This window comes from Tepidimonas charontis (assembly GCF_007556685.1).
Taxonomy (GTDB): Bacteria; Pseudomonadota; Gammaproteobacteria; order Burkholderiales; family Burkholderiaceae_C; genus Tepidimonas; species Tepidimonas charontis.
On the sequence record NZ_VJON01000019.1, the window covers coordinates 1 to 47,842 of the forward strand.

Here is a 47,842-nt window from a genome sequence, read left to right on the forward strand (position 1 = left end):
AGCAGCGTAGCTTGCTGGCGATGATGCTGGAGCGCAGCTGGCTGCAGGACCGCGGTGGCCGCAGAAGCGCTTTAGCGGGCCGGTAGAGCGGTTTTTTTGTGGTGTAGCTGGGGTGGTAGCCTCGCGCCCCAAAAATCGCTCTACGGCCCGTTTAGGGCCGTTTGCAGCCATCGGCGGCGGCGGGGCGGTGGTGCGCAGCGGCGGTGGCAGGCCCGGGACCGGGCTGGATGTCGGGCGGCGGCCTGTATTTTCGTCACGCGTTACGTAATAAACTATCGTAACATCGCGCATGATGAAAATAAATCATCATCTTGGCCGCCCTATTTTCGTAACACGTGATAAAATACATGCACGTTTCGTGAGGAGTGACGAAAGTGGAAAGCCAGTCCGACACCCCGCCGCCGAAGCGCGGCCGCCCCCGCAAATACGCTACCGCCGCCGAACGGCAGGCGGCGTACCGCGAGCGGCTGCGTGAGCGTGGAGTACGTGAGGTGCGCAGGCTGGTGCCGACGCATCCGGAGCCGCTGCTGCGCAGCGCGGTGATTGACTTGAGCGCGCTGCCGCCGTGGAAACGGGGCTAGAAGCCGCTATAGCCGCCGCTGGCGGCTGGGGTGGAAACGCGCAATTTGCATAATTGCGCGTGCAATGTCAGCCTGGCGGCCGCTGTTGTCATCCGTCATCAATAGCCCGCTTCTTTCTGGTGTCGAACAGCAAGAATGGCGATGTTCTCCCCGTCGAAGCGGTAGAGGGCGACATAGCCACTGCTGCCGAAGTCGATCAGCCATTCCCGAAACTCGGGTTCCATGTCCTCGACCGGCCGGCCGATGTGTGGCTGATGGGCCAGAATCTTGACCCCGGCCCGGATCGCCTTCACTGCGCGTTGCGCTGCGTCGGCATCCTTGGGCGCGAGGAAGCGGTAGAGCCGCTGCACATCAGCCAGTGCCGGCGGCGTCCATGTCAGACGTGGCACTTAGGCAGCTCCGCATCCTCGCCGGCTTCCAGCTTCGCCAGCCAGGCGTCGGCTTCCTCAAGTGTCAGATGCAGGCCGGTGCGCTGATAGTCTTCCCAGGCGCGGAGCGCATCCTGTTTGAACGCTTCGCGCTTTTCCTCGCGCTCGACGTACTGCGCGATGGCCTCTCGCATGATCCAGTGCGATGTGCGCCGGCGGGCTTCGGCCAGGTGCTGGACGCGCCCTTTCAGCTCGTCATCGAGCTTGATGGATGTTGCCGTTGCCATGTGGCCCCCGTAGTGAAAGGTAATACCTTCCGCTACTATAGTCCTTCCCTGCCCCGCCGTCCACCCGGCCTGGCACGGCCGCGCTGAAATTGTCTTGCTTTGTCGCACAAGTCCTGGATTGGCCACGACCCCATGCCGATCACGCGGCTACAGCACGGCATCAGCCAGGCGATCGCGCGGCACGTGCTCACGCACAAGACCGAGCCGAGCGGAGGCTGGACGCTGGACGGCCTCATCCGAACCGTGGCGGGCGGCGACATCCGTGGACAGGCGCTGTGGGACAAGCGGCGCGAAGCCCGAGCCGACGCCGACGGGCTGGCCGCCGCCGGGGTGCTGCTGGAGGACGACCGAGTGCGGCGAGGCAAGCCGAGGCCCGACGACATGGAGCAAAGGCCCGACGACATGGAGCAAAGGCCCGACGACATGGAGCAAAGGCCCGGGGCCTGGAGCAAAGGCCCGGGGCCAGCAGATACATGAATCAGATACAGATTCAGGGGCCAGCCCTTTGAGTGGGCTGGCCCCCCGTTTTCAGGAAGAGGGGCCGCCCCTTCGGGGCGGCGGAGGGGGCAAGAGAAGGTTTTTGGACCGCCAGCAACTGGCACCTTCCTTTGCCCCCTACCCGCCGCGCGCAGCGCGGCACTCATACCTCCCGAGCGCCAGCAGCGTAGCTTGCTGGCGATGATGCTGGAGCGCAGCTGGCTGCAGGACCGCGGTGGCCGCAGAAGCGCTTTAGCGGGCCGGTAGAGCGGTTTTTTTGTGGTGTAGCTGGGGTGGTAGCCTCGCGCTCCAAAAATCGCTCTACGGCCCGTTTAGGGCCGTTTGCAGCCATCGGCGGCGGCGGGGCGGTGGTGCGCAGCGGCGGTGGCAGGCCCGGGACCGGGCTGCTGCCGCCTTGGCGACGCGGCTAAAAGCCGCCAGAGCCGCCGCTGGCGGCTGGGGTAGAAACGCGCAATTTGCATAAGCTGCAAAGGGGGCGCCCCTTCGGGGCGCGAATAGGGGGCAAAGGAAGGTTTGTGCGTTTGCGCTGTGGCTTGAATTTCGTCGCGAATGCTGTATCATACAATTACGCACAGCGCGGTGCAGTGCGGTAAATGTAGAGGAGAAAGTCATGAAAGTTGTTTCGCACAAGTATGTTGATTCGTTTGACGTTGACGGTCGTTCGATCGGCAATGTTTATGCTTTCAGCTTCGATGACGGCAGTGCTCTTGATGTCGTTGTGTTCTTTGACGGAGAGCTCGGCGATGACGTCGACAAGCATGTCGCTGAAGCTGTCAAGCAGTATGTGTATAACGAAGGTTTGCACTGCTGGTCTCGCAAATCTGCTTCTTATTACTTTATTTTTGATGACGGTTCGATTGTCTGGGGGCCTACACACACTTCGCAAAGCGGTTATGTTGCTCGCATCGACAATCTCGCTTATTGCGGTGACGATGAGGAGCTGAAAAATATGATCAAGTCTTATATGCGCGAGCACGAGCTTGATTATCTTAGCAATGCTGATGAAATTTGCGATGCGCTTGCTTTGACAGATATTTCTTGCGAGGCTATTCATTTCGAGGTGTGATGTTTGTTTAACCCCCCCCCTGCATTTGTCGGGGGGGGGGTGGGGTAAGTCATGAAATCGCAATCTGCAGTATCTTGCTCATTTCAGCGCGGAATGCTTTTTTCTGATGCAAAAATTTATAACGTTATTGATGGTGCGCGGGCGGATGGGGTTTCTGTTTTTTCTGAACAACGGCGGAAACTTGTAAAGACTGATAAGTATAGGAACAGATATGCTGTTGATAGCGTGATGCTCGAAACTGCAAAAACAGATTTTCGCGCGAGCGGTATTGATGTGACATTCACGATGCGCACGCTGCTGCTGGAACATTTGTTGTTTGCGTGCAACGATAATGCGTTTCGCACCTACCTGAAGACATTTATTGATCGGTTTGCGGACAGCGAGGAAATGAGGGAGCTTTGCCGGCGTTATGCCCGCAATATTTTGAACGGGCGCTGGCTGTGGCGCAACCGTTTGCTTGGCAAGTCGATTGCAGTGTCGGTAAAGGAGATTGGGGGCGGTGAGACGATGGAGGTCGATGCGCTAAGCGTGCCGCTGACGTTTGAATCGGGCTATAGCGACGCCGAAAACAAGCTGGCGGAGTGGCTGTTCATCGGCTTTACGCAGCAGCCGATGCAATTCGAGGTTTGCGCGCGCATCGACTTTGGCATGACGGGCGCGATCGAGGTGTTTCCTTCGCAGAATTTTGTCTCTGACAAACCAGACGGCTTTGCGCGCAGCCTGTACAAGCTTAAACGCATGTCACGGCAGGACCTGTTGCGCATCATGCGCAATGACAATGCAGACACGTATGCTGCTGACATTGTTGATGTGGGTGTTGCTGCTATTCGCGACCACAAAATCGGCAACGCTATACGCACGATCGATACGTGGTATGCCGCAAACAGCGATGCCTCGCCGATTCCTGTCGAGCCGCGCGGAGCCAATATCGAGCGAGACATGTACATGCGTGCGTCACGTAATGATTTGTTTACGTATCTAACGAGTCTCGACGATCTGCAGCGCAGTATCGTGGGCATCAATCATGAGGCCGCGTTTGTGCTGGCGTGCATGATCCGTGGCTTCCTGGCCGGCGAAATCGTGCAGGCGACTTAGAAGGTGAGCTGCAGCGTTGGACACTTGCGCTTGTCAGACTTTTTTGCTAACATCACAGCATGTCGGGCACTGCTTACCGCCACCTCAAACGCGCCGCCTCCGCTGCGGCGCGGGCGGTGGGTTTGCGTGCGCACGGCGCGGTGTACGGCGTTGCTACAGCTTTTATTCTGCTATGCGCGCTGTGCGCCGCCGTGCTAACTGCGGCGCAGCTTGCTGCGGGCGAGCATTTGCCGCTACAGCGCTGTCTTGAGCTGGCCGGTGCCGGGGTGGGCGTGTTGCTTGCCGCCCCCGCCGCGTTCGCGGTGCGTTGGTCCGAGCGTCGCCGCGCGGCTCGCGCAGATGCGCAGCGTGCGGAAGCGTTGCGCACCGCTGCCGACGATATAACTAAACGTGATGGCGCGGTGCTTTTGCCGCGCGCCATCCTTTTCGCTGTTGCGCAGCAGCAACAGCAGCTGCTTTCGCAGCTGCTTTCGTTGCGCTCCCGCAGCGCCTTTTCCCGCGCCGCCGCAGTCGCGGCGCTGGCTTTTGCGCGTGCACGCATGCACGCGGCTTTTGTAGCACTACCGCGCGCGCACACCCGCGCCTTCGCCTTCCGCCCGGGCTGCTGACCCCGGGCGAATACCCTGCTTTTTCGGCGGCGCCCGGGGCTAATCCCCCGGGGTTAGCGCTGCCCGTTTTACACCCCTCTTGCTTGGCGCCGCCGCGATTGGTTCGCGGGGTGTATCGTGGCGGGTTATGTTAATAAAGTGCTCGACGTTATTAAGTCGAACTGGGGTAATGAAGCGGTAATTGCAGTTAGGCGGGTGCTAAGTTATAAAGGCAATGCTTTGCGCAATCGGTTTGATGCACGCACAAACATTGCGTTAGCGCAAAAAGCGATAGTCAATTGGGACGATGCGGAGATTGTGAACGAGGCGTTTGCTTTGTTTGCTAAGCACGGGCTTGTTTGCGGCGACACATTGCTAACGCGAATTGTTTGCCCGCGCGATGTGATGATCATGGGGCGAACGGAAAGCCTGGACGACGACGCCGATGGTCATGGCGGGTTGGCGGCTTTGCTGGCGGCACCAGAATCGGAACCTGAACCGGAACCGGATTTCGAGCCCGGTTTTTGGGCTGATGGTGTAGACGAACGTGCAAAGCTTGCCAAGGCTTTGGCGAATCGAGGCGGGATTGGCTTGGATGCAGTCAAAGAGAAGCTGTTTAACGTTGTGCGTTTGTCCGCCGAAATTGCCCGGCGGGCGGCGCTTCGGAGGCGGGGTAAGCGAAGCAGCGCGAACGCATTTGTTGATTTAGCGTATAATAGCGAACTTGCTGTTGGTATTTCGCAGTATGCGTTGCGGCGCCTGCTGGGCGGCAGGATTGCGCAGAAGGTGCGTGATGAAATTGATCGCTTTAGCAAAGCCGTCGTTTTGTGTGACGAGGTTGAGCAACATCGTCGCTGCGCAATAGCAATGCTTGCCCCGCTGTGCCGGTCGGGTCGGGCATTGTATGAGCTTATGCAGCTTCCTGCAGAGCGCGTGTTTGCGCTGTTGCTGCAGACCGGCGCAAGCGTGCGCAATCGCTACCCCGGCGGCGCGCCGCAAACGGGTCGGCTGCCGCGGCTAACCGTCGCGGTTATTGCCAGCTTTGCCTTTGCCGCGGTTGCTGCGGCGGACATGCGCGGGCTGGACGTGTTCACCGGTATAGTCCGGGCGGGTCGTGGCAATAAAGTTGTGTACCCGCCGCAGCCCGTTCGTCGGCACAAGCACAAGCAAAAAAATACCGCGGCTGCTGTGCCGCGGCAACTGGCGTTGTCGTTGTTTGTGCTGGCAGCCTAACTGCTACCGCTGTTTGCCGCGCAGCGGCTGTTGCTGGGCTTGTGCCGCCAATTCCGCCGCGGCGGCGGCAAGGTCGGCGCGCGCGTGTAGCATGCCCACGCCGTAACCGGCCGCGGCGGCAAAGGAAATTGCAGCAATAAAAGCTAGCAGTACTTTGTCGCGGAGCGGCTTTATGTGCCCGGTCGCTTCCTCCGCCGCTTGTTGGGCCGCTTGTTGGGCGGCGCTGCGAGCCGCTTGCTGTGCGGCGGCTTGTGCCGCTTGCTGGGCTGCTTGCTGCGCCGCGGTTTGTGCGATTTGCTCGATCAATAGTGCTGGCGCTGTTACTGTCGGCGGCGGGGCTGCGGGCGCTGGTTGTTGTGCCGACACCGCATCCGCTGCTGCAGCGGCGGCGCGGTCCGCGGCTTTGTTGGCTGCAGTGTTTGCAGCATTCACAAGCGCATTTTTAAGCGCCGCGAATTCGTCCGCCAGCGCGTTGTCTACTGCTACCTTTAGTAGTTCCTCAGCTTTTTTGCTAACCGCTTCCTTTGCGGCCTCGCCGATGATGCGCTTCAGCGCATCTTCTGACTGCTGCCCCAGCGCAACATTGACGCGCGATTGCATGTCGGCATGCATTTTGCCGACAATTTCCGCGGTAACGCTGCCAATTGCGGCGGCAACCGGCCACAGGTCATCGCTCGCGTCGCGGGCGGCAAGTGCCGTTTTCAGCTCGACGTCAGTGATTTTTTCAATCACTTTCTGCTTTTCGATTTCGTATTTCATTCGCCGCCTCCCATCAGGTCCTCCAGCACCGGCGCAAGCGTCTTGATGCCGCGCTGCGTCCAGCCCGAGATGCGGATGCGTTGGATCGGGCTTTTGAGCGCATCGGGATGGTTGCCCAGGGCCAAGTGGTACATCGGGATCGTCGCATGCTGCTGGATGAGCGCGTAGGTGTCCGCAGGCAGCCGCTCAAACTCCGCCGCATCAGGCACGACCTTTTTCAGCCGCTCAAGCAGCCCATCGTCGCGCAGGAATGCCGGGGCCAGCGCCAGGCGCTTTTCGCAGGCCTGGGCAAGACCGTTTTCGAACGATTGCTTCAGCGCTTCGAACGCCACCGTGTTGTTGCTGGCCGAGTACACGATGCGCAGCTCAAGATCGAGGTCTTCGAGCGCATGGCGGATGATCTCGGCCTCGGGATCGACCGTCTCGGAGGCGGTGGCAGGCAAGTTGACGACGATGGCATCGACATCGAGGTGGACTTGCTCGATGTAGTCCACCAGCTTGTTGATTGCACGCTCTTTTTCGCTCGGGTCGGCAAGACCGATAATGGCACTCGATGCCGCGTGCGCGCCGTAGCGCCGGGTGACATCGTCGGTGGTGCCATCCCCATCGACGATGGCGATGCGCTTTTCACCGCGAAAGATAAGGGCATCGCACATGAGTGCGGCCACCGTGGACTTGCCCACACCGCCCTTTTCGCCGTGGGAGAAGATGACAGGTTTCATGAAGAGGCTCCTTTCCTTGAGACATCACGGGCACGCCGCCCGCACCCCATAGAGAAAGGGGTGGAACAAAACAAAAAGGGGTGCTAGGCGGGTTTGACCTGAAGCTGCGCACGGCGGCGGCGCACCGCATCAGTGATGATGTCGCGGATCAGGCCGGAGACATATCGCACGAAGCTGGTCATCGTCAGCTTGGCTTTTTCCTCGTCGGGCAGTCGCAGGCGGCGCAGCGCCCACAGCTCCACCGCGTCGCCGTAGGGCGGGCGGCGCTTGAGAACTTCGATCATCATGGGCTCCCACACGTCGCCCGCATCGCGAAAGCCGATCAGCGGGTCGTGCGAGCGGTCATAGTCGCGCACGAAGTGGGCATAGAAGAAGATCGCCAGCTCGTATAGGAACGGCGGGCGCTGGCTGCCGCCGCTGGTGTTTGCGATGTCTTGCAGGTGCTGATCGATCATCGCCTGCGCCACGGCGCGCGATTGCTCCGGCGGGCACGGCGGCACTGACAGCAGCCGCATGCTGTTGTTCAGCATTTCCTCGACTGTGGTGACGTGCTCGCCAAGCTCGATCTTGCGCAGCCGCCCTTGCTCTCCGGTCAGCTGCGGTGTTTCAATCGGCTGCGGAATGGGCACCTGCGGCACTTCCTTGAAAGGCCGCGCCAGCCGCATGAGCTCCTCGATGCTGAACTGCTGCGCCACCGGGATCGGGGCCTGCGGGTTGGCCGCCGAGGCCTGCGCATGGGGGGTGCCGGTAACAGGGGGGGTTGCCGAGGCCTGCGTCGTGACCGGCATCGCCGCCTTCGAAGGTGTTGCCGTCACCACCGGGGTGGCAGGCGCGGGCACTACCACCGGCGCAGGCGCGGGCGCCACCACCGGCTTGGCAGCGGCGGTCTGCTGTTGCACCTGGCGGGCGCGGGCGAGGAGCCACTTGAATCTCGCCAGATTGAAGCGACGACCATGAAAGTCGTCGTTGCGCATTAAGCAGGCATGGATTTCCCTCAGCGACCATCCGGCGGCATGCACTTCCTCGATATGTGGCAGCAGTTCCACCATCCGATCAAGAGCCGGGCGGCGCTTGGGCGGGGTCATTCCTTTGAGTTCGTCGAGACCAGTTTTCATGTTTCACCTCTGAGGTCAAAGCGGCACACAGTCGCCTCCCTTAGAGAAAGGTCTGGAACAAAAAAGGGCTAGCCGTCGGGTGCCCGCTTGATAGCCGTGGCTCTGTCCGCCGCAGCAGCCGAGTGGTGACCGATGGGCGGCTGCGGGCGTAGCCGCCTTGGTAGCCAAACGCTGGCCGACTGATGGCTGATCACAAACCGGTTGGTGGCTCAGCGGCACCCGGTCGCTGACCGATGGGTGGCTGCCACTCAAGCCCGCTTAGTAGCCCGCTACTGGCCGACAGATGGCCGATGGCTGCCCGCTTGGTAGCTCTGGCGGTAGCCGATCGGCACCCGATGGGCGGCTGCGGGCGTAGCCGCCTTGGTAGCCAATTGCTGGCCGTGTTGGTAGCTCGCCGATAGCCGAGACCTACCCCAAAACGAGTGCAAGGTAGGCCGCCCACCGCCCGGCGCTGCGCACCGGATCGGGGGACGGCGATGACTCCGCCGAAGCGTCGTCAGTCAGGGCTTCGCCCCGACACCCCGAAGCTGCCGCATCCGGGCCGCCGCCCGTCGCCCATCCGGTCCCGGGCTCGGTGTCGCCCGCCATCGCCGCTGCTGGGTTTTTTTGTTCCACCCCTTTCTCTATAGGGTGCGAGCGGCGTGCTCGCGACCGAAGAAAGGGGTGTCCAATATGCCATTTCACATCACGAAACACAGCGGGAATGCGGCAGTGGGCGCAAGGGGGGAGTCATGGGCCGCCTGAAAACCCTCCTTTTGCCCCTGCTCACCGCGGCGGCAGCCGCGGCCCATGCTGGCGTGTACTGCAGCGGCTACACCGCGCAGCTTTCCGTTGCCACCCCGGTGCCCGCCGACATCGTGGGTCGGCCCGGCGGTGTGGCGGTCTGGATTATGTCGCCGTATGAGCAGTACGGCGCTTATTTGTCACAGGACGGGCGCTGGATTTATGACCGCACGCCGCAGTACGGCGACTACCGCCCCGCCCTTTCCATGCCGGCCAGCGTGGCGGTGTCGGCGTGTGTGCCGGACTTTGCTCGCATCGACGAATACGGCGAAGTCGGCTGTGCCCAGGCCACCTATGGCACTGCGGGCTGGCACGTGTTGATAGCGCCGGGCGGGCTGACTGCGCAGGCCGAAGCCCGCGTGGACAGCACGCAGCAACGCATGGCCGACATAAATGCATCGCTTGTGGCCCAGGGGCGCCAGCCGCGCCCTTTTGACCGGCAGCGCTGGATCGAGGCGGAGGTCTTGAAAAACGGGCGCAACAACGCCCGCGCGGTGCTGACCGTGCCGGCCATCGATTGCTCGCCGCCTGACACCGGGGGTGGTGATTGACTTTGGAGGAGCAGGACATGAAGGCAACCGTGATGGGACTGGTGATGCTGGCCGCGGCGGGCGGCGCTTGGGCCTGCGCGCACGAATGCGGCATAGCCGCGGCACCGGACGAGCACGAACGGCAGGTGCGCGGCGGTGTGCTGTGGCGTGCCGAAGAAGGCAGCGCGATCATTGCCGACACGACCCGGCCAGAGATGTTTTTGGAGCTTGCGGACATGCTAGCCGAGTGCCGCAGCGATGCCGCATGCCAGGGTGTGGTGATCCTTGGCGTGAAGGCCATGCGGCGCGAAGGGGGCAAAGGAGGCGAGCAATGATCGGGGTACGCAAAGTCGGCTATACGCAGATCGCCGAAATCTTAGGCGTTAGCCGCACGCATGTCGTCAACCGCATCAGCAAACAGCCGGACTTTCCCAAGCCCATCATTCGCGTGTCGCGCATGACCGTTTGGTGGGATGAGCGAGACATTTGGGAGTGGGCGCGCAAGCGGGCGCAGAAAGGTTGATTGAACTATACTTTGATGGAGGTTGTTTGTATGGATACTCTAACCTTTGATCCGATTCGTAAAAGCCTCGTTTTTAAAACTGGGTACGACCCCGATTTGGTGGAGGATATTAAAAGCATACCCGGACGTCTTTGGAACAAATATAGCCGCGATTGGACGGTGCCGACCACAGAGGTGGCAGCCGCAATTCGCGTAGCCCGCGAGTACGGCATTCACATTACTGATGAAGTTATGGCAATGTCCGGCAAGCTGAAGGAAGCGCATGAGCTTTCCGCGGCTGTGGCGCACGAAGCTGCCGACAACATTACTATTCCCGGGCTTTCAGACAAAGCCCAGCTTCGGCCTTATCAAAAGGTCGGGGTGGCTTATTTGGCAAGTAAGCGGCGCGCAATTCTTGCCGACGAAATGGGAACCGGTAAAACGTTGCAATCGCTGTGCACGGTGGCAGCCACCAATGCTTGGCCGGCTGTGGTGGTATGTCCGGCCAGCTTGCGCATAAATTGGCAGCGGGAGGCGCAGCAATGGTTTCCTGACAAGAAAGCCGCCGTAATTGGCTTGGGTGGTGGCAAGAAGCGCGATCAAGAGATTTTGAACGCCAAGGACGCCGACATTATCATCCTCAATTACGACATTGCCAAGGATGTATTGCCCGCTTTGCAGGATGCTGGCATTGAGCCCAAAGCACTTATTTGCGATGAGGCGCATTATGTGAAAGACCTGAAATCTCAGCGCGGCATGGCAATTCAGGATATGGCGCACGATTTGACGCAACGCCGCGATAGCGTTGTTATTCTTGCCACTGGTACGCCTGTTATCAACCGTCCTGCCGATCTTATCGCGCCGCTCAAGATCATGGGCAACTTGAATGAATTCGGCGGCTGGAAGGGCTTTGTCACACGGTACTGCAACGCCAAGCAAACACGTTGGGGCTGGGATATTAGCGGCGCTTCTAACATTCGCGAGCTGGAGCAAAAGCTGCGCGCGACTTGTTATATCCGCCGCACCAAGGATCAGGTGTTGCAGGAACTGCCGGATAAGCAGCGCACCGCCGTTGAAATTACGCTGCCTCCTGCCGCGCTAAAAGCATACGCGGACGTGGAGCGTGAGTTTGCAAGCTGGTATCGCGGCTTTACCGACGACAATTCCGCCGAAACGCTGCGTCGCATTACTGCGCTGCGGCAGGCCGTGGGTCAGGGCAAAATCGAGCCGACGATATCCTTCGTCAAAGACATTGTGGACACCGGCGAAAAGGCAATTGTGTTTGCCATTCACAAAGAAGTTCAGGATGCCATACTTAATGGTTTGCGAGCCGAGCAGCTTCGGGTCGCTTCGATTACCGGCGAAATGGAGTCTGAGCAGCGGCAGGCGGCAGTAGACCGCTTTCAGTACGGGCAGGCCGACGTTATTGTGTGCTCACAAAAAGCGGCTGGCACCGGACTTACTCTTACCGCCGCATCCAACGTTGTATTTGCAGAGTACGACTGGACAGCCGCCAGCCATGACCAAGCTGAAGACCGCGCGCACAGGCTGGGGCAGAAAAACGCTGTGAATGTGTGGTATATTCACGCGGCGGGCACAATAGACGATGCAATGGCCCAGACGGTTGAGTACAAGCGCAAAATTGCTCATCGTGTAGCCGGGGATCGCGATGCAGGTGACCTTGAGACATCGCGCGAGGACATTGCGCGGGTGTTGGCTAGTATTGCCTCACGTCAAGGCGGACTTGAAAAGGAAAAAAAGAAAGCAAAGATTGATAACGAACAACAGCAAAAAGCTGAACAGCAAAAAGCTGAAATGCAGCAAGATGCCGAGGCAGAAAAGGAAAAACCGCGATCGCGGGCGCGAGTAAGCGCTGAACTGGAGCTATAGCCTTTGCCCACACCAGCGCGGCCCCGTTATGGGGCCGTTTTGCTTTCAAAGCCTCGCCGCAATCTCCTCCGCCGACTCGCGGTAGTAGGTGTTGAGCAGCAGGCGCAGATCGCGGTGGCCCGAGATGCGCGCAAGCGTCATGACATCGACCCGGCGCGACAGGCGCGTCAGCGCATCCGCCCGCGCGTCATGGAAGTGCAGGTCACGGATGAGCAGCCGGTCACGCACTTTGCGAAAGAGCGCATCGCGCGACTGGGGCGAGACGGTGAAGTACGCCTCGCGTCCCTGCTCGCGTGCTGCGGCATCAAGCACAGCCAGCAGCCGCGCGGCCTTGCGCGTGAAGGGCACATGGCGCACGCCAACGCGCTCCACGGTCTTGTGCTCTTCCAGCCGGATGACGCGCCGCTGCAGATCGACCGTGCGGGTGGAAAGGCTGTGCAGCTCGCCCGCACGCATCGCGGTGTGGTGCGCCAGCAGGTACATCCAGGCCACTTCCTGCTGAAGCGTGCGCGGTGGCTGCCCGGTGACGTAGCCCAAGCCTCGCAGCAGGCGGCGCAGCTCGCGCCAGTCGGTGCGGCGATCCCGCGCGTGCGAGTTGGCAGGCACCGGCAGCTCATGGAACGGATCGACATCCATCCATCCCCAGGTGCGGCAGTGTTTCCACAGCGTGCGTAAATCGGAGGACTCGCGCGCTACCGACGCGGCGCTGACCGCAGCCCGCCGCTCATCGCGCCAGCGCGCCATGTGCTCGCTGCGAACGTCTGCCACCGGCATCTGCGCCAGCCACGGGCACAGACGAAGCAGGGCCAGCAGACGGCGTTTTTCGAAGGGGCCGCCCCTGCGGTGCGGCACGATTTCCTTGAGGTAGCGGTCGATGGCTTGCGCCACCGTCACGCCGCTGCCGCCCCTGCGCTTGCCGGCCAGGATTTCGGCTTCGACCTGTGCGGCCCAGGCGCTGGCCTGCGCCTTGGTCGGGAACACCTTGGAGGTGCGCACGCCGAGTCGCGCCACTTCGGCGCGCCAGCCCTTGTTGAGCTTGCGGATGAAGGCCACCGTATCTCCCCTTGCGTAACACCGTGCGTAAATCGTGCGTAGCGCGATGCTACCCGATGCCGCCAGATGATGCCACTTGCAGCCTCGACGACGACTGCGCAGGGGCCGCAAAACGCCGCTAAGCCCTTGTTGGGCAACAAAAAACCCGCCAGCGGCGGGTTGTTGCAGGGGCTTGGTGTTGGATGCGGTTTTTGACCGTTGGTGCCGACGGCGAGACTCGAACTCGCACAGCTTTCGCCACTACCCCCTCAAGATAGCGTGTCTACCAATTCCACCACGTCGGCAAGGGGCTGTTCGTCGAGCGCTGGATTGGCTGCACCGCTCCAGCGAGTTACCGTGCATCGACGACTTCGCTATTGTAGCCGTAAAAAAGCCCCCGGCCGAAACGGCGCGGGGGCCCGTCGTGTGAGCGACGACCGCCAGCTTCAACGACCCGGAATCTGGGATGCCGGGGCACCCTCCACAGGCGCTGCAGGCGCTGCGGGTGCTGGCGCCGCCGGCACCGTCTCGAGCACGCTGCCGCCGCCACTGGACTGCGGGCGCTGGTAGCCCAAAAAGGCCAGGGCCAGGGTGGAGGCCAAAAACACCGTGGCCAGCACCGCCGTGCTGCGTGAGAGGAAGTTGGCCCCGCCCGAAGCCCCAAACAGACTGGCCGACGCACCGCCGCCAAAGGCGGCCCCAGCGTCGGCGCCCTTGCCGTGCTGCATCAGCACCAGGCCAATCATGGCCAGCGCCGACAGCACCTGCACGATCATCAGCAATGTGGACAACACCGTCATGGATCAAACACTCCAGTTGAAAATACCAAACCAAACGCCGGGCGCACGGCGCCACGGCGAACCATCGTCCCAACACCCGCCGTGTGCCCGCACACACGCCGTTGGCTCAGATCGACCTGCCCCACCCATTACGCCGCCGCGACGATACGCAAAAAGGCGTCGGCCTTGAGCGACGCACCGCCCACCAGGCCGCCGTCGATATCCGGCTGCGCCAGCAATGCCGCTGCGTTGTCGGCCGTCATGCTGCCGCCGTAGAGGATGCGCACGCGCCGCTCACTGGGCACGGCGGCACGCAGCTGGGCACGCAGCACGGCGTGCACCGCCTGTGCCTGCTCCGGGGTGGCGGTGCGCCCGGTGCCGATGGCCCACACCGGCTCGTAGGCCACCACGATTTCGCTGACGCAATGGCCCACCGCATGGATCACCGCCGCCAACTGCCGCTTGACGACGAATTCGGTATCACCCTGATCGCGCTGCGCCTGCGTTTCACCCACGCACACGATCGGCGTGATACCCGCTGCCAGTGCGCGCCGCGCCTTCTGGGCGACGATATCGTCACTTTCGCCGTGGTATTGGCGGCGTTCCGAATGGCCGACGATGACGTAGCGGCATGCAAAGTCACGCAGCATCGCGGCGCTGACCTCGCCGGTGTAGGCGCCCGCCACGTGTACGGACACGTCTTGCGCCCCCCACGCGATGGCGCTGCCGGTGCACGCCGCCTGCACCTGCCCCAAATACGGAAACGGCACGCACACCGCCACGTCGGCCGCTGGCGCCGCCGGCAGCGCGGCGCGCAGCGCCTGCAACAACTCGGCGTTGGCCGCCAGGCTGCCATTCATCTTCCAATTGCCCGCGATCAGCTTGCGCATCGGTAGCTTCCTTGTACGACGAGAAGATTTGCAACGGACGGGCCGCATCAGGCCGACGCCCGACTCCAATCGATGATCAGTTTGCCGATGTGCTGATTGGACTCCATCAGCGCATGGGCCTGCGCCGCCTCTTCAGGCGCGAATACCCGGTAGACGACCGGCCGAATGGCGCCACGCTCGATCAGCGGCCAGACGTGGCGACGCAGTTCACGCGCAATCGCCGCCTTGAACGCCACCGACCGTGGGCGCAAGGTGGAGCCGGTGATCGTCAAGCGCCGACGCAGCACCAAACCGGCGTCGAATGACGCGTCGGTGCCGCCTTGCACGGCAATGATGACCAGACGTCCGTCCTCGGCCAGGCAGCGCACTTCGCGCCCCACGTAGGCGCCAGCCACCATGTCCAGGATCACGTCCACACCGCGCCCGTGGGTGAGGCGCTGCACTTCAGCCACGAAGTCTTGGCTGCGGTACAGAATGGCCGCCTCCGCCCCCAGCCGCAGGCATGCCTCGGCCTTGTCGGGGCTGCCCACGGTGACGAACACACGCGCGCCCATGGCACGCGCCATTTGAATGGCCGCCACACCGATACCGCTGGCGCCGCCTTGCACCAGCAGGGTTTCGCCGGCCTGCAAGCGGCCGCGGTCGAAGACATTGCTCCAGACGGTAAAAAAAGTCTCGGGCAGGCCGGCCGCTTCGATGTCGCTGCAGCCGCGCGGCACGGGCAGACACTGCCCCACCGGGGCCACGCAATACTCGGCATAGCCGCCGCCCGCGACCAAGGCGCAGACGCGGTCGCCGATGCGCAGTCCGGCGGCCTCCATGGCCTCGACGTCGCCGCTATCGATGACGCCGGCGACTTCCAGCCCCGGCAGGTCGGAGACGCCGGGCGGCGGTGCATAGCGCCCCAGGCGCTGCAGCACGTCCGGTCGGTTGATGCCGGAGGCGCTCACGCGGATCCGCACCTCGCCCTCACCCGGCTCGGGCAGCGACCGACGCACCAGGCGCAAACCCTCCGGGCCGCCATGGGCGGCGATTTCGATCGCCTGCATGTCACGGGCCATGATGCCGCCTCCTGCCGCAAGACACGCCGCCGCGCGCTCACTGCTGTTGTTGCTGTTGCGCCGCGGCGTCGCGCTCGGTGAGCGCCTTCATCGACAGCTTGATGCGGCCTTTGTCGTCGGTCTCGATCACCTTGACCTTGACCACCTGCCCTTCCTTGAGGAAGTCGGTGACCTTGTCGATGCGCTGATGCGCGATCTGGCTGATGTGCAGCAGCCCATCCTTGCCCGGCAAAATGTTGACCAGGGCACCAAAGTCGAGAATCTTGGTGACCGGGCCTTCGTAAATCTGGCCGACTTCGACCTCGGCCGTGATCTCCTCGATGCGCCGACGCGCTTCGGCGGCGCGCTGGGCGTCGGTGGAAGCAATGGTGATGGTGCCATCCTCGGCGATGTCGATCTGCGTGCCGGTCTCCTCGGTGATGGCGCGAATGGTCGCCCCGCCCTTGCCGATGACGTCGCGGATCTTCTCCGGGTTGATCTTCATCGTGTACAAGCGCGGTGCATAGGCCGAAATCTCCGCGCGCGCACCGGCGATGGCCGCCTGCATTTTCTCCAGGATGTGCAGCCGGGCTTCCTTGGCTTGCGCCAGCGCCACCCGCATGATCTCCGGGGTGATGCCCTGGATCTTGATGTCCATCTGCAGCGCCGTGACGCCTTCGGTGGTACCGGCCACCTTGAAGTCCATGTCGCCCAGGTGATCCTCATCGCCCAGAATGTCGGTCAGCACCGCGAACCGATTGCCCTCCTTGATCAGGCCCATGGCGATGCCGGCCACGTGCGCCTTCATCGGCACGCCCGCGTCCATCAGCGCCAGACAGCCACCGCAGACGGTGGCCATCGACGAAGAGCCGTTGGACTCGGTGACCTCCGAGACGACACGGATGGTGTAGGGGAATTCGTCCTTGCTGGGCAGTACCGCCACCAGCGCACGCTTGGCCAGACGGCCGTGACCGATTTCACGCCGCTTCGGGGCTCCCACGCGGCCCGTCTCGCCGGTGGCAAACGGCGGCATGTTGTAGTGCAACATGAAGCGGTCTTGGTATTCCCCGGACAGCGCATCGATGATCTGCGCGTCGCGCTCGGTGCCCAGGGTGGCGATGACCAGCGCCTGGGTTTCACCGCGCGTGAACAGCGCCGAGCCGTGGGTGCGCGGCAGCACCCCGGTGCGGATCTCGATCGGTCGCACGGTGCGGGTGTCGCGTCCATCGATGCGCGGCTCGCCGGCCAAGATCTGCTGGCGCACGATGCGCGCCTCGATCTCGAACAGCAAACCATCGACCTTGACCTCGTCGAAGGCCACGCCGGCCTCGGTCAAGCCCGCCTTGACCTGCGCATACGCCTGACGGCAGGCTTGGGTGCGGGCCTGCTTGTTGCGAATTTGGTAGGCCGCGCGCAGCGCCGCCTCGCCCAGCTCGGTAACCTTGGCGATCAGGGCTTCGTCACGCGGCGGCGGCTGCCAATCCCACGCGGGTTTACCGGCCACCCGCACCAAGGCGTTGATCGCTTCGATGGCACGCTTGCCCTGTTCGTGACCGAAGACGACCGCGCCCAGCATCACCTCTTCGCTGAGCTGATCGGCCTCGGACTCCACCATCAGCACCGCCGACTCGGTGCCCGCCACCACCAAATCCAGGCGCGAGTTGGCTCGCTCGGCCGGCCCCGGATTGAGCACGTACTCGCCATTGATATAACCCACCCGCGCCGCACCGATCGGGCCATGGAAGGGAATACCGCTGATGGCCAGCGCGGCGCTGGAGGCGATCATCGCGGGAATGTCGGCGTCCACCTCCGGGTTGAGCGACAACGTGTGCACGACGATCTGCACCTCGTTGAAGAAACCGTCCGGAAACAACGGGCGAATCGGGCGGTCGATCAGACGGCTGGTCAGCGTCTCGTACTCGCTGGGGCGGCCTTCGCGCTTGAAAAAGCTGCCCGGAATCTTGCCGGCGGCATAGGCCTTCTCGACGTAATCGACCGTCAGCGGAAAGAAATCTTGACCGGGCTTGGCCTCGGGGCGCGCGACGACCGTGGCCAGCACGACGGTGCCGTCCATGTCCAGCAGCACGGCGCCCGTGGCTTGGCGCGCGATCTCGCCGGTCTCCATCGTGACCGTGTGGCGGCCCCATTGGAACGTTTGGGTGTGTTTCTGAAACAGGCTCATACGAAACTCCGTGACAAGAGGGGGCCGCCGCTCAGAACACGATGCCATTCCAGCGCCGCACGCCGACGCGCGCACGGCCTTGGAATGACACAGCTTCGCTCTGCACCGGTCGGTCCCTGGGTTGAGGCGGTGTTGCGCCGCCAATCATGCAACAAAAAACGCCCCGGACCGCAGTCCGGCCCCGGGCGTCGTGCAGGTGCGCCGCGCGCACACGGTCAGACAGACAACCACCGATTACTTGCGCAAACCCAGTTTCTGGATCAGCGCCACATAGCGGTCGGAGTCCTTGCGCTTGAGGTAGTCGAGCAGCTTGCGGCGACGGCTGACCAGCTTGAGCAGACCGCGACGGCCGTGGTGGTCTTTCTTGTGGGCTTGAAAGTGCGGGGTGAGTTCGTTGATACGCGCGGTCAGCAGCGCCACCTGGACTTCGGGGCTGCCGGTATCGTTGGCGCCGCGCGCATGCTCGGCAATGACTTTGGCTTTGACTTCGGACGTGATCATGGATAACCTCGACAACGGACATGCGATCCGCGGCAGCCCACGTGTGCGCCGGCGTCCAACACCAACGCACACTGCCGCTGCGGACGTGACTTCTTCGCGCCACACTGGCGTGAAAAAAGCTCCTTATTGTACCATCAGGGACGGGCCATGCGGCAGGTATGCGCCATCTCGGCCGCCTCGGCCTCGATGCGCTTGACCACACGAAAGCCGTAGCCGGACCCCTCGACGTCGAACGGCACGCCCTGAGCGCCTTGGCGCTCCATCACCGCCACCATCAGCGGCTGCTGGGCCTGGTGGTCGTCGGCGCGCATGCGCAAGCGCTGTCCGGCCAGCGTCACGTCGGCGCGCTCCAGCGCATAGGCGATGTCCTGCGCATGCGGCAGCACCCCTGCGCTGGCGCTCGGCGCACGCGCAGCGCGCTCGATGGCTTGCGCCAGCGCCTCGATCATCAGCTGCATGCGCATGTGGATGTAGTCGTCGGCCGGATTGGGGAAGCGCTGGCGGAACGCCTGGTAAAACGCACGCGAGGCCTCGCCGGGCGCGTTGGGGAACCAGTCGGCCACGGCCAACACTTTGCCCACCCCGGCGTCGCCAATGGCCGCCGGCGCCCCCAGCGCATTGCCGTAGAAGGTGTAGAACTTGCCCTCGAAGCCGCCTTCGCGCGCCGCACGCACCAGCAGCGTCAGATCATTGCCCCAGTTGCCGGTGATCACCGCCTGCGCACCGCTGGCTTTGATTTTGGTGATGTAGGGCAAAAAGTCCTTGATGCGTGCCATCGGATGCAGCTCTTCGCCCACGATGCGCACATCGGGCCGCTGCAGCGCCAATTGGCGCCGCGCTTCGCGCAAGACAGCCTGCCCGAAACTGTAGTCCTGTCCGATCAAATACACGTCGCGCACGGTCGCATCGTCTTTGAGCACGCTCATCAACGCCGCCATACGCATGTCCACGTGCGCGTCGAAGCGAAAATGCCAGAAGCTGCAGCGCTCGTTGGTCAGCACCGGATCGACGGCGGCGTAGTTCAGATACAGCAGGGCGCGCTGCGGCGTGCGCGCATTGTGGCGGTTGATGGCCTCGATGAGTGAAGCCGCCACTGCCGAAGAATTGCCTTGCGCCACCAAGGTCACGCCATCGTCCACCGCCGCCTGCAGCGCCGACAGCGCCTCCTGCGCCTGCCCCTTGCTGTCGTAGCGCGCGATCTGCAGCGGCCGGCGAACACCGCCGCCCAGGTCGATCCCGCCGCGGGCGTTGACGCGTTCGGCGGCCCACACCAGGTTGCGAAACACGGCCTCACCGGTGTTGCCCATCGGGCCCGAGAGGCCCTCGATCAGCGCCAACCGCACCGGGTCGGCGGCGCGTCCGTTTTGGGCCCAGGTCGGCGCCCAGCCGCTGGCCACCCAGGCCGCTGCCGTCCCCAGCCAGGTGCGCCGGCTCATCTTGCCGAGCGCGGCGGATCGCAGGGTTGTCGTTTCCATGTCGTTCGTCTTCATCTCTCGATGGGTCCTCGTTGCTTATGGCGCGGACGCGCGGCGGCACCGGTTCGACGCTCGGCCGCGCTGCGTGGGATCATTGTAGCGGGAAATGCGGCGTGATAATTCATAATTACACATAGCTCGCACCCCAACCGGGGGCCACCAACGCACGGCGGCCATCACTCGCCGTCGAGGTGGCGTATCACGCCGGCGCTGCCGGCGTCAACGCCTGCAGCGGCCAGCGCGGGCGCACGTCGAACGCCCAACCATCACCGTGCGGTGGCCAGCCCCCGGCTTGCCAGCGCATTGCCGCCGCCAGCGCGATCATGGCGCCGTTGTCGGTACACAGCGCCAGCTCCGGGTAGTGCACGCGCCAGCCGGCGCGACGCGCCCGCTCATCGAGCTGAGCGCGCAGGCGCTGATTGGCACCGACGCCGCCGGCCACCACCAAACGCTGCAGCCCGGTGGCGCGCATCGCCTGCGCGGCTTTGTGAACCAGCACATCGACGATGGCCGCTTCCGTGGCCGCCGCCAGATCCGCGCGCCGCGCCGCCAGCGCGGGCCCGAGCTTGCGCACCTGGGTCAGCACCGCCGTCTTCAGGCCAGCGAAGGAAAAATCCAGGTCGCCACTGTGCAGCAACGGCCGCGGCAAGGCGAAGGCAGCCGGATCACCCTGCTGGGCCAAACGCGATAGGGCCGGCCCACCCGGGTAACCCAGCCCAAGCAGCTTGGCCGACTTGTCGAACGCCTCCCCGGCGGCGTCGTCGATGGTTTCGCCCAGCAGCGCATAGCGTCCAACCCCATCGACGCGCATCAACTGGGTGTGACCGCCCGAGACCAACAAGGCCACGAATGGAAAAGCGGGTGGGTCGGCGCTCAAAAACGGCGACAGCAAATGCCCCTCCAAATGGTGCACGCCCAGCGCCGGCACACCCAGGGCCATGGCCAGAGCTGCAGCCACCCCCGCCCCCACCAACAAGGCACCAGCCAAGCCGGGTCCGCGCGTGTAGGCCACGGCATCGACCGCACGCAAGTCCACACCGGCCTCCTCCAGTGCGGCCTCCATCAACGGCAGTACGCGCCGGATATGGTCGCGGCTGGCCAGTTCCGGCACCACGCCGCCGTAGTCGCGGTGCATGGCCACCTGGCTGTGCAGCGCCGCGCCCCGCAGCCGCGCCGCGCCGTCGGGCAGCAGCTGCACCAGCGCCACCCCCGTCTCGTCACACGATGATTCAATACCCAAAAAACGCATGGCGGCAGTGTAAGGGCTGCCGCCAAGCGACGGGGCACGACAATGGCGCACTACAATGCTACAATGGTTTGCGAGCGCACGGCGATTCGTCCCCATCGGACGGACACAGCGCGGTCTGTCGGGTCAGTCGATGCCTCCCCGTGCCACCTATCCGATCGCCATCCTGGGCGCCTCCGCGGGGGCGCTGGAGCCGCTGCGTGAATTGCTCGCCGCGCTACCGGGTTCGGCACGGCTGGCGATCATCGTCGCCCAGCATCTCAGTGGGCAGGAGCCGTCGGCGCTGGTGCATCTGCTGCAGTCGGTCACGCCGCTGAAAGTGAAGACGGCGCCCGATGGGGTGCGCCCCGCCGTGGGCACGGTGTTGGTGATACCACCCGGTTGTCACGCCGAATGGGAACACGGCCGCCTGCGGCTGTATCCGGTGCCTGCCGGCGCCTCGCCCGCACCGTCCATCGACCGTCTGCTCAGCAGCGCCGCCACCCTTGGTCCGCGCGTCGTCGCCATCATCCTCTCCGGTACCGGGCAGGATGGTGCGGTCGGCGCTCGCGCGGTGCGCCATGCCGGCGGCAGCGTCTGGGCCGAACAGCCACAAGAAGCGCCCTTTGCCTCGATGCCGCAGGCCATCATCGCCCGCGGCCTGGCCGACCACGTGGACAACGCGGCGGGGTTGGGGCACCGCTTGGCCACGTTGGCCGCGGCGCGCGTGGCTCCAACCGGCCCAGCCAGCAGCATGGCTGGTGAAACCGATGCCCTCGCTGCCCTCATCACCCAGGTCAGTCAGCACACCGGTATCGATTTGGCCGACTACCAAAAGGCCACCCTGCGCCGCCAATTCGAGCGTGTGATGCGGCAGGAGGGCCTACCGAATCTGGCTGCCCTGCAACGCGCCGTCGAGCGCCGCCCCGAGTTGCTGGCCACGCTGGCGCAATCGGTGACGATTGGCGTGACCGCATGGCTGCGTGACCCGAGCGCCTTCGCCGCCCTGCGCGTGGCGCTGCGCGAACGCATTGCCGCGCGCACGACGACCACGCTGCCGATTCGCCTGTGGTCGGTGGGATGCTCCACCGGAGAAGAGGCCTACACACTGGCGATGTTGCTGGACGATCTGCTGCGCGAACTGAGACGTCAGGACGACTGGATGGTGTTGGGCACCGACGTCAATGCCCAGGCCATCGAGCAGGCGCGCAGCGGCATGTTCGACGCGGAAGGGGCGCGGGCACTGCCGGCGGCCTGGCGCGAGCGCTATTTCGTCCGCATCGGCCAGACCCTGCGCGTGACCCCAGACCTGCGGCGGCACTGCGTGTTCACGCGTCACGACGTGCTGCGTGAGCTGCCGTTTTTGCGCATGGACCTGGCGGCGTGCCGCAACGTGCTCATCTACCTGCAAGCGAGCGCCAAGGAGCAGGTGCTGGCCAAGTTGCACTTCGCCCTGCAGCCCGATGGGTTGTTGCTGCTGGGTCACTCGGAGTCGCTGACGGCGCGCACGCGCACGCTGTTTGCGCCGGTGGTGGCCAACGAACATTTGTGGCGCCGCCGTGAGGGCGAGCGGCGTGGCTGGCGCCACGGTAGCGTGGTGATGCACCGCGCCGAACGCCCGGCGACGGCGCTGCTGGGCTCCCCGGCGCGCCAGCTGCGCCCGGCCGACCGCTTGGAGGCCGATTTGCACGAGACCCTGGTGCAGCATCTGCTGCGCCGCCACGCCCCGCCCACGATGCTCACCGACCGCGAGGGTCGTCTGCTGCACGTGCATGGCGATATGGCCGCCATCCTGCATTGGCCCGAAGGGTCGGCGTCGGCCATGGCACTGCCGCACACCGTGCGGCGCGAATGGCAGCGTGACGTTCGGCTGGCCATTCAGCGCCTGCTCAGCGGCACCGACGAATTGGAGCTGCCGCTGCCGGCGCTGGCCGACATGCCCCCGCAGCGACTGTTGGGTGTGCGCTTGGATGTGGCGGGCGACCCTTACCTGCTGCTGTCGTTCGCGCCGGTCGCCCTGCCGGGTGCAGCCACGCACGCCAACGTCCCCCCGGCCGATGCCGTCGATGAGCGCTGGCGTCTGGAGCAAGAGCGACAACTGTCGCTGATCGAAGCGCTGGAGCAGTCGCAGCGTCAACTGCAGCAGCTCAACGAGTCGCTCAGCATCACCTCCGAGGAATTGGAGGCTGCCAACGAGGAGCTGGAGTCCTCCAACGAAGAGCTGCAAGTCTCCAACGAGGAGCTGCGCACGCTCAACGAAGAGCTCGACCGGTCGCTGCGTGAGCAGCAACAGCTGTCCGATTTGCTCGCCACGGTCCAGGAAAGCCTGGCCGGAGCCATCCTCATCATCGACGGGCAGGGGCGGCTGGTGCGCTACAACCAGCATGCAGCGGAGTGGTTCGGGCTGCGCGAACAGCACCTCGGTCTGCCGCTGCGCTTCGACCGGCGGCGCTTTCCCTGGCCAGCCGACTTGGGGGAGCGACTGGAGCGCGACAGTGCAAAGGCGTGGCAGCAGGAGATCGAACAACCCAACGGACGCTATCTGCTGCATATCGCGCCGTGGCGTACCGCCGACGAGCGTCACGGGACGGTGCTCACCGTCACCGACATGAGCGCGCTGCAACGCGCCGAGCACGAACGACTGGAGTTACAAACACGGCTGAGCGCTCTCACCGACGCCCTGCACGAGGCGGTGCTGTTGCTGCAGCCGGCCAGCGGGCGGCTGCTGTATGCCTCGGCGCGTCTGACCGAATGGCTGGGCACACCGAATGCCGACGGTGCAGCGCTGATCGAGCGCATCCACCCCGAGGATCGGCCCCGCGTGCTGGCGCGCTGGCAGGCGCAAGACGATGATCGCTGGACACAGCGCTACCGCTTGTTGCGCGACGGCGCCGGTATCCTGATGGTGCAAGAGCGCTGCAGCCGCATACGGGACGGCAGCGGCGGTGAACGCTTCCTGGCCGCATCGCTGCTGGACATCACCGATCTGATCGAGCTGGAGCGGCGCGAAGCGGCGGTGCGCGCCCGCCTGCAGGCGGTGTGGAGCAATCCAGCGGTGGGGGTGGCGGTGCTCACCCCCGAGGGCCTGATCCAGGACATCAACGATGCCCTGGCGGCGCTGCTGGGTGCGGCCAGCGCCGATCTGCGGGGACGCGCCTGGCGCGACTTCACCGCCGAGCCCGACCGCGCCGAGGACGCGGTGCAGTGGCAGGCGCTGCTGCGTGGCCAGCCCGTGGCTGCGCTGGAGAAACGCCTGCACGGCCTGGACGGCACCCAGCACTGGGCGCGCCAATATCTGCACATGGCCCATCACCCCGATCCGGTGGGGACGCTGGTGGTGGCCATGATCGAAAATATCGAGGACGTCAAAGTCCGCGAGCAAACCATCTTCCGGCAAGCCAACTACGACCCGCTCACCGGACTGCCCAACCGCAATCTGTTTCGCGACCGGCTGGAACAAACCCTGCTGCGTGCGCGGCGCGACATGCAGCCGGTCTATGTCATGTTCATCGACCTCGATGGCTTCAAGGAGGTCAATGACGTCTACGGCCATGAAGCCGGCGATGCGCTGCTGGCCCAAATGGCCGAGCGTTTTCGGCGCGCCGTGCGCGCCAACGACACCGTGGCGCGCTTTGGCGGCGACGAGTTCGTGGTGCTGCTCGATGGCGCCGAGACCCCGATGGTGGCCGAACGCGTTGGCGACGTGCTGCTGCACGCCGCGCGGCAACCGGTGGAGCTGGCCGGCACCGTACAGCACCTGACCGCCAGCATCGGCATCGCGGCCTACCCCAACGATGGCGAGACGGTGGAAGAGCTGCTGCGCATGGCCGACACCGCCATGTACACCGCCAAAAACAGCGGACGCGATCGGCTGCGCTTTTACTCGCCGCACATGGAAAGCCGCGCCCGCCGTCAGGCCGAGATCAAGGTCGGACTGGAAGAGGCGCTGGCGCAGTCGCAGTTCGAGCTGCATTTTCAGCCGTTGGTGATGTGGCCGCAACCGCGCGTGGTCGGGGTGGAGGCGCTGCTGCGCTGGCGCCACCCCACCCGCGGCCTGGTGGCGCCGAGCGAGTTCATCCCCGTGGCCGAGACCACCGGCCAGATTCGGCGCATCGGCGGCTGGGCCCTGCGCGAGGCCGGCCTGCGTGCGCTGGAGGCCGCCCAACGCTGGGGGCCGCCGTTTCGCGTCTCGATCAACTTGTCGGCGGCGCAGTTTGGCGACGCGGCGTTGGAGGCGTGGCTCAACGAAAGTCAAGGCCTGCTGCCGCACCTGACCCTGGAAGTGACGGAGTCGACCTGGATGGACGACAACCCGATCACGCAGCGCTGGCTGCAGCGCGTACGCGCCGGTGGCGCTCTGGTGGCGCTGGACGACTTCGGCACCGGGTACTCGAGTCTGTCGTATCTGATGCGCGCGCCAGTGGACGAACTCAAGATCGACAAGAGCTTCACCGACCACTTGGGCAGCGGCGGGCCGAGCGAGCGCATCGTCGCGGCGGTGCTGGACGTGGCCCAGGCACTGCGCGCCAGCGTCGTCGTCGAGGGGGTGGAGACGCGGCGCCAGCTCGACTTTTTGCGAACGATGGGGCCGATGTGCGTGCAAGGCTATTGTTTCGCGCGTCCCATGCCGTGGGAACAACTGGTGGCGTGGATGGATGCCTTCGACGGGCAGCCGAACGCGGCGCAGTGACGGCGGGGACGACACCCGCTGCCGCGTTGGGTGCCACGGCACCGCGCGTTTCGCAAAAAAACGAACACCCGGCGCGCGGCCGGGTGTCGAGGGTTATGCATAGGATGGGTTGGCGGAGCGGACGGGGCTCGAACCCGCGACCCCCGGCGTGACAGGCCGGTATTCTGACCAACTGAACTACCGCTCCGAAGTGGCGACCCTACGGGGATTCGAACCCCGGTACTCACCGTGAAAGGGTGATGTCCTAGGCCTCTAGACGATAGGGTCGTCGATGACAAACGGTTGGCGGAGCGGACGGGGCTCGAACCCGCGACCCCCGGCGTGACAGGCCGGTATTCTGACCAACTGAACTACCGCTCCGAAGTGGCGACCCTACGGGGATTCGAACCCCGGTACTCACCGTGAAAGGGTGATGTCCTAGGCCTCTAGACGATAGGGTCTACATTCGTGGTGGAGGTAAGCGGGATCGAACCGCTGACCTCTTGCATGCCATGCAAGCGCTCTCCCAGCTGAGCTATACCCCCACGGATACAGACGATGCTTTTAACGCTGACCAGCGTATCGCTCGCGATATCACTGACCGTCGTGCATCGACAAGGCCTGCATTATAGCCATATTTCGTTCTGCCTTCGGCCGTGAGCCGGTGTTTTTTTGTATCCGTCACACGGCCGCCAGACGCGCCAACACATCCTCGCGGCGGTGCAGCGCCAGCACCGCGTCCAGCGACGGCGTCTGCGGCGTACCCATGACGAGCACGCGCACCGGCATGGCCAGCTGGGGCATCTTGAGCCCGTGCGCCGCCAGCGTGGCCTTGACGGCGGCGTTGATGTCGGCCGCGTGCCATGGCACATCGCCCAAGCGCGCGGCCAGCTCGCGCAAGGCCGGGCGCACCGCGTCGGTAACGTAATGGGACAGATCCTCGGCGCGTGGCGTCGGCGCCGCGTAGTACGGCTGTGCCCAGTCGGCCAGTGCTACCGTGGTGTCGCAGCGCTCCTTGAACAGACCGCAGATGGCCGGCAGGCGCGCGTCGGCCTGCAGCCCCCGGCGCGCCAGCTGCTCGGCCACCAGCGGCGCCAGGCGTTCGTCGGGCGTCATTTTCAGGTGCTGGGCGTTGACCCAGCGCAGCTTGGCTTCATCGAACTGCGCTGCGCTACGCCCCAGATGGTCCAGGTCGAACCACTGCAAAAATTGCTCACGCGTGAAGATTTCGTCGTCCCCGTGGCTCCAGCCCAGACGCGCCAGATAGTTGATCATCGCATCGGGCAAAAAGCCGGCGTCGCGGTACCAGGTCACCGGTTTGGCGCCATGGCGCTTGCTCATCTTTTCGCCCTGCTCGTTGAGCACCGTGGGCAGGTGCGCGTACACCGGTGGCTCGTGGCCAAGCGCGCGGATGATGTTGATTTGGCGCGGCGTGTTGTTGACGTGGTCGTCACCGCGGATGACGTGCGTGATGCGCATGTCGATGTCGTCCACCACCACGCAAAAGTTGTAGGTGGGGGTGCCGATGTCGCCCAGCGGTGCCTGGCGCGCGATGACTAGGTCGTCGAGCTCGTCGTTGCGGATTTCCACCCGGCCCTTGACCTTGTCGTCCCACACCACGCTGCCATGGGTGGGATTGCGAAAGCGGATGACGGGTTGCACACCCTCCGGAATCGGCGGCAGGGTCTTGCCCGGCTCCGGACGCCAGGTGCCGTCGTAGCGCGGCTTGAGCTTGGCCGCCATCTGGCGCTCGCGCAGCGCCTCGAGCTCGGCCGGTGTCATATAACAGTGGTAGGCGAGCCCGGCTTGCAGCATCTCGCCGATCACTTGCTTGTAGCGCGCCATGCGTTGCATCTGGTAGTACGGCCCCTCGTCAGGGGTCAGGCCCAACCACGCCATCGCCTCCAGGATGACGTCCACCGCGGCTTGGGTGGAACGCTCCTGGTCGGTGTCTTCGATGCGCAAAATGAAGTCGCCGCCATTGGCGCGGGCAAACGCCCACGGATACAGCGCCGAGCGGATGTTGCCCAGATGGATGAAGCCGGTGGGCGACGGGGCAAAACGGGTGCGGATGCGTGTGCTCATGATGTCCAGGGTGGGCGGGCTTTCAGTGCAGCGCGTCCAGCCCGCGGGCCAGGTCGGCCGTGATGTCGTCGATGTGCTCCAGTCCGACGGAGACGCGGATCAGGCCCTGCGAGATGCCTGCGGCTTGGCGCTGCGCCTCGGTCAGCCGCCCGTGCGAGGTGCTGGCCGGGTGCGAACAGAGGGTTTTGGTATCTCCCAGATTGGTCGACAGCGACAGGGTGCGCAGCGCGTCGAGCACGGCGAACGCGCGCGCGCGCGCCTGCTCGGGGCCGTCGGCACGCACGTCGAAGGCAACGATGGCGCCGCCGCAGCCCGACTGCTGGCGCATGGCCAGCGCATGCTGCGGATGGCTGGGCAAGCCGGGGTAGTACACGCGCGCCACCGCGGGGTGCGCCTGCAGCCAGTGTGCCAGCTGCAAGGCCGTGGCACTTTGCGCCCGCAGTCGCAGGTGCAGCGTCTCCAAGCCCTTGAGCACCACCCAGGCGTTGAAGGGCGCCAAGGTCATACCAGCGCTGCGCAGCACCGGCAAAAACGTCTCGTCGATGAGCGCGCGGCGCGCGCACAGTGCGCCCGCCATCACCCGGCCCTGCCCGTCCAGATATTTGGTGCCGGAGTGCACCACGATGTCCGCCCCCAACGCCGCCGGCCGCTGCAGCGCCGGCGTGGCGAAGCAGTTGTCCACCGCCAGCCAAGCTCCGGCGCGGTGCGCGATGTCGGCCAGCGCCGCGATGTCGCACACCTCGGTGAGCGGGTTGGTGGGGGTCTCGGCCAGCAGCAGGCGAGTTTCGGGCCGAACGGCAGCGCGCCACGCATCGATATCGGCCTGCGGCACGAAGGTGGCCTGCACGCCAAACTTGGCCATGTCGGTGCCGATGAGGCGGATGGTGGCGCCAAACATCGAGCGCGAGCACACGATGTGGTCACCCGCCTTGAGCAAGCCCAGACAAAGCATCAGGATGGCAGCCATGCCCGAGCTGGTGGCAATCGCCGCCTCCGTACCTTCCAGCGCCGCCAGCCGCTGCTCGAAGCTGGTGGTGGTTGGGTTGCCATAACGGGCATAGGTGTAGCCCTCTTCCTGGCCGGCGAAGCGCGCCGCCGCCGCCTCGGCACTGGGCTGCACGAAGCCGCTGGTCAAAAACAGCGCCTCGGCGTTTTCACCGTAGGGGGTACGGGGCACGGCCACACGCACGGCCGCCGTCTCGGCGTGCCAGTGCGGCGTTGCCGCCGCGGACTCCTCGGCCATGCTCAGCCCTCCTGCGCGTTGGGCAAGGTCAACCGCGTGGCGTTGCCATCGTCGTCAGCCGCCTCGGCGGCGGCGCTGGCAGCGCGCCGCGGCGCGTTGAGCGCGGCGACGGACTCCGGCGTGACGTCACCGGTGACGTAGACGCCGTCGAAGCACGAAGCCTCGAAGCCGCGCAACGACGGGTTGAGTACCGCCACCGCCCGCTTCATCGCCTCCACGTCCTGGTAGATGAGGGCGTCGCAGCCGATGATCTGGCGCACCTCCTCCACCGTGCGGCCGTGCGCCACCAGCTCGGCCTGGGTGGGCATGTCGATGCCATACACATTGGGGTAGCGCACCGGCGGGGCGGCACTGGCCAGATGGACCTGACGGGCGCCGGCCTCGCGCGCCATCTGTACGATTTCGCGGCTGGTGGTGCCGCGCACGATGGAGTCGTCCACCAGCAACACGCGCCGCCCGGCGAATTCGCTGGCGATGACGTTGAGCTTTTGGCGCACCGACTTCTTGCGTACCGCCTGCCCCGGCATGATGAAGGTGCGGCCGACGTAGCGGTTTTTGACGAAACCCTCACGGTAGGGGCGTCCGATCAGACGCGCCACCTCCATCGCCGCCGGGCGGCTGGATTCGGGAATCGGGATCACGGCGTCGATTTCCGTTGGCGGCACGGTGGAAATCACGCGCGTGGCCAGCGCCTGCCCCATATTCAAGCGGGCCTGATAGACGGAGATGCCGTCGATGACCGAGTCGGGGCGCGCCAGATAGACGAACTCGAAAATGCACGGATGGTGCGCCGGCGCGTCGGCGCACTGCCGCGCCGTCACTTCGCCGTCGAAGGAGACGAATACGGCCTCCCCGGGCGCGATGTCGCGCTCGAGTCGGTGTCCGGTGCCCTCCAGCGCCACCGATTCACTGGCCACCATCACCGTGCCGTCGGGCCCGCGGCCGATGCACAGCGGGCGAATACCATACGGGTCACGAAACGCCAACATGCCGTGGCCGGCGATGAGCGCCACCACCGCGTAGGAGCCGCGCACACGCCGGTGCACCGCCGCCACCGCCGCAAACAAGTCGTCCGCGCGCAGCGCGGCCCCGCGGGTGCTGCGCTCCAGCTCGTGCGCCAACACATTGAGCAGCACCTCGGTGTCGCTTTCGGTGTTGATGTGGCGATGGTCGAGTCGAAACAACTCATCCTTCAACGCCGCGGCATTGGTCAGATTGCCGTTGTGCGCCAGCGCGATGCCAAACGGCGCGTTGACGTAGAACGGCTGCGCCTCCTCTTCGCTGGCGGCGTTGCCGGCCGTGGGGTAGCGCACCTGCCCCAGGCCGCTGTCGCCCGGCAGGGCGCGCATGTTGCGCGTGCGAAAGACGTCGCGCACCATGCCCTTGGCCTTGTGCATGAAAAATTTACGCCCGGCATGGGTCACGATGCCGGCGGCGTCCTGCCCGCGGTGCTGCAACAGCAGCAGGGCGTCATAGATCAGCTGATTGACCGGCTGGGTACTGACCACGCCGACGATGCCACACATGTCGATGTCCTTCTTCGATCACGGTAAAACCTGCGCCACCGGCAGCGGCGCGAGCTGTGCGATGAGCGACAGCCCTTGCTCCAGCCAACGCGCCCCCTGCGCTTGCTCCCACTGCGGATGATCGGCCCACGGCGTCCACTGCAACGCCGCGGCCAGCGCCAGCAACAGCAACACGCCGCGCGCCGCACCAAACAGCGCCCCGAGGGTGCGATCGATGGGCCGCACACCCACGGCCTGCGCGCCGCGTTGCGCCGCCCACGCCAGCAGCCCCCCGGCGAAGACGGTGACGATGAACAAGGCAGCGAAGGCCAGCAACCAACGCCACGTCGGACTCCAGTGCGGCACAGGCAACCACTGCGCGAGTGGATCGGCCCCGTGCCGCGCGACGAAATACGCCGCCACCCACGCCAGCAGCGCCAAAACTTCATACAACAGACCGCGCCACAGCCCCAGCACGATCGACGCCGCCAGCACGCACGACAAAGCCACGTCCACCGGCATCATGGTTCACAGGGTCAAAATCGCCGCCGGCAAACCCAGCGCCTTGACTTTTTCGGCCACCCGCTCGGCCTCGGCGCGCGAATCGAACGGCCCCACGCGCACGCGGATGCGCTTGCCCTGCGGGGTTTCGGCCACGTGGGTGTAGGTTTTCAGGCCGGCACGCTCCAGGCGCTGGCGCACCTCCTGGGCCCGCGCCGCTTCGGCAAACGCACCGACTTGGACGACCACGCGCACCTTGGCGGCGTCGGTGGCACGCTCGGCGGCGGCCGGTGTCGGGCCGGACGCGGCAGGTGCCCCCGAGGCAGCGCCGCCGACTGCGCCAGCCCCCTGGGCCGCCGCACCGGCGGCCGGTTGCGCCGCAGCCGCGGGAGCAACGGCTGACGAGAGCTGCTCGCGCACGGTGCCAGCGGGCGCGCCGGATGACGGCGCCGCACCGCGCGCATCGGCGCTGGGGCCCTGGGCAGCGGTGGTGCCATCGACATTGCCTGCATCGGTGGTACGGGTTGCCGCATCCGGCGCGGCCGTGGGTGATGCCAAGGCCGGCACGGCGTCACGCGCCGGGATGTCGATGATGACGTCCTCGGGCAGCGGGCGCGGCTCATGCTCCAGCACCGCGGGCAGGATGAAGACTGCGGCCAGCACCAGCACCGCCGCGCCGATGAGCCGCCGGCGCGCCTGCCGGCGCAGGGTCTCGACCGAGGGCGGCGCCTCGCGGCTGGCCCCGGCGGATGGGGACGACGAGCCGGAACCGGAGCGAAGTGCAAACATGCGTCAGCCCTGCAGGTGCTTGGCGCCCAGGCGCGGCAACCCCTGTTGCAGCACGCCACCGACCGTGTAAAAAGATCCCGAGACCACGATTCTACCAGCCGGGTTGGCTGCGGCCAGCGCAGCCTGCAAGGCCGGCCCTGCCCCCCCGTGGCAGTGGGCCACGGCGTCGCGGCGACGCGTCAACGCCCGCCACTGGGCGTGCAACGCTTCGGCCGTGGCCGCGCGCTCGGTTGGTAAATCGCAAAAATGCCACACGTCCACCAGCGCGTCGAGGCGCTGCAGCATCGGTTCCAGGTCCTTGTCGGCCATGGCGCCAAACACCATCTGCGTTTGCGGGTAAAAGCCCATCGCATCCAGGCTTTCGGCCAAAGCGGCCACCGCATGCGGGTTGTGCGCCACATCCAGCACCAGCACAGGCTGCCCGGGCACGATCTGAAAGCGTCCCGGCCATTGCACCATCGCCAACCCCTGCCGCACCGCCTGCGCCACCACCGGCAGCCGCGGGTGCAGGGCTTCTACCGCTGCCAGCACGCCAGCGGCATTGACGAGCTGATTGGCCCCGCGCAAAGCGGGCGGTGCCAGCCCCGCGTAGCGCCGCCCCCGCCCCTGCCACGTCCATTGCTGGCGGTCGCCGCTGTAGTGAAAATCGCGCCCCGCCAACCAAAGATCGGCGCCGATTTCGAGCGCGCGATCGAGGACGCTGCGCGGCGGTGCCGGATCGGAGACCACCGCGGGCCGGCCGGTGCGCAAAATCCCCGCCTTCTCATAGCCGATGGTCTCGCGGTCGGGACCGAGGAAGGCCATGTGGTCGAGGTCGATGCTGGTGATGATGGCGCAATCCGCGTCCCACAGATTGACCGCGTCCAACCGCCCGCCCATCCCCACCTCCAGGATCAGGACGTCGGGCCGCCGTGCCAGCAGCGCGTGCACCAGCGCCAGCGTCGTAAATTCGAAATAGGACAAAGGGACGACTTCGCCGGCGCAGCGGGCGGCTTGGACCGCAGCGAAAGACGGCGTCAGGTCGACCGCCGACATCGGCTCACCGTCCAGGCGTGCGCGCTCCTCGAAATGCACCAGATGCGGGGAGGTGTAGAGCGCGGTGCGGTAGCCGCCGTGCCGGTAAATCGACTCCAGCATCGCACAGGTCGAGCCCTTGCCATTGGTGCCGGCAACGGTGACGACCGGGCAGCGCGGCTGCAGGGCTGCGCCCAGCCGCTGCGCCACCGCCCGTACCCGCTCCAGGCCCAGCGTGATGCGTTGGCCGTGCAGGGCTTCCAGGTAGGCCAGCCAATCGCTCAACGGCGCGTTGGCGCCGGGAGCGGTCGAGGCGGCGTGCGCCGTGGGTTCGGACATTGGATGCAACTTGGGGTGTGGTGGAACGCAGCGCGACCTCGGCCGGGCACGCCGCAGCCGAGGCGACGCACTATTTTCGCACTCCATGCCGCCCCCAGGGTTGCGGCGCGCGCCGCCATCGGTCCGCGCTGCCCGACAATCACGGCTACCAACGACGATGTGATCGAGCCCATGATTTCCAGCAAGCCTTCTGTCACACCCGCCATCGCTTCCCCGCCGACCTCCCCCCCCGCGCAGCGCCCCACCTGGCAACGTCTGCAACGGCTGGCTGCCAACGGCGTGCCGCACCTGCGCGAGCTGCTGTGCGACAGCGGCGCCCGCCGTGCCGAGCGCCTGCATTGGCACGCCGCCGGCATCACGCTGGACGCCACCCACCAGGCCGTCACGCATGAGGTGCTCGACGCACTGCTGGCACTGGCTGCAGAAAGCAGCGTGCGCGAGCAGGCAGCGGCACTGGCACGCGGCGAGATCGTCAACCCCACCGAGGGAAGGGCCGCGCTGCATGTGGCGCTGCGCGCACCCGGCAACGCCACGGGGCCGTGGAGCGCCGATATCGCCGCCGCGGTCCACGCTGAGCGCGAGCGCTTTTTGGCTGCCGCCGAACGCATTCGCACCCAGCGCTGGCAGGGGGCCACCGGCGAGTCCATCACCGATGTCGTGAACCTGGGTATCGGCGGCTCGGACCTGGGGCCGCGCACCGCGGTGCAGGCGCTACAGGCCCTCGTGCACCCAACGGTGCGGGTGCATTTCGTCTCCAATCCGGACGCCTGGACGCTGTACCGCGTGCTGCGCCAGTGCACGCCGGCCCGCACCCTCTTCATCGTCCAGAGCAAGACGTTCACCACAGCCGAGACCCTGCAACTGGCCGCTTCGGCGCGGCGCTGGCTGGCCGACGGCGGCATCGCGGCCGACGTGCAACGCGCCCACCTGCTGGCCGTCACGGCCGCGCCGGCGTTGGCGGCGGCACAGGGCTATGCGCCCGAACACACCTTCCGTATCTGGGACTGGGTGGGCGGACGCTACTCGGTGTGGTCGGCCATCGGGCTGCCGCTGGCCATTGCCATCGGCGCCGAGGCGTTTCGCGCCTTGCTGGATGGCGCGCACGCGATGGACCGCCACTTCTGGGAGTCGCCGCCCGCGCGCAACCTGCCGCTGGCGCTGGCGCTGCTGGGTGTGTGGAACCGCAACTTTTTGGGTTGCCCCACACACCTGTTGGCCATCTACAGCAGCCGGCTCGCCACCCTGGCGCACCATCTGCAACAACTGGAGATGGAGTCCAACGGCAAATCGGTCCACATCGATGGCACGCCTTGCGCCATCGACACCGGCCCCATCGTCTGGGGGGGGTCCGGCATCGACGGCCAGCACGCGTATTTTCAGCTGCTGCACCAAGGCCGCCACCGGGTGCCGGTGGACTTCATCGGCGTGCAGCAAGACGACACCCCGCTGCCGTTGGCGGCTGACCACCAGCGCCTGGTGCAGCTGAGTTTGCGCGCGCAGGCGCGCGCGCTGGCGCTGGGGCGTGACGACGCGGCCACCGCGGCCGAGCTGCGCGCTGCCGGTCTGCCGCCTGATCAGGTGCAGGCGCTCACGCCGCACCGGCGCTTTGCCGGCAACGTGCCCAGCAACATCCTGTGGCTGGAGGCGCTGACGCCGCGCACGCTGGGGGCGTTGCTGGCGGCCTACGAGCACAAGGTCTTTTGCCAAGCGGCCATCTGGCGCGTCAACCCCTTCGATCAATGGGGCGTGGAACTGGGCAAGGCGATACTGCGCCAACTGCAAAATTCACCGGCGTGAGCGTATAGACTGTCGGGTATATCGACTCGATGCACCCTCTTTCCGCGCATGGCCACCTCGTCCCGCACCGCCCGCCGCGATCCGCACAAGGACCATCCGCTCATCGACGATATCCGGCTGCTGGGGCGGCTGCTGGGAGACGTGATACGCGAACACGAGGGCGAGGCCACCTTCGCGCTGATCGAGGATATCCGGCAGCTTTCGGTGGCCTACCGACGTCAGGGCGACCCACGCGCCGGTCGGCGCTTGGACGCCTTGCTGGCCGGGCTGAGCGACGACCAGGCCGTCAGCGTCATTCGCGCCTTCACTTTTTTCAGCCACCTGGCCAATTTGGCCGAAGACCGCCACCACGTGCGGCGGCGTGCGGTGCACGAACGTGCGGGCGACGTACAAGAGGGCAGCCTGGCGCACCTGTGGCGGCGCCTGCAGGCGCGCGGCGTCGGCGCCGACGCCGTGGCCGAGACCCTCGAGCGCGCCCACATCAGCCCGGTGCTCACCGCCCACCCCACCGAGGTGCAGCGCAAGAGCATCCAAGACGCCGAGCGCGACATCGCGCGTCTGCTGGCCGAGCGCGACGCCATCCGGCAGGCGGCCTGCGGCGCCCAACCCGAGCGCGACCCCGTGTTGGCGCGGCAGTTGAGCGCCTGCGAGGCGCTGATGCGCGCGCGCGTGACCCAACTGTGGCACACCCGGCTGCTGCGCTTCACGCGCTTGACGGTGGCCGACGAGATCGAAAACGCGCTGGCCTACTATCCGGTGACCTTTCTGCCCGAGATTCCGCGCCTGTATGCCGAGCTGGAAGCAGCGCTGCCGCAGACGCCCGTGCCGCCCTTTTTGCGCATGGGCCAGTGGGTGGGCGGCGACCGCGACGGCAATCCCAACGTCAACGCCGCCACCTTGCGTCTGGCGCTGCAGCGGCAAAGCGACGTCATCCTGCGCCACCTGCTGCGCGAACTGCACGCGCTGGGGGCGGAACTGTCGCTGTCGGCGATGTTGCTGCCACCTCCGCCGGCGCTGGCGGCGCTGGCCGAGCGCTCCCCCGACACCAACGCCCACCGCCAAGACGAGCCCTATCGGCGCGCGCTCACCGGCATGTACGCCCGGCTGGCGGCCACCTTGCGCGAGCTCACCGGCGGCGAGGCGGCGCGCCATGCCGTCGCCCCGCAAAACCCGTACACCAGCCCCGACGAACTGCTGGCGGACCTGCGGGTGCTCGACGCAGCGCTGGCGGCGCAGCGCTGCGAGGCGCTCGCCCAGCCACGGCTCAAACCGCTGATCCGAACGGTGGAGGTGTTTGGCTTTCATCTGGCCACCGTGGACTTGCGGCAAAGCTCCGACCAACACGAACGGGCGGTGGCCGATTTGCTGGCCCAGGCTCGGTTGTGTAGCGACTACAGCGCCTTGGACGAAAACGAAAAACGAGGGGTGCTGTTGCGTGTGCTCAATGACGTGCGCCCGCTACGCGTGCCGGGGCAGCCCTATGAGGAGCACACCCTCAGCGAGCTCGCCATCTTCGAGGCCGCGCGTGAGCTGCGCACGCGCTACGGAGCAGCCGCCATCCGCCACAGCATCATCAGCCACACCGAAGCGGTGAGCGACCTGCTGGAAGTGCTGGTGCTGCAAAAGGAAGCCGGTCTGTTGCGCGGCACCCTCGACCACGACGCCTGCGCCGACCTGATCGTGGTGCCGCTGTTCGAAACCATCGATGACTTGGCGCGCGCGCCACGTATCATGGAAGATTACCTGCGGCTGCCCGGGGTAGCCGAGATGCTCGCGCGCGCCGGCCCGCTGCAGTACCACGAACAGGAGGTCATGCTGGGCTACTCCGACAGCAACAAGGACGGCGGCATCGTCACCAGCAACTGGGCGCTGTACCGCGCCGAGGTGGCGCTGGCCGAGCTGTTCGACCGCCTGTCCGCGCAGTGGGGGCGAGCGCTGACGCTACGCTTGTTCCACGGCCGTGGCGGCACGGTCGGGCGCGGGGGCGGCCCCAGCTACCAGGCCATTCTGGCGCAGCCAGCGGGCACGGTGCACGGTCAGATACGGCTGACCGAGCAAGGTGAAGTCATCGCCTCCAAATACGCCAACCCCGACATCGGGCGACGCAACCTGGAAACCCTGGTGGCCGCCACCTTGGAGGCGACCCTGGCCCCGCCGGTCACCGACACCCCACCCGAATTCCTGGCCGCCGCCGAAACGCTGTCGCAAGCCGGTCTGCGCGCCTACCGCCAGCTGGTGTACGAAACCCCGGGCTTTGCCGACTATTTCTTCCACGGCACGCCGATTCGCGAGATCGCCGAACTCAACATCGGTTCGCGTCCGGCGTCGCGCAAGCCGAGTCAGCGTATCGAGGACCTGCGTGCCATCCCGTGGGTGTTCAGCTGGGGCCAATGCCGCGCCACGCTGCCGGGTTGGTACGGGTTTGGCAGTGCGGTGGCGGCGTTGCTGGGCGAGCACGGCGAGCGCGCCGGTACCCGGCTGCTGCGCCGCATGGCGCGTGAGTGGCCCTTTTTCGCCACCCTGCTGTCCAACATCGACATGGTCCTGGCCAAGAGCGACCTGTCGATTGCGCGCCGCTATGCCGCCTTGGTGCCCGATGCACGGCTGCGCCGACGCGTCTTCAGCGCCATCGAAGCCGAGTGGCAGCGCACACACGAGGCCCTGCAGCGCATCACCGGACACGCGCAGCGTCTGGCCAACAATCCGGCGCTGGCGCGCTCGATCGCCCACCGCTTCCCCTACATCGACCCGCTGCACCACCTCCAGGTGGAGTTGCTGCGCCGCTACCGCGCCGGCAACACCTCCGACAAGGTCAAGCGCGGCATCCACATCGCCATCAACGGCATCGCCGCCGGGCTGCGCAATACGGGCTAGCGAGCGGGCAGGCGGCGGGCGAGGCGGGCTGCGGCGCTGCGTTACCATCACGCCATGATCACGGTCTATGGCATCGTCAATTGTGAAACGGTGAAAAAGGCCCGGGCCTGGCTGCAGGAGCGTGGCGTGCCGCACACCTTTCACGATTTCAAAAAACAGGGGGTGCCCACCGAACGGCTCGACGCCTGGTTGGCCGCCCTCGGCTGGGAGGCCTTGCTCAACCGCCGCGGCACCACCTGGCGCCAGCTGGACGAGGCCACCCGCGCCGCCGTCACCGATGCGGCCAGCGCCCGTGCGCTGATGCTGGCCAAGCCCAGCGTCATCCGCCGACCGGTGGTCGAGTGGGGTCACGCCGTCACGGCGGGCTTCGATCCGGACGATTGGCAAGGCCGGCTCTGACGGCGCGGCGTTGGTCCACGTCGGCGCGGTGGTGTGCCGTCGTGTCGGGCATAGCGCCTACAATCGGCGCACCATGCACGCCATCACCGACACCCTCAGCGGCGCGGTCGTCCACACGCGCGCCAACGTCTATTTCGACGGCCAATGCGTCAGCCACAGTCTGACCCTGGCTGACGGTTCGCGCAAATCGGTCGGGGTGATTCTGCCCGCCACGCTCACCTTCAACACCGGCGCCCCCGAAATCATGGAGGGGGTCGCTGGGTCATGTGAAGTGCTGCTGCCCGGTGCCACCCAGTGGCAACGCTTCGGCCCGGGGGAGCGTTTTGCCGTCCCCGGCAACGCCAGCTTCCAGATTCGCGTCACCGGCCAACCCTATCACTACATTTGTCACTTCGGCTGATACCCGGGATCGGGGCCAGCGGCGGCGCACCGCGCCCAGCGCCCCACCCGTGTTCGTCACTCCTTTAGCCTTCTGCACAGACCGTCATGTCCACCATCCTGCAAAGCCTGCCCGTCGGCCAGAAGGTCGGCATCGCCTTTTCTGGCGGCCTGGACACCAGCGCCGCCCTGCTGTGGATGCGCCAAAAGGGCGCCATCCCCTACGCTTACACGGCCAACCTGGGCCAACCGGATGAGCCCGACTACGAGGCCATCCCCAAGCGGGCGCTGGCCTACGGCGCCGAGCGCGCACGCCTGGTGGACTGCCGGCCGCAGCTCGCCGCCGAGGGGCTGGCCGCGCTGCAGTGCGGCGCCTTTCACATCAGCACCGCAGGCCTGACCTATTTCAACACCACCCCCATCGGGCGCGCCGTCACCGGCACCATGCTGGTGGCGGCGATGAAAGAAGACGACGTCCACATCTGGGGCGATGGCAGCACGTACAAGGGCAACGATATCGAGCGCTTTTACCGCTATGGACTACTGACCAACCCGGCGCTGCAGATCTACAAGCCCTGGCTGGATGAGACCTTCATCGACGAGCTGGGCGGACGCAAGGAAATGTCGGAGTTCCTGATCCGCAATGGCTTCGACTACAAGATGTCGGTCGAAAAAGCCTACAGCACCGACAGCAACATGCTGGGAGCGACGCACGAAGCCAAGGACTTGGAATATCTGAACGCCGGCATCCGCATCGTCAACCCCATCATGGGGGTGGCGTTCTGGAAGCCGGAAGTCGAGATCCAGCCCGAAGAGGTCACCGTTCGCTTCGAAGAAGGTCGGCCGGTGGCGCTCAACGGCCGCGAATACCCCGACCTGGTCGAGCTGTTCCTGGAGGCCAACCGCATCGGCGGGCGCCACGGCCTGGGCATGAGCGACCAGATCGAAAACCGCATCATCGAGGCCAAGAGCCGCGGCGTCTATGAGGCCCCTGGCATGGCGCTGCTGTTCATCGCCTACGAGCGACTGGTCACCGGCATCCACAACGAAGACACCATCGAGCAGTACCGCGACAACGGCCGCAAACTGGGGCGGCTGCTCTACCAAGGCCGCTGGTTCGACCCGCAGGCTATCATGCTGCGCGAGGCGGCTCAACGCTGGGTGGCGCGTGCCATCACCGGCGAAGTGACCCTGGAGCTGCGCCGCGGCAACGACTACTCCATCCTCAATACCGAAAGCCCCAATCTCACCTATCACCCCGAGCGGTTGACGATGGAAAAGGGCGCGTCGGTCTTCACCCCGCGCGACCGCATCGGCCAGCTGACGATGCGCAACCTCGACATCAGCGATACGCGCGACAAACTGGCCATCTATACCCAAGCGGGGCTGCTGGCCATCGGCAAGGATGGCGACCTGCTGAAGCTGGGCGGCTGAGCGCCGATGCCCCCAGGCGGGGGCGCCTGGGCGCGCGCCGCCGTCACGGTGTGGCCTGCGCCCAGCGCACGATGCGCTCGGCCAAGCGCTCGGTGGTGCCGGGCGAGCGCAACTCGCCCGCCAGCACGTGCTGCTCGGCATCGGTGCTGTCGGTGACCGCCTCCAGCGTCGCCACGCCGGGAGGCAGGCGCGCCACCACCGCCTGTGTCAGTGCCGGATCGACCGTGCGGTCGGCTGGGCTGAACAGCACCAGCACGGGCGTGCGCACGCGCGCCCAGTCGCCCTCGCGCACACGCTGCACCAACGCCATCATCGGCAGCAGCGCCTCCACCGGATAGACCCGCGTCCAAGCGGCCTCGATGCGCGGATCCTCGCTTGGCGTGCCCACGGTGCCACCGGTGACGATGTGCGCGATCTGCCGTCCCCAGGGCCCAAGCAACCACTCGGTGCGCTTGTCCTGGGGGCCGAAATTTGGCGATATCCAGACCTGACGCGCCATGGGCACTCCGGCTGCGTCGGGGTGCTGCGCCAGCCACGCCGCCAGCGTCGCGCCGGTGGAGGTACCGATGACCAGCACACGCTCGCCCAGCGCATGGCCGATGCGCAGCGCCTCCACCCCGTCGGCCAGCCACTGCTGCATCGTCGCGCGCGCCAAGGCGGTGCCATCCTGTCCGTGGCCACTGAGGCGCGCCTCGTACAGGTGCGCGCCCAGCGCCTGCGCCACCCGAGCGGCCAGCGGATGGGTTTCCGCGCGCGTGGCGGTAAAACCGTGCAGATACACCACCGCCCATGGCGCACGCCGCCCCGGCTCTCCGTGCCAGACGATGCGCTTGGCGGCGTCGGGCCGCAAGCCCGGCACCTGTGCTTCCTGCTGGGCCAACCAATCGGGCAACGCGCGCACATCCGCCGGCGGCTGCGGGCGTGCTTGCGGCGCATCTGGGCCACCGTGGTAGCGCGGCCCGCCCCACCACAGCGCCAGTGGCAGCCATACCAACAGCGCCACCATCCACCCCAGGCGTCGCACCCATGGCCGCATGGCTGGCCGCGCTGGCCGTATCCCTATGTCCATCGCCGCTTCCCCTCTGACTCAACATGCCTCGACCGCAACTGGAACCCTGCCCGCGACGCTCATTACCAGGGCCGTCACGCGTCCAGCGGGTACACCGATCCTCGTACAACCATCGACCCGCGTCCTCACACCACCACCGGCTCCGGCTCCAAGCGAATCCCGAACCGTTCGTACACGCTGGTCTGAATCAGCCGCGCCAGCGTCATCACCTCGCCGCCGGTGCACGGCTGCTCGCGCCCGCCGCGGTTGACCAACACCAGCGCCTGCTTTTCATACACCCCGGCACGGCCTACGGTCTTGCCCTTCCAGCCGCAGGCGTCGATCAACCAGCCCGCCGCGAGCTTGATGCGGCCGTCCGGCAAAGAATAGTGCACCAGCTTGGGGTCACGCCCGATGATGTCGGCGCATTGCTCGGGCGTGACCGTCGGATTTTTGAAAAAACTGCCCGCGTTGCCCAGCACCGCCGGGTCGGGCAGCTTGGCGCGCCGAATCTCGCACACCCATTGAGCCACCTGCTGCGGCGTCGGCTCGGCCACGCCGGTCTCGGCCACTTTGCGTTGCAAGTCCTGGTAGTCCAGCTGCGGCCGCCAGCGCCGCGGCAGCCAAAAGCGCACGCGCGTGATCAGCGCCCGACCCTTGAGCCCCATGCCGCGCGCGCCGGCGCGTTCGTGCTTGAACACCGAATCACGGTAGCCGAAGGCGCAGTGCTCGTGGCGCAGCGTCAGGGGCTCGCCCGTGTCGAGGTCGATCGCATCCAGCGAGTGGAAGCGGTCTTGCAGCTCCACACCATAGGCGCCGATGTTTTGCACCGGCGCCGCCCCCACCGTGCCGGGAATGAGGGCGAGATTCTCCAGCCCCGGCCAGCCCTGTTCCAGGGTCCACTGGACGAAGGCGTGCCAATTTTCGCCGGCGGCAGCCTCCACCAGCCAGCCGCGTGCGTCCTCGTGCAGCAAGCGGCGCCCCCGCAGCTCCACCTTCAACACCAGGGCGCGCACATCGCCGGTGAGCACGATATTGCTGCCGCCACCCAGGATAAAGGTCTCGCGCGCACGCCAGTCGGGGTGCCGCACCAGCGCCCGCACGTCATCTTCGCTGCGCACGCGCACCAGACGGTGGGCGCGCGCGGCGATGCCGAAGGTGTTGAAGGGCTGCAACGACACGTGGTTCTCGACTACCATGCGCGCATTGTCGCAAACCCATCCATTCCGAAGATCAGAGGCATGCCCTCCTTCGACACCGTGCTCGAGCCCAACATGGTCGAGGTCAAGAACGCCGTCGAGCAAGCGCAACGCGAAATCGGCACCCGGTTCGACTTCAAAGGCAGCAGCGCCGCCGTCACGCTCAGCGGCCAGGAGATCACCGCGCTGGCCGACAGCGATTTTCAGCTGCAGCAGGTGCTGGACGTGCTGCGCAACAAGCTCACCAAACGCGGCGTCGATGTGCGTTTTTTGGACCCGGGGAAAATGGAAAAAATCGGCGGCGACAAGCTCAAGCAGGTGCTGACGGTGCGCCACGGCATCGCCACCGAAGATGCGAAAAAAATTCAGCAGCTCATCAAAGGCAGCAAACTCAAACTACAGGCCGCCATCCAGGGCGAGGTGGTGCGCGTCAGCGGCGCCAAAAAGGATGACCTACAAGCCGCCATCGCCCTCATCCGCCAGAGCATGGCGCAACTGCCGCTGCAGTTCACCAACTTCCGTGACTGAAACCGTGGCGCGGTGGTGATCATGGCCCTCGACGCTCACCCCGACCCCGCTGACGCCACCATGCACGACTGGATGGCGCGCTGGTCCGAGCTGGAGATGCATCTGGCGGCGCTCCTGCTGGCGCCGCCCACTGACGAGGCTTGGCTGGCGCGCTTCGAGCGTTTACTGACACAGGCACGAGCGCTGCTGGCCACCGACGAAGACGCGACCCTATACTGGCTCTTTCAGCTCGCCACCGCTTCCACCGTGGGCTACAGCAGCGCGCACGCGATGGCATGCTGGGCGATGTGCCGCCTGCTGGCACCGCTGACCCGTGTGCCGGCGGTCGATCAAGACGCGCTGGAGTGTGCCGCTCTGACGATGAATATCGGCATGACGCGGCTGCAAGATACGCTGGCCGAGCAAGAGGCGCCGCCGACGACGGAACAGCGCGCCCTCATCGACACCCACCCGGCGCGCGGGGCGCAGTGGTTGCGTGAACGCGGTGTGCGCGATGCGCGCTGGCTCGATCTGGTCGAACAGCACCACGAACCCGCGCCACGCGATATCACCTTGCGCCTGCTGCAGCGCATGGACCGCTACACCGCCCTCATCAGCCCGCGCCGCACCCGACTGGGGCGCAACGTCACCGATTCGGCACGCGCGCTGCTCCTGGGCGATGAGGGTGGCGTGGACGACATCGGCCGCGCTTTGCTGCAGACGCTGGGCATTTGCCCACCCGGCACCTACGTACGCCTGGCTGACGGCAGTATCGCGCTGGTACTGCGCCGCTCGGGTCGGCCCGGCGAGCCATGGGTGGGCGCGGTGCTCGACCCCGCCGGGCACCCCATTCCCGAACCAGCCCTGATCGACACCGGCGACGAAAAACACGCCATCGAGGCGGCTTTGCAAACCGCCACCGTGCGCGTGCGGCCCAACCACAACCGGCTGCTGCAGCTGTCGCGCCTGGCGCTGCAACGCTAGCCCATCAACCCACACGCGGCGATGCGGGCGCGACAGGGCCACGCGCGCCCCGGGCGCCTGTCTCAGCGGCGCCCCGCTTTCTTCTCGCCGATACGGCTCTCCTGCCCGGCGATGAGTCGCTGGATGTTGCCGGCGTGCCGCCACAGCAACAGCACCGACATCGCCGCCACCGCCGCCCCCACGGGCGCCTGCACGTCCCACGCCGCGCCGTCACCGAACCAGTAATACAGCGGGGCAAACACCGCCGCCACGATGGCCGCCAGCGACGAATACCGAAAGAACACCGCCACCAATATCCAACTGGCGATCACCGCCACGCCCAGCCAGGGCTCGAACGCCAACAGCACGCCAGCCGCGGTGGCCACGCCCTTGCCGCCCTGGAAACGGAAAAACACCGGGAATAGGTGCCCAAGAAACGCCGCCAGCCCCACGGCGGCCACCGTCATCGGCCCCCAGCCCCACGCGCCGCCCCACTGCGCCACGGCCCACACCGGCAACCAGCCCTTGACGGCGTCGAGCAACAGCGTCAACGCCGCCGCCGCCTTGTTGCCCGATCGCAACACATTGGTGGCCCCCGGGTTTTTGCTGCCATAGGTGCGCGGGTCGCGCAAACCCATCAGCCGGCTGACCAGCACCGCGAACGACAGCGACCCCACCGCATAGGCCAGCACCACCGCCGCCCACGGCATCCAAACCTCATGCATACCCTTCACTCCTGAATGGACTGCACCTGCGCCCGAGACCCGAGAACCCTCGGCCCCTGGGTCGGCCGCCTGCTTGGCGCCCCGCGGCAAGGCTGCCCGCAAGGCCGTAACGAGCCTCTAGCTTAATCGAGCGTGCGCCGGCGCACGCGGCGCCCTCCTCTTGCCGTGTGCGCGGTCGGTTTGCTCGGCTCATTGAGCCGGGTCACGGATCTCCCAGCGAATCCGGTCCACCGCCTGCCATAACTCGGGGGTCAGGCTCACGTCCCACGCATCCAGGCAGGCGTCGAGCTGTGCCAGCGAGGTCACGCCGATGATGGTGCTGGCCACGCGCCAGTTGCGGTAACAAAACGCCAGCGCCAGCTGCACCGGCGTCAGACCGTAGGCGCGCGCCAGCGCGTTGTAGCGGCGCGCCGCCGCCAGCGCCTCCGGCCGCCCCCAGCGCTGCTTGCGCATGCTCTCGAACAGCGCCAAGCGCCCTTGCGGGGGGCCGTCGTGCGCCAGCCCGGTGGCGTCGTATTTACCGGTCAACAAGCCAAAGCCCAGTGGCGAGTACGCCAACAAGGACACCTCCAGCCGGTAGCAGGTTTCATCCAACCCGTTTTCGTAGCTGCGGTTGATCAGGCAGTATGGGTTTTGCACACTGGCTACGCGCGGCAAACCGTACTGCTCGGCCAAGCGCACGAATTCGTGCACGCCATAAGGGGTCTCGTTGGACAGGCCGACCGCGCGCACCTTGCCGGCACGCACCAGGGTATCCAGCGCCTCCAGCTGCTCCCGTATGCTGGCGCAGGGGCGCTCCTTGGACGGATCGAACGTCAGCGCACCAAACATCGGCACATTGCGCGCCGGCCAGTGGATCTGGTAGAGGTCGATGACGTCGGTCTGCAGCCGGCGCAGGCTGCCCTCGCAAGCGGCGATGATTTCGGCCTTGGTCAGGCCGGCCTGCTCGCCGCGAATCCAGGGCATGCCGCGCGCGGGCCCCGCCACTTTGGTGGCCAGCACCACGCGCTGCCGTACGCCGGGGCGGCTGGCCAGCCAGCGGCCGATGATGGTCTCGGTGGCGCCGTAGGTCTCGGCGCGGGCTGGCACTGCATACATCTCGGCCGTATCGATGAAGGCAACACCGCGCTCCAGTGCGCGGTCCAAAATGGCGTGCGCGTCCGCCTCGGCCACCTGCTCGCCAAACGTCATGGTGCCCAAGCAGATGGGCGAAACACGCAGTCCACTGCGGCCCAGTACAACGGGTTTCATGCGCTCATCGCTCCGTGGGATCGTTGGCTGGGGGGCGCGCGGCGGCCTGGATGCGCGCGCGGGCCTCCTCCTGCAGACGCAACACGCGCCGCTGGACCTTGCCGGTGGTGGTCATCGGCAGCGCCTCGATGAATTCGATCTCTTTCGGATATTCGTAAGGTGCCAGACGCCCTTTGACGTGCGCCTGCAGCTCGGCCACCAGCGGCGGGTCGAACTCGCGCTCGGGATCGGTGCGGCGCGCGCGCTGCTCGGCCCACTCGGGCGTCAGCACCACAAAGGCTTTGACCACCGCCCCGCGTTCGGGGTCGGGCTTGGGCACCACCGCCGCATTGGCCACCGCTGGGTGCTTGAGCAGGCAGTTTTCGATTTCGCTGGGCCCGATGCGGTACCCGGCGGCCTTGAATACATCGTCGGCGCGCCCCTGATACCACAGATAGCCGTCGGCATCCTGCCGCGCCAAGTCACCGGTGCGGCACCAGCTGTCGGACGGATCGCCCGTGAATTTGGCGCGGGTGGCCGCGTCGTTGCCCCAGTAGCCCAGAAAAAAGACCGGATCGAGGTCACCGTGGCGGTCGCGCCGGTGTACCGCCACTTCACCGACCGCACCCACCGGCACCGGGTGACCATCTTCATCCAGCAGCGCCACACGGTGCCCCGGATAAGCGCGCCCCATGCTGCCGGGTTTGGCCGGCCACAGGCGCGCGCAGTTGCCCACCACATAGTTGATCTCGGTCTGGCCGAACATCTCATTGACGGTCACGCCAAGCTGATCGCGGCAGTAAGCGAACACCGCGTCACCCACCGCCTCGCCCGCGCTCATGATGGCCTGCAGATGCAGCCGGTAGTGCCGACGCGGCTCGGGCACGGCCTTCATCATCGCCTTGAGCGCCGTCGGGAACAAAAAGGTGTGCGTGACCCGATGGCGCTGCAAGAGCGCAAACGCCTGTAGCGGATCGAAGCGACCGCACCAGGCCACGATGGGGCGGCCGAAATAGAGCGTGGGCAGCAGCGCATCCATCAACCCACCCGTCCACGTCCAGTCGGCCGGACTCCAGAACACGGCGTCGCTGCGCACCCGCGCATCGGCGGGGTCGAAGCCAAACCAATTCTGGCTGCACACGAAGCCACTGAGGTTGCCGATCAAGGCCCGGTGCGGTATCAGCGCCCCCTTGGGGTTGCCGGTGGTACCGCTGGTGTAGATCAGCACCGCGGGGTCGTCGGCAGCGGTGTCGTGCGGCTCGAATCGTTTGCGCAGACCGGCGCGCGCCTGTGGCCAGTCGATCACTTCGACATCGAAGGCGCCGGTCAGCCCGATGACGTGGCGCAGCGCGGGGCAGCGCGCGCGCACCGCCTGTACGCCGGCACCGGTGACATCGTCCACCAGGGCCACGGCCGCCGCGCTGTCTTGCAGCCGGTACTCCAGCGCCTCGGCGCCGAAAAGCTGCGACAACGGCACGGCCACCGCGCCCAGCTGCCACACGGCCATGTAGGCCACCGCGGTCTCGAAACGCTGCGGCAACACGATGGCGACACGGTCACCCGGTCGCACGCCCAACAGCCGCAGGGCATTGGACAGTCGGTTGGCCTCCTCGGCCACATCGCGAAAGGTATGGGTGCGCGGGCGCGCCCAACCCGGGCCATCCTCGATGATGGCCGGCGCCGCAGCGCTGCGGCGGCGGCGTGCCCAGCGCCGCACACACACTTCGGCGATGTTGAAGCGCGCCGGCACGTGCCTGTCAAGGCAAAGTAGAAATGTCCGCCCTCTGAGCAAGTTAGAAATGTCCGGTTTGACGCCGAAGGTATGTCCTCATGGGCTGGCCCATGGGCCAGCCCATGAGGGCGGAGCGCTGAAGAGACGACGCCAGGGGTGCTCAGGGCCGGGACACCATGGCTGTTTGACTTGGCGCGCTTTGAGGATGTCATCCACCCGCGCATTGAGCGTCTTGTCATCGACGGCGCTGGGGGTGGCTGGAGCAGGATCG

Annotated in this window: 42 protein-coding genes and 6 tRNA genes; 18 read left to right on the plus strand and 30 right to left on the minus strand. The window is 66.0% G+C overall.

The genetic code is table 11. The annotated features are described in order from the left end of the window. Nucleotides 1-374 precede the first annotated feature (374 nt). Nucleotides 375-581, plus strand: coding sequence for a hypothetical protein (locus Tchar_RS06940; RefSeq protein WP_185971244.1), 207 nt, complete (start codon nucleotides 375-377; stop codon nucleotides 579-581). Between the two features lie 98 nt (nucleotides 582-679). Here the strand turns inward: Tchar_RS06940 and Tchar_RS06945 are convergent, their stop codons facing one another. Together Tchar_RS06945 and Tchar_RS06950 are read right to left on the minus strand one after the other, a co-directional pair. Next, nucleotides 680-970: a type II toxin-antitoxin system RelE/ParE family toxin gene (locus Tchar_RS06945; RefSeq protein WP_132963705.1), complete on the minus strand. Its 291-nt coding sequence runs from the start codon at nucleotides 968-970 to the stop codon at nucleotides 680-682. Continuing rightward, nucleotides 958-1,236 (minus strand): CopG family ribbon-helix-helix protein, encoded by a 279-nt coding sequence (locus Tchar_RS06950; protein WP_132963706.1) that lies wholly within the window; start codon nucleotides 1,234-1,236, stop codon nucleotides 958-960. Before Tchar_RS06950 ends, Tchar_RS06945 begins: the two co-directional genes overlap by 13 nt. A gap of 99 nt (nucleotides 1,237-1,335) precedes the next feature. Here Tchar_RS06950 and Tchar_RS06955 point away from each other — a divergent pair, with 99 nt between their 5' ends. From Tchar_RS06955 to Tchar_RS06975, 5 genes are all read left to right on the plus strand, one after another. After that, nucleotides 1,336-1,713, plus strand: a complete 378-nt coding sequence (locus Tchar_RS06955) for a hypothetical protein (RefSeq protein WP_144328334.1) — start codon at nucleotides 1,336-1,338, stop codon at nucleotides 1,711-1,713. A 631-nt stretch (nucleotides 1,714-2,344) separates the two neighbouring features. Next, nucleotides 2,345-2,800: a hypothetical protein gene (locus tag Tchar_RS06960; protein WP_144328335.1), complete on the plus strand. Its 456-nt coding sequence runs from the start codon at nucleotides 2,345-2,347 to the stop codon at nucleotides 2,798-2,800. 51 nt (nucleotides 2,801-2,851) lie between these two features. Continuing rightward, entirely contained in the window at nucleotides 2,852-3,895 is a 1,044-nt protein-coding gene (csy3, locus tag Tchar_RS06965; RefSeq protein ID WP_144328336.1) for a type I-F CRISPR-associated protein Csy3, read from the plus strand. A gap of 116 nt (nucleotides 3,896-4,011) precedes the next feature. Beyond that, nucleotides 4,012-4,503 carry a hypothetical protein gene (locus Tchar_RS06970; RefSeq protein WP_236640370.1) on the plus strand — a complete coding sequence of 164 codons (492 nt, stop codon included), beginning with the start codon at nucleotides 4,012-4,014 and terminating at the stop codon, nucleotides 4,501-4,503. A 117-nt stretch (nucleotides 4,504-4,620) separates the two neighbouring features. Further along, nucleotides 4,621-5,715, plus strand: coding sequence for a hypothetical protein (locus tag Tchar_RS06975; RefSeq protein WP_144328338.1), 1,095 nt, complete (start codon nucleotides 4,621-4,623; stop codon nucleotides 5,713-5,715). A 3-nt stretch (nucleotides 5,716-5,718) separates the two neighbouring features. On the opposite strand, the gene Tchar_RS06980 is transcribed toward Tchar_RS06975, so the two are convergent. The 3 genes from Tchar_RS06980 to Tchar_RS06990 all read right to left on the minus strand — a co-directional run bounded on the left by Tchar_RS06980 (nucleotide 5,719) and on the right by Tchar_RS06990 (nucleotide 8,311). Continuing rightward, complete coding sequence (locus tag Tchar_RS06980) at nucleotides 5,719-6,474, minus strand: hypothetical protein (RefSeq protein ID WP_144328339.1); 756 nt, start codon at nucleotides 6,472-6,474, stop codon at nucleotides 5,719-5,721. Next, on the minus strand, nucleotides 6,471-7,196 hold the full coding sequence (locus Tchar_RS06985) for a P-loop NTPase family protein (protein WP_144328340.1): 726 nt from the start codon (nucleotides 7,194-7,196) through the stop codon (nucleotides 6,471-6,473). Before Tchar_RS06985 ends, Tchar_RS06980 begins: the two co-directional genes overlap by 4 nt. A gap of 83 nt (nucleotides 7,197-7,279) precedes the next feature. Beyond that, entirely contained in the window at nucleotides 7,280-8,311 is a 1,032-nt protein-coding gene (locus Tchar_RS06990; RefSeq protein WP_144328341.1) for a hypothetical protein, read from the minus strand. Nucleotides 8,312-9,042: 731 nt separating this feature from the next. Between Tchar_RS06990 and Tchar_RS06995 the strand changes: the two genes are divergently transcribed. From Tchar_RS06995 to Tchar_RS07010, 4 genes are read left to right on the plus strand one after another with little or no spacing between them, the layout of a single operon-like run. Continuing rightward, nucleotides 9,043-9,645: a hypothetical protein gene (locus Tchar_RS06995; RefSeq protein ID WP_144328342.1), complete on the plus strand. Its 603-nt coding sequence runs from the start codon at nucleotides 9,043-9,045 to the stop codon at nucleotides 9,643-9,645. Nucleotides 9,646-9,662: 17 nt separating this feature from the next. After that, on the plus strand, nucleotides 9,663-9,959 hold the full coding sequence (locus Tchar_RS07000; protein ID WP_144328343.1) for a hypothetical protein: 297 nt from the start codon (nucleotides 9,663-9,665) through the stop codon (nucleotides 9,957-9,959). Then, complete coding sequence (locus Tchar_RS07005; RefSeq protein WP_144328344.1) at nucleotides 9,956-10,147, plus strand: helix-turn-helix transcriptional regulator; 192 nt, start codon at nucleotides 9,956-9,958, stop codon at nucleotides 10,145-10,147. Before Tchar_RS07000 ends, Tchar_RS07005 begins: the two co-directional genes overlap by 4 nt. Before the next feature lie 30 nt (nucleotides 10,148-10,177). Further along, nucleotides 10,178-12,016, plus strand: coding sequence for a DEAD/DEAH box helicase (locus Tchar_RS07010; RefSeq protein ID WP_161595473.1), 1,839 nt, complete (start codon nucleotides 10,178-10,180; stop codon nucleotides 12,014-12,016). A 45-nt stretch (nucleotides 12,017-12,061) separates the two neighbouring features. Here the strand turns inward: Tchar_RS07010 and Tchar_RS07015 are convergent, their stop codons facing one another. The 9 genes from Tchar_RS07015 to tsaD all read right to left on the minus strand — a co-directional run bounded on the left by Tchar_RS07015 (nucleotide 12,062) and on the right by tsaD (nucleotide 21,164). Next, the gene (locus Tchar_RS07015; RefSeq protein ID WP_144328346.1) at nucleotides 12,062-13,069 is read right to left on the minus strand and encodes a tyrosine-type recombinase/integrase; all 1,008 of its coding nucleotides are present in this window, start codon (nucleotides 13,067-13,069) and stop codon (nucleotides 12,062-12,064) included. 199 nt (nucleotides 13,070-13,268) lie between these two features. Beyond that, nucleotides 13,269-13,353: transfer RNA gene (locus Tchar_RS07020), tRNA-Leu, on the minus strand. A 141-nt stretch (nucleotides 13,354-13,494) separates the two neighbouring features. Beyond that, nucleotides 13,495-13,848, minus strand: a complete 354-nt coding sequence (gene secG / locus Tchar_RS07025; RefSeq protein WP_144328347.1) for a preprotein translocase subunit SecG — start codon at nucleotides 13,846-13,848, stop codon at nucleotides 13,495-13,497. A gap of 128 nt (nucleotides 13,849-13,976) precedes the next feature. Next, the gene (gene tpiA / locus Tchar_RS07030) at nucleotides 13,977-14,717 is read right to left on the minus strand and encodes a triose-phosphate isomerase (protein WP_236640371.1); all 741 of its coding nucleotides are present in this window, start codon (nucleotides 14,715-14,717) and stop codon (nucleotides 13,977-13,979) included. A 47-nt stretch (nucleotides 14,718-14,764) separates the two neighbouring features. Then, nucleotides 14,765-15,766, minus strand: a complete 1,002-nt coding sequence (locus Tchar_RS07035; protein ID WP_144328371.1) for an NAD(P)H-quinone oxidoreductase — start codon at nucleotides 15,764-15,766, stop codon at nucleotides 14,765-14,767. A 49-nt stretch (nucleotides 15,767-15,815) separates the two neighbouring features. After that, complete coding sequence (gene pnp / locus Tchar_RS07040) at nucleotides 15,816-17,939, minus strand: polyribonucleotide nucleotidyltransferase (protein ID WP_144328349.1); 2,124 nt, start codon at nucleotides 17,937-17,939, stop codon at nucleotides 15,816-15,818. Nucleotides 17,940-18,173: 234 nt separating this feature from the next. Then, complete coding sequence (rpsO, locus tag Tchar_RS07045) at nucleotides 18,174-18,440, minus strand: 30S ribosomal protein S15 (protein ID WP_144328350.1); 267 nt, start codon at nucleotides 18,438-18,440, stop codon at nucleotides 18,174-18,176. A gap of 134 nt (nucleotides 18,441-18,574) precedes the next feature. After that, nucleotides 18,575-19,915: a branched-chain amino acid ABC transporter substrate-binding protein gene (locus Tchar_RS07050; RefSeq protein WP_236640373.1), complete on the minus strand. Its 1,341-nt coding sequence runs from the start codon at nucleotides 19,913-19,915 to the stop codon at nucleotides 18,575-18,577. A 199-nt stretch (nucleotides 19,916-20,114) separates the two neighbouring features. Next, a complete protein-coding gene (gene tsaD, locus Tchar_RS07055) occupies nucleotides 20,115-21,164 on the minus strand; it encodes a tRNA (adenosine(37)-N6)-threonylcarbamoyltransferase complex transferase subunit TsaD (RefSeq protein WP_144328351.1) in 1,050 nt (349 codons plus the stop codon). A 130-nt stretch (nucleotides 21,165-21,294) separates the two neighbouring features. Between tsaD and Tchar_RS07060 the strand changes: the two genes are divergently transcribed. Next, a complete protein-coding gene (locus Tchar_RS07060) occupies nucleotides 21,295-25,830 on the plus strand; it encodes an EAL domain-containing protein (protein WP_161595474.1) in 4,536 nt (1,511 codons plus the stop codon). A gap of 110 nt (nucleotides 25,831-25,940) precedes the next feature. Here Tchar_RS07060 and Tchar_RS07065 read toward each other — a convergent pair. The 11 genes from Tchar_RS07065 to folC all read right to left on the minus strand — a co-directional run bounded on the left by Tchar_RS07065 (nucleotide 25,941) and on the right by folC (nucleotide 33,285). Next, nucleotides 25,941-26,017: transfer RNA gene (locus tag Tchar_RS07065), tRNA-Asp, on the minus strand. A 4-nt stretch (nucleotides 26,018-26,021) separates the two neighbouring features. Then, nucleotides 26,022-26,097: transfer RNA gene (locus Tchar_RS07070), tRNA-Glu, on the minus strand. Between the two features lie 16 nt (nucleotides 26,098-26,113). Continuing rightward, nucleotides 26,114-26,190: transfer RNA gene (locus tag Tchar_RS07075), tRNA-Asp, on the minus strand. Between the two features lie 4 nt (nucleotides 26,191-26,194). Further along, nucleotides 26,195-26,270, minus strand: a tRNA-Glu gene (locus Tchar_RS07080). Nucleotides 26,271-26,278: 8 nt separating this feature from the next. Further along, nucleotides 26,279-26,354, minus strand: a tRNA-Ala gene (locus Tchar_RS07085). A 136-nt stretch (nucleotides 26,355-26,490) separates the two neighbouring features. Continuing rightward, nucleotides 26,491-27,894, minus strand: coding sequence for a glutamate--tRNA ligase (gene gltX, locus Tchar_RS07090; RefSeq protein WP_144328353.1), 1,404 nt, complete (start codon nucleotides 27,892-27,894; stop codon nucleotides 26,491-26,493). Between the two features lie 22 nt (nucleotides 27,895-27,916). After that, nucleotides 27,917-29,137: an O-succinylhomoserine sulfhydrylase gene (locus tag Tchar_RS07095; protein ID WP_144328354.1), complete on the minus strand. Its 1,221-nt coding sequence runs from the start codon at nucleotides 29,135-29,137 to the stop codon at nucleotides 27,917-27,919. A 2-nt stretch (nucleotides 29,138-29,139) separates the two neighbouring features. Continuing rightward, nucleotides 29,140-30,663 (minus strand): amidophosphoribosyltransferase, encoded by a 1,524-nt coding sequence (purF, locus tag Tchar_RS07100; RefSeq protein ID WP_144328355.1) that lies wholly within the window; start codon nucleotides 30,661-30,663, stop codon nucleotides 29,140-29,142. 18 nt (nucleotides 30,664-30,681) lie between these two features. Next, nucleotides 30,682-31,167, minus strand: a complete 486-nt coding sequence (locus Tchar_RS07105; protein WP_144328356.1) for a CvpA family protein — start codon at nucleotides 31,165-31,167, stop codon at nucleotides 30,682-30,684. A 3-nt stretch (nucleotides 31,168-31,170) separates the two neighbouring features. Further along, nucleotides 31,171-31,932, minus strand: coding sequence for an SPOR domain-containing protein (locus Tchar_RS07110; RefSeq protein ID WP_144328357.1), 762 nt, complete (start codon nucleotides 31,930-31,932; stop codon nucleotides 31,171-31,173). A gap of 3 nt (nucleotides 31,933-31,935) precedes the next feature. After that, nucleotides 31,936-33,285, minus strand: coding sequence for a bifunctional tetrahydrofolate synthase/dihydrofolate synthase (folC, locus tag Tchar_RS07115; protein WP_144328358.1), 1,350 nt, complete (start codon nucleotides 33,283-33,285; stop codon nucleotides 31,936-31,938). A gap of 171 nt (nucleotides 33,286-33,456) precedes the next feature. Here folC and pgi point away from each other — a divergent pair, with 171 nt between their 5' ends. The 5 genes from pgi to argG all read left to right on the plus strand — a co-directional run bounded on the left by pgi (nucleotide 33,457) and on the right by argG (nucleotide 40,167). After that, nucleotides 33,457-35,082 carry a glucose-6-phosphate isomerase gene (pgi, locus tag Tchar_RS07120; RefSeq protein ID WP_161595475.1) on the plus strand — a complete coding sequence of 542 codons (1,626 nt, stop codon included), beginning with the start codon at nucleotides 33,457-33,459 and terminating at the stop codon, nucleotides 35,080-35,082. A gap of 48 nt (nucleotides 35,083-35,130) precedes the next feature. Next, the gene (gene ppc / locus Tchar_RS07125; protein ID WP_144328360.1) at nucleotides 35,131-37,956 is read left to right on the plus strand and encodes a phosphoenolpyruvate carboxylase; all 2,826 of its coding nucleotides are present in this window, start codon (nucleotides 35,131-35,133) and stop codon (nucleotides 37,954-37,956) included. Nucleotides 37,957-38,010: 54 nt separating this feature from the next. Next, the gene (locus Tchar_RS07130) at nucleotides 38,011-38,355 is read left to right on the plus strand and encodes an ArsC family reductase (RefSeq protein WP_144328361.1); all 345 of its coding nucleotides are present in this window, start codon (nucleotides 38,011-38,013) and stop codon (nucleotides 38,353-38,355) included. A gap of 73 nt (nucleotides 38,356-38,428) precedes the next feature. Then, entirely contained in the window at nucleotides 38,429-38,755 is a 327-nt protein-coding gene (gene ppnP / locus Tchar_RS07135) for a pyrimidine/purine nucleoside phosphorylase (protein WP_144328362.1), read from the plus strand. 86 nt (nucleotides 38,756-38,841) lie between these two features. After that, complete coding sequence (gene argG, locus Tchar_RS07140) at nucleotides 38,842-40,167, plus strand: argininosuccinate synthase (RefSeq protein WP_144328363.1); 1,326 nt, start codon at nucleotides 38,842-38,844, stop codon at nucleotides 40,165-40,167. A 43-nt stretch (nucleotides 40,168-40,210) separates the two neighbouring features. Here the strand turns inward: argG and Tchar_RS07145 are convergent, their stop codons facing one another. Both Tchar_RS07145 and murB read right to left on the minus strand, forming a co-directional pair. Next, nucleotides 40,211-41,236: an alpha/beta hydrolase gene (locus Tchar_RS07145; protein ID WP_144328364.1), complete on the minus strand. Its 1,026-nt coding sequence runs from the start codon at nucleotides 41,234-41,236 to the stop codon at nucleotides 40,211-40,213. Nucleotides 41,237-41,361: 125 nt separating this feature from the next. Next, nucleotides 41,362-42,414 (minus strand): UDP-N-acetylmuramate dehydrogenase, encoded by a 1,053-nt coding sequence (murB, locus tag Tchar_RS07150; protein ID WP_144328365.1) that lies wholly within the window; start codon nucleotides 42,412-42,414, stop codon nucleotides 41,362-41,364. Between the two features lie 42 nt (nucleotides 42,415-42,456). Here murB and Tchar_RS07155 point away from each other — a divergent pair, with 42 nt between their 5' ends. Together Tchar_RS07155 and Tchar_RS07160 are read left to right on the plus strand one after the other, a co-directional pair. Continuing rightward, entirely contained in the window at nucleotides 42,457-42,942 is a 486-nt protein-coding gene (locus tag Tchar_RS07155) for a YajQ family cyclic di-GMP-binding protein (RefSeq protein ID WP_144328366.1), read from the plus strand. Between the two features lie 21 nt (nucleotides 42,943-42,963). Next, entirely contained in the window at nucleotides 42,964-43,905 is a 942-nt protein-coding gene (locus Tchar_RS07160; protein ID WP_144328367.1) for an HD-GYP domain-containing protein, read from the plus strand. A gap of 62 nt (nucleotides 43,906-43,967) precedes the next feature. On the opposite strand, the gene plsY is transcribed toward Tchar_RS07160, so the two are convergent. From plsY to Tchar_RS07175, 3 genes are all read right to left on the minus strand, one after another. Beyond that, complete coding sequence (gene plsY, locus Tchar_RS07165; protein WP_144328368.1) at nucleotides 43,968-44,609, minus strand: glycerol-3-phosphate 1-O-acyltransferase PlsY; 642 nt, start codon at nucleotides 44,607-44,609, stop codon at nucleotides 43,968-43,970. 189 nt (nucleotides 44,610-44,798) lie between these two features. Next, the gene (locus Tchar_RS07170; RefSeq protein WP_144328369.1) at nucleotides 44,799-45,860 is read right to left on the minus strand and encodes an aldo/keto reductase; all 1,062 of its coding nucleotides are present in this window, start codon (nucleotides 45,858-45,860) and stop codon (nucleotides 44,799-44,801) included. 4 nt (nucleotides 45,861-45,864) lie between these two features. Beyond that, entirely contained in the window at nucleotides 45,865-47,631 is a 1,767-nt protein-coding gene (locus Tchar_RS07175; RefSeq protein WP_236640374.1) for an acyl-CoA synthetase, read from the minus strand. Nucleotides 47,632-47,842: the final 211 nt, after the last annotated feature.

What these genes read in the sequence shown, in the direction of transcription:
- argG (WP_144328363.1), top strand. Translation starts at nt 38,842, where the DNA reads ATGTCCACCATCCTGCAAAGCCTGCCCGTCGGCCAGAAGGTCGGCATC.
- Tchar_RS07130 (WP_144328361.1), top strand. Translation starts at nt 38,011, where the DNA reads ATGATCACGGTCTATGGCATCGTCAATTGTGAAACGGTGAAAAAGGCC.
- rpsO (WP_144328350.1), bottom strand. Translation starts at nt 18,440, where the DNA reads ATGATCACGTCCGAAGTCAAAGCCAAAGTCATTGCCGAGCATGCGCGC.
- csy3 (WP_144328336.1), top strand. Translation starts at nt 2,852, where the DNA reads ATGAAATCGCAATCTGCAGTATCTTGCTCATTTCAGCGCGGAATGCTT.
- Tchar_RS07155 (WP_144328366.1), top strand. Translation starts at nt 42,457, where the DNA reads ATGCCCTCCTTCGACACCGTGCTCGAGCCCAACATGGTCGAGGTCAAG.
- pnp (WP_144328349.1), bottom strand. Translation starts at nt 17,939, where the DNA reads ATGAGCCTGTTTCAGAAACACACCCAAACGTTCCAATGGGGCCGCCAC.
- Tchar_RS06985 (WP_144328340.1), bottom strand. Translation starts at nt 7,196, where the DNA reads ATGAAACCTGTCATCTTCTCCCACGGCGAAAAGGGCGGTGTGGGCAAG.
- Tchar_RS07000 (WP_144328343.1), top strand. Translation starts at nt 9,663, where the DNA reads ATGAAGGCAACCGTGATGGGACTGGTGATGCTGGCCGCGGCGGGCGGC.
- purF (WP_144328355.1), bottom strand. Translation starts at nt 30,663, where the DNA reads ATGTGTGGCATCGTCGGCGTGGTCAGTACCCAGCCGGTCAATCAGCTG.
- Tchar_RS06990 (WP_144328341.1), bottom strand. Translation starts at nt 8,311, where the DNA reads ATGAAAACTGGTCTCGACGAACTCAAAGGAATGACCCCGCCCAAGCGC.
- Tchar_RS06980 (WP_144328339.1), bottom strand. Translation starts at nt 6,474, where the DNA reads ATGAAATACGAAATCGAAAAGCAGAAAGTGATTGAAAAAATCACTGAC.
- Tchar_RS07145 (WP_144328364.1), bottom strand. Translation starts at nt 41,236, where the DNA reads ATGGACATAGGGATACGGCCAGCGCGGCCAGCCATGCGGCCATGGGTG.
- Tchar_RS07110 (WP_144328357.1), bottom strand. Translation starts at nt 31,932, where the DNA reads ATGTTTGCACTTCGCTCCGGTTCCGGCTCGTCGTCCCCATCCGCCGGG.
- tsaD (WP_144328351.1), bottom strand. Translation starts at nt 21,164, where the DNA reads ATGCGTTTTTTGGGTATTGAATCATCGTGTGACGAGACGGGGGTGGCG.
- Tchar_RS06950 (WP_132963706.1), bottom strand. Translation starts at nt 1,236, where the DNA reads ATGGCAACGGCAACATCCATCAAGCTCGATGACGAGCTGAAAGGGCGC.
- Tchar_RS06995 (WP_144328342.1), top strand. Translation starts at nt 9,043, where the DNA reads ATGGGCCGCCTGAAAACCCTCCTTTTGCCCCTGCTCACCGCGGCGGCA.
- ppc (WP_144328360.1), top strand. Translation starts at nt 35,131, where the DNA reads ATGGCCACCTCGTCCCGCACCGCCCGCCGCGATCCGCACAAGGACCAT.
- Tchar_RS07060 (WP_161595474.1), top strand. Translation starts at nt 21,295, where the DNA reads ATGCCTCCCCGTGCCACCTATCCGATCGCCATCCTGGGCGCCTCCGCG.
- plsY (WP_144328368.1), bottom strand. Translation starts at nt 44,609, where the DNA reads ATGCATGAGGTTTGGATGCCGTGGGCGGCGGTGGTGCTGGCCTATGCG.
- folC (WP_144328358.1), bottom strand. Translation starts at nt 33,285, where the DNA reads ATGTCCGAACCCACGGCGCACGCCGCCTCGACCGCTCCCGGCGCCAAC.
- Tchar_RS07170 (WP_144328369.1), bottom strand. Translation starts at nt 45,860, where the DNA reads ATGAAACCCGTTGTACTGGGCCGCAGTGGACTGCGTGTTTCGCCCATC.
- Tchar_RS07035 (WP_144328371.1), bottom strand. Translation starts at nt 15,766, where the DNA reads ATGCAGGCGATCGAAATCGCCGCCCATGGCGGCCCGGAGGGTTTGCGC.
- murB (WP_144328365.1), bottom strand. Translation starts at nt 42,414, where the DNA reads ATGGTAGTCGAGAACCACGTGTCGTTGCAGCCCTTCAACACCTTCGGC.
- ppnP (WP_144328362.1), top strand. Translation starts at nt 38,429, where the DNA reads ATGCACGCCATCACCGACACCCTCAGCGGCGCGGTCGTCCACACGCGC.
- Tchar_RS07010 (WP_161595473.1), top strand. Translation starts at nt 10,178, where the DNA reads ATGGATACTCTAACCTTTGATCCGATTCGTAAAAGCCTCGTTTTTAAA.
- Tchar_RS06960 (WP_144328335.1), top strand. Translation starts at nt 2,345, where the DNA reads ATGAAAGTTGTTTCGCACAAGTATGTTGATTCGTTTGACGTTGACGGT.
- Tchar_RS07095 (WP_144328354.1), bottom strand. Translation starts at nt 29,137, where the DNA reads ATGGCCGAGGAGTCCGCGGCGGCAACGCCGCACTGGCACGCCGAGACG.
- Tchar_RS07005 (WP_144328344.1), top strand. Translation starts at nt 9,956, where the DNA reads ATGATCGGGGTACGCAAAGTCGGCTATACGCAGATCGCCGAAATCTTA.
- pgi (WP_161595475.1), top strand. Translation starts at nt 33,457, where the DNA reads ATGATTTCCAGCAAGCCTTCTGTCACACCCGCCATCGCTTCCCCGCCG.
- Tchar_RS07160 (WP_144328367.1), top strand. Translation starts at nt 42,964, where the DNA reads ATGGCCCTCGACGCTCACCCCGACCCCGCTGACGCCACCATGCACGAC.
- secG (WP_144328347.1), bottom strand. Translation starts at nt 13,848, where the DNA reads ATGACGGTGTTGTCCACATTGCTGATGATCGTGCAGGTGCTGTCGGCG.
- Tchar_RS07105 (WP_144328356.1), bottom strand. Translation starts at nt 31,167, where the DNA reads ATGATGCCGGTGGACGTGGCTTTGTCGTGCGTGCTGGCGGCGTCGATC.
- tpiA (WP_236640371.1), bottom strand. Translation starts at nt 14,717, where the DNA reads ATGCGCAAGCTGATCGCGGGCAATTGGAAGATGAATGGCAGCCTGGCG.
- gltX (WP_144328353.1), bottom strand. Translation starts at nt 27,894, where the DNA reads ATGAGCACACGCATCCGCACCCGTTTTGCCCCGTCGCCCACCGGCTTC.
- Tchar_RS07050 (WP_236640373.1), bottom strand. Translation starts at nt 19,915, where the DNA reads ATGGAAACGACAACCCTGCGATCCGCCGCGCTCGGCAAGATGAGCCGG.